We start from the raw sequence: 57,671 nt of genomic DNA, 5'->3' as shown, positions 1-57,671 counted from the left end.
GTGCGTGGTTTGCCTACTCGTTTGTTGAGAATTTTAACAAGATGAACCCGCCCATTGCTTCGGTGCACGGCCACCAAATGGAGCGCATGTTCTGGACGACGATGACCGTAATCGGCATTGCTTTCCTGATAACCCAAACCTTGCTGTTTGTCTACTCTTATAAGTATCAGCACAAGGAAGGCCGCCGGGCATACTTCTTCGCCCACAACAACAAGATTGAAGTAATTTGGACGGTGATTCCGGCCATCGTAATGGCCGCGCTCATCTTTGCCGGCTGGAAAGCTTGGACCCGTATCACCGGCCCCGCTCCCAAAAACTCGGTGGTGGTTGAAGTAATGGGCAAGCAGTTTAACTGGCTGGTGCGTTACCCTGGCCGCGACATGAAGCTGGGCGTGGTAAACTACCGTCTGATTGATGCCGTGAACGAATGGGGTTTCGACCTCAGCGATAAGTCGGCACTCGACGATTTTACCACCAACGAGATTCACGTGCCCAAGGGCGTGCCGGTGCTGATTAAGATTCGTTCGCGCGATGTGCTGCACGCCGTATACATGCCGCACTTCCGGGTGCAGATGTATGCCGTGCCGGGCATGCCGACCCGCTTCTGGTTTACGCCGACGATGTCGACCGACGAGATGCGCGCCAAACTGGGCAACCCCAAGTTCAACTACGAACTGGCTTGCAACCAGGTGTGCGGTGGCAGCCACTTCGCCATGAAAGCTACGCTGATTGTGGACGAGCCGGACGATTACCAGAACTGGTACGCTGCTCAGCAGTCTTTTTCCGAGAAAAACCCGGAAGTAATGGCTGCTTCCAAACAGAAAGCTAAAACGCTGGTTGCTCCTGTAGCTGCCCAGCCCGAAGCTGCCGAAACGGCTCCCGCTCCACTGGCTGCTTCTTACTAATACAATTTAACGGTATCCCGCTATGTCAGACATGACACCTAAGCCTAATCTTTCACCCAGCGTTGAGGCGCAAGGTGGCATTGGTTCCGCTCCGGTTCCTGCTACCGAGCACGACGACCATTTGCTGCACGATGACCATCACCATGAGCATCATGACCAGCATTGGCTGTGGAAGTACGTTTTCAGCCAAGACCACAAGGTAATTGCTAAGCAATTCCTGATTACGGGCATGATTTGGGCCATTTTGGGGGGTACGCTCTCCAGCTTGTTCCGTCTGCAGCTGGGCTGGCCCGAAGGCTCGATGGAGTGGCTTACGCCCTTCCTCGGCAAGTGGATTCAGGCCGGCAAGCTGAACCCGGAGTTCTACCTCGCGCTGGTGACCATGCACGGTACCATCATGGTGTTCTTCGTGCTGACGGCTGGTCTGTCGGGTACGTTCTCAAACTTCCTGATTCCGCTGCAAGTGGGCGCCCGCGACATGGCTTCGGGCTTCATGAATATGCTTTCGTACTGGTTCTTCTTCCTTTCGAGCATCGTAATGTTCTCGTCGCTGTTTATTGAGACGGGCCCGGCTGCTGCTGGTTGGACAATCTACCCGCCGTTGTCGGCGCTGCCACAAGCCATTCCGGGCTCGGGTGCAGGCATGACGATGTGGCTCGTGTCGATGGCGCTGTTCATCGTGTCGCAGCTGCTGGGTGGTGTTAACTACGTGACGACGGTTATCAACCTGCGTACCCGTGGCATGAGCATGAGCAAGCTGCCGCTCACCATTTGGGCTTTCTTCCTGACTGCTATCCTGGGTATCCTGTCGTTCCCGGTTCTTTTCTCAGCCGCGTTGCTGCTGATTTTTGACCGCTCGTTTGGCACTTCTTTCTTCCTGTCGGATATCTACATCGCCGGACAGGCACTGAGCAACCAAGGCGGTTCGCCGGTGTTGTTCCAGCACTTGTTCTGGTTCCTGGGCCACCCCGAAGTATACATCGTTATCATGCCCGCCATGGGCATGGTGTCGGAAGTTCTGGCAACCAACGCTCGCAAGCCCATCTTCGGCTACCGCGCCATGATTGGTTCGCTGATTGGCATCTCGCTGCTGTCGTTCGTCGTGTGGGCTCACCACATGTTTGTGACCGGCATGAACCCCTTCCTCGGTTCGGTGTTCATGTTCCTAACGCTGATTATTGCCGTGCCTTCGGGCGTGAAGGTATTCAACTGGCTGGCCACGCTGTGGCGTGGCAACATCCGCTTCACGGCTGCGATGCTGTTTGCCATCGGCTTCGTGTCGCTGTTCATCTCGGGTGGTCTGACGGGTATCATACTCGGCAACGCCACGCTGGATATTCAGATGCACAACACTTACTTCGTGGTGGCTCACTTCCACTTGGTAATGGGTAGCTCGGCATTCTTCGGCCTGTTCGCCGGGGTGTACCACTGGTTCCCCAAGATGTTCGGCCGCATGATGGACGAGAAGCTGGGCTATATCCACTTCTGGTTGACTTTCGTGGGTGTGTACTTGGTGTTCATGCCGATGCACTACGTTGGTATCGCCGGCTTCCCCCGCCGCTACTACGCCTGGACTGGTTTTGATGCCTTCTCGCAATTCGCTGACCTAAACAAGTTCATCTCGATTGCGGCCATCATCGCCTTCCTGGGTCAGTTCATCTTCATCTTCAACTTCTTTTACAGCATCTTCCGCGGCCGTCGGGCCACCCAGAACCCCTGGAACTCGACCACGCTGGAGTGGACCACGCCCATCGAGCCCGGCCACGGCAACTGGCCCGGCGAAATTCCCGCCGTGTATCGCTGGCCTTACGACTACAGCAAGCCTGGTTCGGAAGTGGATTTCATCCCCCAGAACGTGCCGTACTCGCAAACGCATTCGTCGAACCTGCCCTACGAGCAGGACATGGCCGAGTAGTTTGGTTAAGTTAATAAAGTCCCGAAGCGGGCCGCCTCACCGGCGGCCCGTTTTGTTGTCACCCTTTTTAACGATTCCGTTGTAATGAATAATTGGTCGATAAGCCCAGCCGTGCGTCGCTTTCGGTTCGTTGGGTTGCTGACGGTGGTGGCCGTGTATTTGTTGATATTGGTTGGCGGTGTGGTGCGCAGCACCGGCAGCGGCATGGGCTGCCCGGACTGGCCCAAATGCTTCGGCAGTTGGGTACCACCCACCCAAGCCAGCCAGCTACCGCCCAATTACAAAGAAATCTACACCGCGCAGCGTGTGGCCAAGAACCAGAAGTTGGCCCGTACGCTGCAGCGATTGGGGTTTTCTCAGGTAGCAGGAAGCATTTTTGCACACCCTACTCAGTACATTGAAACTGATTTCAACGCTGTTAAGACTTGGATTGAGTATGTAAACCGGCTGCTCGGTGCGCTGATTGGTGTCTTTGTTTTCCTAACGGTCCTGTTTGCGCTGCCCTATTGGAAGCGCGACCGAACCATTTTCTGGCTGGCGCTGGCTTCATTCCTGCTCACAGGGGTGCAGGGCTACCTCGGGTCGCTGGTGGTATCAACCAATCTGCTTCCGGTAATGGTGACCATTCACATGGCTCTGGCATTGGTGATTGTGGCGCTGCTTCTTTACGCCGTGGACCGCGCCCGCATTGGCCGGGCAGGGGAGGGGGCTAGCTACGAATGGACGCCGGCCGCCACGGCCCCGGGGACTTCAGTCGTGCCGGGCGTGGGGCTGCAGGTATGGCTATGGGCCGCGTTGCTGCTTACTTTCTGGCAAATCATACTGGGCACCCAAGTTCGGGAACAAGTGGATGTGGTATCGGCAGCAGCGGGCTACGCAGGACGCGAGAACTGGATAGCTAAGCTGGGCAGCGTCTTCACGCTACACCGCACGGTATCGGCGGCGGTGCTGCTGCTGAATGTGTACGTGGGATTCGAACTGTGGCAGTTCAGGCAGGTGCGCCTGCGGCGGCTGGTGCTGGCCACGCTGGGCATGATAGGCCTGGAAATAGTGGCGGGCTTCGTGCTGGCGTCGTTTGCGCTGCCGGCGGCGGTGCAGCCGGTGCACCTCACATTGGCGACGGTGCTATTTGGCGTGCAGTTTCTGACGCTGCTGGCGGTGGCCCATGCGCGCAAAGCCCCAGAAACTATTGCGCCATCGGATGCCGCCCGGCCGGTTGTTGCGTAACTTTGCGGCCCGTTTGGCAGGCAGCCGTCGTTGGTATGTCTGCCGAGCGCACTAATTAGAAAAGGTATTGATGCTTAAGGCCCGCGCCTATTTTCAGCTGCTCAAGTTCCGGCTTTCGCTCACGGTGGCGTTTTCCAGTGCGATTGGGTACATGCTGGGCGCGCACGATTTTAACTGGGGCCAGGCCCAGCTGGTGATGCTGGGCGGCCTGCTCGTCACGGGCTCGGCCAATATCATCAACCAGATTCACGAGCGGGAACTCGACAAGCTGATGACCCGCACGGCCAAGCGCCCGCTGCCGCTGGGCATCATCACGCCAGCCGAGGCCTGGGTGTTTTGCGTGCTGCTAGGCGTGGCCGGACTGGGACTGCTGGCGTATTGCTTCAATCCGCTGACAGCTGCGCTGTCGCTGCTGTCGCTCATTCTCTACGGCTTTATCTACACGCCGCTCAAGACGATTTCGCCCATTTGCGTAGCCGTGGGGGCAATTCCGGGTGGGTTGCCGCCGCTTATTGGCTGGGTGGCGGCCACGGGCTACATCGGGGTAGAGGCGTGGGTGTTGTTCGGCATCCAGTTTATGTGGCAGTTTCCGCATTTCTGGGCCATTGCCTGGGTGGCCGATGACGACTACAAACGGGCCGGCTTCAAGATGCTGCCCTCCCCAGGCAACCGCGACCTGCGCACGGCCTTCCAAATCATGACCTACACGCTGCTGCTTATCCCATTGAGCTTGCTGCCGCTGGAATTCAACATTTCGGGGCGCATCTCGGCGCTGGTGGCGGTGGTGTGTGGGGTGCTGTTTTTGCTGCTTACGGTGCAGCTCATGCGCACCCAATCGCGCAAGGCCGCCTTGCGCATCATGTTTGCCTCTTTTTTGTACCTACCCATCGTACAAATTGCCTTGGTGCTGGACAAAATCTAGCGTTTTGCTGTTACTAAGGTAGCACCGAGAGCAAGCAGTTATTGCTTTGGAAAGCTGATAACGAATTAATTACTTATCCCATGAATCCTCAACCGGAACTGTTGTCTGAAAAGGAAGTTGGCCTAGGATGGCACCCCAAGCGTGTGGTGCTCATCTTGCTCATTTTCAGCATTGTGATGATGTTTGCGGCTTTCACCAGCGGTTACATTGTGCGCCGCGACGAAGGCAACTGGCGCGAGTTCGACCTGCCCGTGTCGCTGCTCATCAATTCTGTCCTCATTGCGCTGAGCAGTGCCAGCATGCAGTGGGCCTATGCCTCAGCGCGTAAAGACGAAATCGGGCGCCTCAAAACCGGCCTGGGCATCACCCTGGCGTTGGGCCTGGCGTTCTTGGTGGGCCAGTACATGAGCTTCGGCGACCTGGTGGCCGGGAACACCTATTTCGGCGGCGCCGACGCCAATCCGTCGGGTTCGTTCGTATACGTGCTCATGGGCGTGCACGCTTTTCACCTGATTACGGGGCTTGTTTTTGTGGCCGTCGTGCTTCGCCGAGCCCTTAACTATCAAGTGCATTCGCGCGCCATGCTCTCTATTGGCAACGCTACCTTGTACTGGCACTTCCTGGGCGGACTTTGGCTGTACCTGTATTTGTTCTTACTTTTGAACCACTAAAACGACGTTTACGCTGTCCGCTATGGCCCAATCGACCACTTTGCAGTCGCCCACTGCACCCGCTACCCAAGACGCCCCGCGCACCGGCAACTGGGATGGCGGCAACGAACCCTTCAAGGCGAGCTACGGCAAGCTGATGATGTGGTTCTTCCTGCTTTCTGACGCATTCACCTTTGCCGCTTTCCTCACCACTTATGGCATGATTCGCCATAAGCACGAAGTTTTCACCGGCGAAGCCAAAGAGTTTGTGTTCAGCACGCGGTGGTGGCCGATTCCGGACCATGTGTTCAACGCTTTCCCGGGCTTAGGCCACGCCAACGTGCCGCTGGGCTTCGTGGCGTTGATGACGATGATTCTCATTTTCAGCTCCGTAACCATGGTGCTAGCTGTTGAGGCCGGCCACCGCATGGACAAAGCCGATGTGCAGAAGTGGCTGTTGTGGACCATCCTGTTCGGCAGCACCTTTCTGCTGAGCCAGGCCTGGGAGTGGAGCCACTTCATCCATGGCACGCCCGAAGGCACCATGATGGCCGACGGTACGGTGTTCCACGGCGCCAACCTCGCCATGAACCAATACGGCCCGGTTCTCTTTGCCGACCTGTTCTTCTTCATCACGGGCTTCCACGGCACCCACGTGTTTTCGGGCGTCTGCCTGCTCATTTGGTGTTTCATTGCCACCACCAACGGCACGTTTGAAAAGCGCGGCCACTACGAAATGGTGGAGAAAATCGGCCTCTACTGGCACTTTGTGGACCTTGTGTGGGTGTTTGTGTTCACCTTCTTCTACCTCGTTTAATCTAATTGATAATTAATAATTAAGAATCAATAAATGACAGCCTTAGTGCTGTGCATGCAGAAATTCTTAATTACAAATTCTTAATTATTAATTCCCTAAAAAATGGCTTCCCACGCAACTACTGAGCACACGCTCGCTCCCGGCGAAATCGCCAAACCGAACACCGGCTGGATTTGGAAGACTTTCTTCGTGCTGGTGGGCATCACCGCCATCGAGTTCGTCTTCGTGTTCCTGATGCACCCGAGCACCCTCCGCAACAGCATTTTTATTGTGCTCACCATCATGAAGGCCTTCTTCATCGTGGCCGAGTTCATGCACTTGAAGCACGAAACCAAAGGCCTGATTTGGACGATTCTGATTCCGGTAGCATTGCTGGTGTGGCTGCTGGTGGCTCTGATAACCGAGGGCTCGTTCATCGGCGAAGTGTTGCAAAACATGTTCAAATAGCGGATGCGGCCCCGCCAAACCCTTTTGCTGGGGCTGCTGCTATTAGTGCCGGTACTGGCTTTTCTGTTCCTGTTCAGCTTCGGCACCAACCGTTACGCGCTGCCCACTTACCTGCCCGACCGCGTGGATTCCACGCAGGTTGGCGGGAAGTGGCGGCGCGATACTGTTTTCCACCAGATAGCACCCTTTCAACTTCCCGCGTCAACGGGGCGCGTGGTGAGCAGCCAAGAGCTCAGCCAAGGCATTTACATTGCCCAGTTTTATGACTCCGATGCCGCCAGTGTCCGCGTGGCGCGGCAATTGCTCCGCGTACAGGAGAAGTTCCGGCATGAGCCGCGTGTGCGCTTGGTAACTTTCGTCCTCAGTGCCGAAGCCGGCAAAGCGGCCGCCCTGACGCGGTTGGCCGAACAATATGGCACTATTGCGGGCAAGTGGTTTTTTCTGACCGGCCCGGCTGATACGCTCAACCGCCTGACTTTCCGGGAATATCGGCTGACTTCCGACCCGCACCGCCTGCCCGGCGCGGTGTATACTGCCAACATCCCGGCCGGCCGGCTGTTACTGGTTGACAGTCAGCGGCGCGTGCGCGGTATCTACGATGGTACCGACGGCCGCGAAATTGACCGATTACTCACGGAAATCACCGTGCAGCTTTACGATTATGAACACCCCTACTGAGCAATTGCACCCCCCGGTGCTGGAACCCGGCGACTACACGCGCTACAAAATCATTTTGGGCACATTGGGAGCGGTGGTGCCGCTGCTGGTAGCCATTCTGTATTATTTCCCCGACACGTTCCGCATTCCCGGGGCGCAGGTGAAGTTTCTGCCGGCCCTCAACGCGGTGCTCAACTCGCTCACGGCCGTGTGCCTGCTGGCGGGCTACTACTTCATCCGTCAAAACGATGTGCTGAAGCACCGCGCCATGATGGGCACGGCCTTCGCGCTGGGAGCAGTGTTTCTGCTGTCGTACGTGGCCTACCACTCGCAGGTAGCCAGCACGCACTTTGGCGGCGTGGGCACCATTCGACTGGTATATTTCTTTCTGCTGCTCACCCACATCAGCCTGGCCGTGGTGACAGTGGGACTGGTGCTGTTCACCCTCTACTTTGCCCTCACGGGGCAGTACACCAAGCACAAGCGCATTGCGCGCTGGACGTTTCCGGTGTGGCTGTACGTGTCGGTGACGGGCGTGGTCGTTTACTTCATGATTTCGCCGTATTATACCTAAGCCAAGGGGCTGCGGGAAACTTTGCTCTAGCCCCTGTGTTCATCTGATTATGAAAAAGACTTTCTTCCTCGCCGCTTTTGCCCTGTTGCTGGGTGTGTTGTTGAGCCTGGCGCCGTTGGGCGCACAGGCGCAGTGCGTGATGTGCAAGTCGCAGGTGGCGGCGGCCAAGCAGGAGCGCGACGACTACGACGTGGCCGGCCTCAACAAAGGCATTGTGTACATGATGACCGTGCCTTACATCCTGATGGGCGCCGTGGGCTACTTCTGGTACCGGCGCACGCACCCCAAAACGAAGGCAGCCAAGGCCTGATGCCGCAAGCGCAGCGCGCCATTGCCTCGACGCCGCTGGCGCTGCTGAAGTTGCGGTGCCCGCGCTGCCACACTGGCGACTTGTTTGCCGGCCCGGCCCTTAGCACGCACTTCATGGACATGCCGGAAGCCTGCCCGGTGTGCCGCCAGGCATACGAGCCCGAGCCGGGCTTTTACTACGGCGCGATGTACATCAGCTCGGGCTTTTCGACGGCTATCTTGCTGGCTATTGGGTTTTTGCTGTATTACTTGGCCGACGACCCACCGCTGTGGGTGTACATCACCGCGGTAGGGGCAGTGGTGCTGGCCGTAACGCCGCTGCTGTTTCGCTACTCACGGGCGCTGATGCTATATGCATTCGGCGGGACTGGTTTCGACCCGCGTTTTTTGAGGCGTTGAAGCAACGATAAAAAGTCATTGGTAAAATGCCGCCCTTGGGTGGCATTTTTTTATTAGGCGCAGATTTTGCGGGGTGCCACGGCCAAGGTTACGGCCCGGCGTGCGCTGTGCCCTTTCTTTGCCTGAAAACCTAGCATCGGCTTTCTTAAGCCCATTTTTGTTGCAGACTTCTACCCAAACCGGTCCTTCCGTGGTTGCTGTTCAGGCAAAGCGCCGCTTGCCCTGGTTGCTGCTGCTGGCCGCGGCCTGCTGTTTTGTGGGAGGGTATCTGGCCAGCCGCTACGCGCAAGCGCCCAGCGTGGTGCAGCGCACCGACGTGGCCCGGCTGCAACAGTTGGTGCGCGACGCCGAAACCACCGCGCGCCGCGAGGCCGACAGCGTGGCTGCCCAACTGCCCAGGGGTAGTTATAGCTTCCAGCAATTGCTGGCCCAAACCACGTACCCGACCTGCGTGCTCGAGAACGGGAGCCTGCGCTACTGGTCCGACGCCACCCTGCGGCCCGAGGCCGAAGCCGCTAGCCCCGGCGCTGAGCGGCTGATAGAGTTGCCGGTGGGGAAATTTCTGCTGCTGCGGCGCATGGCGGGGCGGTTCACCATCCTCACGTATGTGCCGCTGGAGCGGAAATACCGCATCACCAACCGCTATTTGCGGGAAGGCGGCGAACAAGCCCTGTTTCGGGGCATGGAACTGAAGGTGGTGGCCGACAGTGTCGGCTCCAGCCGGGCACGCTTCGAAGCCGCCGACGGACACTACTTGTTTTCTATTGAGCGACTGCAGCCCAATCCGCTCACCGGGCAGTACGTGCCCCTGGCATTGCTGGCCGTTGGAAGCCTGCTGTACGCTGGCGGGTGGCTGCTGCTGGCCTTGCGATGGTGGCGGGCGCGTCGGCCAGGGGCGGCCGTGGCGGCGTTGCTGCTGCCGCTGGCGGCGCTGCGGGGCGCGCTGCTGTATCTGGGGCTGCCGTATTCTTTTATAGAATTGCCGCTGTTCGACCCGCGCGTGTACGCGGCGGCGGCATGGGCTCCTTCCCTTGGCGATTTGCTGCTGAATGCGCTGCTGGCTTTGCTGGTAGCCGCTGGGGGAGTGGCGCTGTGGCGCCATTGGAACGTGCTGGACCGGGTGCGTGCGCCGCGCACCCGGCCGGGCCAACTAATGGCAGCGGCGGGCCTGGGATTGGCGTTTTGCGGCTGGTTGGCGTTGTTGTTTGAATACTACACCACGGCCTTTGGCAGCTCGCAGCTAAGCCTAGACGTGTCGCGCCACTTGAAGGTGACGGGCTTTTGGCTGCTGCTGGCGCTGGCCGTGCTGCTGCACACGGCCGCCTGGCTGGTGGGCTTTTTTGGGCTGACGCAGCTCACGGGCGCCTTGCTGCGGCACGTGCCGCGGCGGGCGCTGCTGCTGGGGCCGGCGCTGCTGGCGGTGCCGGTGCTGGGGGTAGGGTTGGCCCTGGGGCAGCCCTGGGTACTATTGGGGGCGGTGCTGCTGCTGTTTGCCTCGCTGGTGCGGGCGGTGGGCATGCAGGCCGCGCCCACCACGGGCAGCTACCAGTCGTCGGTGCTCGTGGTGCTGCTGCTGGCGCTGGCGTCGGCCACGGGGGCGTTGGCGCTGTATGCGCAATTTGAAAAACAGGTGCTGGCGGACAAGCAGCGGCTGGCCGGCAACATGCTCATCGATAACGACCTGCAGGGCGAGTTTTTGCTGGGGGAGCGCATGCGCGAAATCGCGGCCGACCCCTTCGTGCGCCGCTCGTTGTCGGCGGCTTTTGGCCGGCCGGAGGCGGTGCGCCAGCGCGTGGCCCGGCAGTACCTGAATGAGTATTTCGACAAATACGAGAGCAACATCACGCTGTACGACGAGGCCGGCGACCCCTTGGGGGCCGCGCCGGGCACGCCGGGGCTGGTAACGTCGCGCGCGGAGCTGGAACGCAACGCCACGCCCACCGACCAGCGCGGCGTGTACCTGGTGAACTCAACCAACCCGTTCAGCTCGCGGCGCTACGTGGCCTACATCACCGTGCCCGGCACGCGGGTCAACGGCATTGGCCTGCCGCTGGGGGCCGTGCGGGTGGAGCTGACGCTTAAAAAGCTGACCTCTTACAGTGTGCTACCGGAGTTGTTGGTGGACCAGAATTTTTTTCAGCCGGGCTTGGCCACCGAGCTCAGCTACGCCGGCTACAACCAGGGGCGCTTGGTGTACAGCGAGGGCGACTTTGACTACGCCAACCGCCTGCCCACCAGCTTGCTGAAGGAGCCGCGCCTGTACGCGCAGGGCGTGAGCCGGCGCGGCTACCACCACCTGGCCGTGAAGGGCTCGCAGGGCCGCACCGTAGTGGTGACGACGGCCACCTATTCGCTGGCCGACTGGCTGGCCAACTTCTCGTTTCAGTTCCTGCTCTCCTCGTTTTTCTGGCTGCTGGTGGGCGGGGTGGGCGTGCTGCTACGCGGGCGAGCGGCGCCGAGGCTGCGCCTTAATTTCAGCACGCGCATCCAGCTGCTGCTCAACGTGGGCATTGTGGTACCGCTGGTGGTGGTGAGCGTGGCCACGGCCAGCCAGCTTATTGACTCGTACAAGCGCGACCTGTCGCGCACCTACGAGCGGCGCGGGCAGCTGGCGCTGGAGAGCCTACGCCGGCAGCGCCATTTGCTGACGGATAGCACCGCGCGGCCGACCCTCACTGCGTTGGCAAAAAACGTGGCGGCGCTCACCGAAACCGACCTCAACCTGTACGATGCCCACGGCGAGCTGCTGGCCAGCAGCCAGCCCATCATTTTCGATGCCGGCTTGCTCGGCCCCTTGCTCAATCCGCAGGCCGTGGTGGCGCTGCGCGAGCGCAACCGGCCGCGGGCCCTGCTCACCGAGCGCGCGGGCTCCTTGTCATTCAACGCCCTGTACTTGCCGGTGCGGGCCGGGGAGGGAGAAGCGGTAGAAACCGATTTGGCGGGCCATGCGCTGCCGAGCAGTGCCCTCCGGAAGGGCCTCGATGCTTCCGGAAACCCCTTGTACGACGATGATGACGGGTCGTCGGCCGACGAGATGGCCATGCCGACCGGTCCGATTTTGGGCTACGTGGGCATCCCGTTTTTTGACTCGGAGAAGGAGTTGAATACCAAGCTGACGGAGCTGTTCACCACTATTCTGAACATCTTCACCCTCATGTTCCTGCTGTTTTTGGGGCTGGCGTTTGTGGCGGCGCGGCAGCTCACGGCGCCGCTCAAGCTCATCACCGAAAAACTCACCCAAACCACGCTCACCGGCGAAAACGAGCTGCTGGACTACCGTAGCTCCGACGATGAAATCGGCCTGCTGGTGCGCGAATACAACGCCATGCTCACCAAGCTGGAGGCCAGCAAGCGCGAGCTGGCGGCCCAGGAAAAGGAAGCGGCCTGGCGCGAGATGGCCCGGCAGGTGGCGCACGAAATCAAGAACCCGCTCACGCCCATGAAGCTGAGCCTGCAGTTCTTGCAGAAAGCCATTGCCGAGCGCCGGGCCAATGCCGAGGAACTCATTGGTCGTATTGCGCAAACGCTCATCACCCAGATTGACGTGCTGAGCGACATCGCCACCTCCTTCAGCACCTTCACCAACCTGCCCACCATGCGGCCCGAGCGGCTGGACGTGGCCGCCATTCTGCGCCGCTGCGCCGCGCTGCACCAGCCCGATTCCAGCGACGGCGCCCTCGACCTGCACCTGCCGCCCGACGCCGAAACCGGCTGCTACGTGGTGTTTGCCGACGAAAGCCTGCTGGTGCGCACCTTCAACAACCTGCTCATCAATGCCCGCCAGGCCGTGCCCGAAGGCCGCGAGCCCCACATCGACGTGTCGCTGACGCCGGTGAATGGCAGCAAGGTGCGCGTGGCCATCCGCGACAACGGGGCCGGCATTCCAGAAGAAGTGCGCGAAAAGGTGTTTGTGCCCAATTTCACCACCAAGGAAACCGGCTCGGGCATCGGCCTAGCCGTGGCCAAGCGCGGCATCGAGAGCGCCGGCGGCAAAATCTGGTTTGAAACCGAAGTGGGGGAGGGGACGGACTTCTTTATCGAACTGCCGCTGGCGGGGTAGCGCTGTCAGGCCCTGAATGCGCTACGGCCCGGCGAAATGATGAGGGTTTCAGAGGGCCAGAACACCGCTTTGCAACTCTCTTTCGGGCACGAAACGCTTGCCCGCCCGCGTTACCCGCCAAACCCGACCTTTACCGAATGATTCGCCGCTTACGCTTGTGCTTCCCCTTCATGGGCCTGCTCGCTGCGGCGCTATTATTACTGATACAAGTTGCTCAGGGCCAAGAAAGAACGCCGAAGTCCGCCGACGCCCCGCCACCCAGCACCCGCCGCTGCCGCTACGTGCGCCTGGCGTCGGGCCGCGACACCACGTTTTTTGCGCTAACCGATACGCTGACGGTAGTGCCCTCTTCGGTGCGGGCCAACGGGCGCGGGCTGGACTACGACGGCCGTACCGACCGGTTCCGCTGGGTGCGGGCGGCGCCGCGCGACAGCAGCGGCGCGCCCTTGCCCGACTCGCTGGAGGTGTGCTACCGGGTGCTGCCGCTGCGCCTCTCGGCGGCGCGCTACCGGCGGCCCATCGGGCTGATGGACAGCCTGGGCTTCCGCCAGCCGATGCTGGGCATGGAAGACTTCTCGGTGAAGGAGCAGATTCTGAGCACGCCGGGCATCAGCAAAACCGGCAACCTGGCCCGCGGCATCAGCTTCGGCAATACGCAGAACGTGTTCGTGAACTCGGCGCTGAACCTGCAGCTCGAAGGCAAGCTGGCCGAGAACATCAACCTCACGGCGGCCATTTCGGACCAGAACGTGCCCTTCCAGCCCGAGGGCAACACCCAGCAGTTGCAGCAGTTCGACAAAATCTACATCACCCTCACCAACCCCAACTGGAGCCTGACGGCCGGCGACGTGGTGCTGCGCAACAAGCCCGACTACTTCCTGCGCTACTACAAAAACATTCAGGGCGCCGCCGCCGAGGCCAATTTCGGGCCGCCCATTCTGGGCCTGTCCGGCTATGGCGCCTCGCAGGGCGTGTCGAACGCCACGTCTCTGAACGGGCAGCCGGGCCAGCTGGCCAACGGCAGCTTGCCGGCCGGGCTCGGCAACACCACGGCCCCGGCCACCCTCAACCCGCCGGCCATCAGCCAGCCGCAGCTCACCGACCCCAACCGGCAGGCCGGCAATGGCGGCGCGCCGCCGCTGCCCCAGGGCGATGCCGCGCCCGTGGCCGGTGCCACCGTGAGCGCCAGCGGCGTGCGCAAGGGCCTGCCGTGGCGCTCTTCCACCGCCATTGCGGGCGGGGTGGCCAAGGGCAAGTTTGCCAGCATCGACCTGCCGCCCATCGACAACGTGCAGGGGCCGTACCGCCTGAGCGGGCCCAACGGCGAGCCTTACATCATTGTGCTGGCCAATTCGGAGAAGGTGTACCTCGACGGCCGCCTGCAAACCCGGGGTTTCGACGCCGACTACACGATTGACTACAACCTGGCCGAAGTCACGTTTACGCCGCGCCACCTCATCACGCGCAATTCGCGGATTAAGATTGACTTCGAGTATTCGGACCTGAACTACTCCCGCTCGCTCGTCACGGCCAGCCACTACCAGCAGCTGGGCCGCCTGAACGTGCACGGCAACTTCTACCAGGAGGCCGATAATCCCAACAACGCCCTGAACATCAACCTGCAGGACACCACGCTGGTGCGCCGGCTGCAGCAGGCCGGCAACGTGGGCGTGGCCCAGGTGGCCGGCGGCGACTCGGTGGCCTACAACCGCCGCATTGTGCAGTACCACCGTGAGATACGCGTGGTGGGCGGCCGGCGCGTGCCCGTGTTCACCTATGTGGGCGTCGACTCGCCCGTGGACTCCGTGCGGGGTTCCTACAACGTGGCGTTTTCGGACGTGGGGCAGGGCAACGGCGACTACGAGCGCAGCGACGAGCCGCGCTTCCGGAGCGCCAACGGCACCGTGTATACCTACGTGCGCCCCGGCGGCGGCCGCTACCTGCCTGTGCGCCGCGTGGCCACGCCGCTGCGCAAGCAAATGGTGACCGGCGGCGCCAGCTTCCAGCTGGACAGCAGCACGACCGTATTCGTAGACGCGGCGCACTCGCGGCTGGAACGCAACCGTTTTTCATCGGCCAGCGACCAGGATGGCGCCTTTCGCGTGGGCTACGTGATGCAGGACCGCCGCCTGCCCGCCGCGCTGGCCGGGAGCGCGCTGCGCGGCTACCGCCTGCGCTCCACCCTGGACTACGAGTACACGGGCAAGTACTTTGCGCCGATTGACCGCTACCGCGACATTGAGTTTGAGCGCAACTGGAGCAACGGCAGCACCCAGCAGAGCACCGGCGTGACGTCGGTGGCCCGCGAGGACAACATCTTCAACTTCAGCGTGGGCGCGGGGAAGGATTTCAACAACAACGTCAATTACCGCCTTAGCCGGCGCTTTCGGCCGGGCGAGGTGAGCGGCCTGCAGCACTGGCTCGATGCGGCCCAGAAAGTGGGCAACCTGGAAATGCGCGGCTCGCTGTTTTTGCTGAACTCCGACGCCGGGCGCTTCCATTCCGACTGGGCGCGGGGCGAGGCCACGGGCCGTTTCGTGGGCGGCCGGGTGGTGCCGGGCTACGCGTATCGGTTCGATAAAAACCGCGTCAGCTCGGCTACCACCGACACCATTCGCTCGGCCAACTACTTCGACGAGCACAACGTGTTTGTACAAAGCCGCGACTCGGCTCGCACGCAGTTTCGGCTCGACTATAGCTACCGGCGCGACCAAATCCCCAACCGCGAGCAGAACGCCTTGCAGCGCCGCGGCACGGCCCAAACCTGGCAGGGCACCTTGGCCGCGCGCCTGAGCAAAAGCCAGGATGTGCGCCTGCTGGCCACCTACCGCGACCTTGACTCATTGGGCCTGGCGCGCAACCGCACGGTGCTGGGCCAAGTGTTCTACAACGCCAGCCTGCTGCAAAACCAGGTCCGGTCGGAGCTGAACTACAGCGTGGCCACCGGCCGGGAGCTCAAGCGCGACTATTCCTTTCTGGCCGTGCCGGCCGGGCAGGGCACGCACTACTACGCCGGCGACCTCAACGGCAACCTGCGCGAAGACAAGGAGGAATTTTTTGAAGCGCAAACGCCCGATGCGCAGTACCGCACCTACATCAAGGTCTACATCCCCACGGTCGACTACATCACGGCGTTCACCAACCGCCTCAGCTACCGCCTCACCACCTCGGCCCCCCGGGGCTGGCGCGAAGCTGGCGGCTGGAAGGCCGTGGCGTCGCGTTTCGCCACGCTCACCAGCGTCACCGTCGACCGCCGCACCACCGACCCGCGGCTGCTCTCGCGCCTCAGCCCCTTCAGCTACGACAAGGAGGACGACCAGCTGCTGGCCTTCAACCAGCTGTTTCGGAATACGCTGTACTTCAATCGGTCGAGCCCGGTGTTTGGGGCCGAGCTCACCTTTCAGCAAACCCAGCAGAAGACCCTGCTGGCCCAGGGCCGCGACCTGCGCAACCTCAGCACTCAAAGCCTGCTGCTGCGCCGCACGCTAGCTGCCTCGTTCACGGGTCGCCTCATCGGCTCGCGCGACATCCGCGAGGCCAGCAGCAACTACCTGCTCACCCGTAACTACCGCCTGCTGATTTACAGCGTGCAGCCCGAAATCAGCTACCAGCCCTCGCCCAGCCTGCGCTTCACGGGCACCTACCTGCGCACCCACAAGCAAAACACCCTCACCGACGACCTGCCCACGCTGCCCGTGCCCACCCCCGCCGAAACCCACCCCGGCATCTTCGACGAGCTGGGCCTCGAAACCCGCATCAGCCAGGTCAACAAGCGCACCATCACGGCCTCGACGCGTTACACCAGCGTCAGATTTGACGTGCCCCCGGAGCTGCAGAACTCGGTGGTGGCCATCGAAATTCTCAACGCCCTACGCCCCGGCAGCAACTTCACCTGGAGCCTGAACGTGGAGCAGCGCCTCAGCAACGGCCTCAACATCACGCTGGCCTACGACGGCCGCAAAGCCAGCACCCTCAACACCGTGCACACCGGCCGGATGCAAGTGTCCGTGCTGTTTTAGCGGCGCACCAGCGTGAACAGCAACCGCCCTCGAACCAGGGTGGGCACCTCGGCTTCTGCCCAGCGCGCGGCGTACAGCCGCAGGGTGTCGCCGCTGTGGCGGTAGCTCATTTCGCGGCGGTGCTTCGTGTCCGAATCCAGCACAAGGTGGTCGAGGTCAACGCCCATAAAGTCGGTGTTGACGTCGTAGGTTCGGAAGCCTTTTAGCCCCTTCAGGCTCCCATCGGCCCCGAACTCCAGGCGCGCAGAACGGCCCAGGGAATCGGTGCCAACGTAACGGCCCGTGAAGAGCAACTGCCGCACCGCCCGGTTTAGGGCCGCCAAATCCGTCAGGCTGGCGCCGGATACGCGTCGGTAGGTTGTCCGGGCAAGGACCTTGCGGCTCGGTGCGTAAGTAGTCAGCGCCAAGGCGGTGTCAGCGGCCCCTGCCTGGTAGCTCAGCTCCGCAAAACTGCCCGGCACCTCGTAGTCAACGAAGTTGGTTGTCAGGGCCTTGGCGTGCCGGCCGGGCCGGAAATACACCGTCATGTCGCTGCCCTCGTGGTTGCCCAGGCCGAGGCTTGCCACCAGGCTGTCGCCGGTGAGGCGGGCCGGGCTGATGAGAATTTCAGACACGGGCCCCGCCAGGTCGAAGGCTTTCCGCGGCGACTTGGTTTGCTGCACCGCTTGCAAATAATCGGCCTTCACCCACGCCCCGCCAATCAACGGCAGCACCTGCTGGGCCAGACTGGTGGCCGACACCGCTTTTTCGGAGGCGTTGGACGTCGCGTGTTCGTCCGTTTTGGTAGATTGGCAGCCCACCCACCCGGAGGCGGCCACGAGCAGGCTCGTCCCAAAAATAAAACGGCGGGTTCGCATGGGAAAACGGTTAAGCGCTGACACCAATTCGGGCCGTCATCTTCGCCGCCCGCGCCGCCAGCCCGGCCGTGAGCTCGCGCTGCTTGTAGCACAGCGGCAGCGCCACGCCCGACTGAAACGCCCGCACCGTGATTTCGGCGCAGGCCCGCGCGTCGCTCAGCGCGTCGTGGTGGTTGAGCGGGATGCCGAAATGCCCCGCCACGTGGTCGAGCTTGTGGCGCTCCAGAAAGGGCCAGCACACCTTGGCTAGCTTCACCGAGCACAGGCTGTGGAAGGAGGGAATGCCCAGGTCGAAGTCGCGCAGCGTGTACTCCAGCACGCTCACGTCGAAGGCCGAGTTGTGGGCCACCACGGGCTGCTCGTGCAGGTAGGGCAGCAGGTCGGCCCACACATCGGCCATGGTGGGGGCGTCGTGCAGGCGTTCTTCGGCAATGCCGTGCACCTGGTAGTTGCGCCAATCCACGCGCAGCACGCGCGGCCGCAGCAGCGTTTGGTAGGTCTCCGTGATGTGGCCGCCGCGCACCCGCACCACGCCCACGGCGCAGGCGCTGGCCCGGTGCTCGTTGGCGGTTTCGAAGTCGATGGCCGTGAAATCGAGGTTGGCCAGGGCGTGGGTAATGGCAGCTTTCATGCTGAAAGATACTGGGGCGACGAGGAATGAGAAGCCGCCGCTCGGCTAATGCTGGGCCACGATATCTGGCGCCTGCGGGTCGCAGCACACGTTCGGGACGTGGAAGTAGCGCTCCGTCACGTCGTTGATGTTGCCGTCGCAGCCGGGAGTCAGGTCGATGTCAAATTCAAGATTGCGCGGTGGGGTGAACTGCCGCAGCGGCATCAGGAGGCGGGCCGTGGGCAGGCGGAGCGGCGGCAAGGTCACGGTGTGCTGCCCGCGGCCGGCTCCTGCGCGCAGCAAGGCATAACGGGCCCGCATCTGGGCATCGAAAGGCGCGGCGGCGGTGACCAGCTCGCGCCAGGCCACGGGCACGTTGCCCACCACGAACAGCCCTGCCAACGCCACCAGCGCGGGCGCAAAGCGGCGAAAGCGCGGCGCAAGCTGCGCCACGGCCGGGAGCTGCGCGACCAGCCACGCCAGCGCCAGCACCGTCACCAGCATCAGCAGCAGGATTTCGTTGCGCGCGCGGTGCAGCGGCGGCCCCACCAGCACGTACCGAAACAGCAGAAAGCCAACCGTGTGAAGCGCTCCAAAGGCCAGCAGCAGTGCCCACCAGTGGCGTCGGGGCCAGCCGGCCACCAGCCGGGTCGTGGCGCTAGTGGCTGAGCCAAATCCCAGCCACAACCCGGCGGCGGCGGCCGCCACCAGGCTCAGCGCATTGAGCGGCTGAATCAGGAACAATGCCATGGAATAGGCCGTGCGGGGCCCCAGCACCAGCCAGCGGTAGGCGTGCAGCGGGTCGGTGGGCGGGGCGGTGGCGGCCACGCGCAGCCAATTGCCAGGCGCCAGCACGGCGGCGGCGGCCGTGGCGCCGGCCACGGCCAGCCACAGCCACCACTTGGGGCGCGCGGCCCGGGGCAGGGCGTAGCCCAGCAGCGCCAGCACGGGCACCGCCTGCAGCATGGTCAACTCGTTGCCCGCCACGGCCAGCACCAGCGGTGCACAGGCCCAGCCGGCGCATCGCCACTGCGAAGCCGCCGGCCCCCAGCCCGCCCGCAAGGCCAGCGCCGCAAAGGTGAGCAAGCTCAGCAGCGTGAGTTGATACACGACCACCCCGCAAAACCAGTACAGAAACGAAAACGGCGCAGCCGTCGCGTTGCAAAACAACGCCAGCAGCAAAGCCGTGGCCCAATGCGCCGTGCTCCAGGCAAAATCCGCCCGCAACACGGTCTGGAAAATCGTTCGCAGCAGAAACGCAATGCTGGCCCACTGCAGCCCAAACACAAGGAACACCGCCGGCCGCACGCCTTCCAGCCACCCGTAGGTGACGGGGTTGAGCACGGTCATGAAAAACGTGGACGTGAACCGGCCCGACCACGTCAGGTAAAACCATTGCTGCATGCCCCACAGGCCGTGCTCGTGCGTCCAGTAAGCCGTGCGGTAATCATCGAAAAAAGGATGATTGAAGGCCATAAGCGCCACGAACGGTGCCAGCGCCAGCACCAGGCCCAGTCGCAGCAGGAGGCGTGAAATGGGGGAAGAGGGATTCAAAACAGTGAATGCGGTGCGGCTGAGGGCAGAAGTAAGCCGGGCTAAAAAAAGAATAGAATAGCAGTAGGAGGTAGAGACGCAATATGTTGTGTCTCTACAGCCCGGCCAGCTTGCGGGCGGCGCGCACGATGGCCAGCTCGGCCTGGCCGGCGGGCGCCTGGGCCACGTCGAGCACCTTTTTGGCCGAAGCCTGCCACGCAGCCGAAGCCGCCTGCCCGGTTTGCAGCTGCGTGAGGCGCTCCAGCAGCAGCTTGGCCACGGCGGCCAAGTTGGTGGAAAGCGGGGCGTACTCGCGCAGCGTGGGGTTGAGCAGTAATTGTGGCTGTAGCAGCACGTCGTTGGCCTGCCAGCGGAGGAGCTGCGTGCGCAGAGTGGCCACTTGCCGCGCCGTGGCCGATGAGCGGCCCGCGGCCGAGCCGGTGGCGGCCACCACGCTGTCGACCAATACGCCGAAGCGCCGGGCCGTTTCCGACTCGGCCGGGGCGGCATCCACCAGCCGGTTGAGCAACGTGGCGGTGGTGTAGGTGTAGCCCTGGAAATGGCGCTTGTATTCTTTCACGGGCTCCAGCACTTCGGCCAGCGTGCGCAGCGGGGCCACGTTGGCGCTGCCGGCCAGCTGCTTCAGCAGCCGGTCGGGCACGATGCGGTGGCGCAGGCCCAGCGTTTCCAGCTCGGCCGATACGGCGGGCAGGCGGCGGTACATCTCGGCCACGCCTTGGGTAGCGGCCTGCGGCGACCACAGCCGCTCAGCCACCGCCGCGGCCCGCGGCCAGATGCGCGAGTCCAGCACCGTGGAATCGGCAAACTCGGCCCACATGGCGGCCTCGCCGCCCAGCACCAGCTTCTGCTCGGCGGGCGTGAGGGGCGTGTCGGGCGGCAAAGGGTCAGTGGTGTAGGAGCTGGCGGCGCTAAGATTCAAGTCCAGATAATAACCGCTGGAGAGTAGCACGGGGTGGCCCAGCTTGGCCGCGTCGTTTAGCCCTTTTTTGCCGCGCCAGCTTTGAATGACGGTTTCCTTGGGCAGGTCCGGCCCCAGAATCTCGTCCCAGCCTATCATCGTTTTGCCGCGCTTTTGCAGCAGGGCCAGCACCCGGCGGTTGAAATAGGTTTGGAGCTGGTGCTTGTCCACGGTTTTGCCGTCGGCTTTCACCATGTTATTGGCCTGCATGTAGGCCACAATGCGGGGCGTGCGGCGCCAGTTGCGCCCGTCGTTCTCGTCGCCGCCGGCGTGAAAATACGGGTCCGGAAACAGCGCCGTCATCTCCGTAAACAGCGAGTCCAGGAACGTGTAGGTGCTTTCGCGCGTGGGGTCGATGGCCACGTTGGTGGTGCGCCACGAGGTGTAGGGTGCGTAGGTCGAGTCGTTGGATTTCAGGCGTGGGTAGGCCACAATCCAGCTGGTGGTGTGGCTGGGCATGTCGAACTCCGGCACCACCCGAATGCCGCGCGCCGCCGCATAGGCCAGCACTTCCTGCACCTCGGCTTGGGTGTAGTAGAGGCCGTCGGTGCTGCCCACCGTGTGCAGGCGCGGAAATACTTTGCTCTCGATGCGAAAGCCCTGGTCGTCGGTCAGGTGCCAGTGCAGCACGTTCAGCTTCACGGCCGCCATGCCGTCGAGGTTGCGCTTGATGACGGCCACGGGCATGAAGTGCCGGGCCGCGTCAATCAGCAGCCCGCGCCAGGCAAAGCGCGGCTGGTCCTGAATGTCGACTTCGGGCAGGTAGCGCTGCTTTTTCTCCAGCACGGGCAGCTGCTCCAGCGTGGCCAGCGCCCGCAGCACGCCCAGGCTGGTAGGGGCGTCGATGCTCACGCCCATGGGCGTCACGCGCAGGCTGTAGCGTTCCTCGTCGAACTTCTCGGGCTGGCCCACACGGCCGTAGCGGATTTGCAGCACCGGGCCCGTGGCGGGCTCGGCCGGCCCCTGCAGGCGGGTGAGCAAGCGGCGCACGGCCGGTCGCACGGCCGGGTCGGGCGAGGCGTCCAGCTGCAGCTTCAGCGGCTTGCTGAGGCTGAGGCGGCCTTTGCCCCAGTGCACGTCGGCAGGCAGGGGCATCAGCGCCGCCGGAGCTTGCGCCATTCCCAACTGCGCCGCCAGCATAAACGCCGCCAGCAGCCAAGCTCCCTTTTTTGTCAATATATCGGCCTTCCGCATCATGTTTCGTTAGCAAGTGTCTTCGGCGCAGCCTACAAATACGCGTCCACAACTGAAGGACCGCGAAGCCAAACCCGCTTTAACTTGAGCCAACCCAGGGGCTATATCAGTCCCCTGGCCTTGAACTCCAGGTACTTGTTGATGGTGTTTACCGTCAAATCCTTCGGCGCGGTCAGCAAGGAATAAATGCCGTAGCGCTGCAATTCGAGCACAATTTGCCGCTTTTCCTGGGCAAATTTCTCGGCGATGGTTTGGTTGTAGACGTCCTCCGTCGTCGTGGCCGGCGCGTCGAGGTAGGCGCGCAGCTCCGTGTTCTCGAAGAACACCACCAGCAGCAGGTGGTCTTTCGAGAGGCGCCGCAGGTAGGGCAGCTGGCGCTGCATGCCGTGCAGCGTTTCGAAGTTGGTGAACAGAATGAGCAGGCTGCGCTGCTTCACGTGGGCGCGCACCGTGGCGTAGAGCAACTCGAAATCGGTTTCCAGGTACTTGGTTTTCTGGCGGTACAGAATTTCGAGCAGCTTCAGCAGGTGGCCGGGGCGGCGGTCGGCCGCCAGCGTGGCGCCGGGCCGGTTCGAGAACGTGACGAGGCCGGCTTTGTCGTGCTTGAGCAGGGCAATGTTGCTCACCACCAGCGTGGCGTTGATGGCGTAGTCGAGCAGGCTCAGGCCGTCAAACGGCATGCGCATCACGCGGCCTTTGTCGATGAGGCAATACACCTGCTGGGCGCGTTCGTCCTGGAAGTGGTTCACCACCAGCGCGTCGTCGGCGCCGGTGCCGGCGCGGCGGGCCGTGGCCTGCCAGTTGATGCTGCGCGGGTCGTCGCCGGGCACGTAGGGCCGGATTTGCTCAAACTCCATGCTGTGGCCCACCCGCCGCACGCGCTTCACGCCCACTTCGGTGAGGCGGTTGTGGATGGCCAGCAGCTCGTACTGCCGCATCTGCAGAAACGACGGATACACCGGCACCGTGCGGCCCTGCTCGTAGCGGAAGCGCCGCCGCACCAGCCCCAGCGGCGAGGCCGCGTAAATGTTCAGCGCCCCGAACCCGTACTCGCCGCGCTTCACGGGCCGCAGCTGGTAGTTGATAATTTGGGTTTCGCCCGGCTGCACCGCCACCCGAAACAGCACGTCGCGCCGCTGAAACTGGTGCGGAATCTCGTCAATCGTTTCGGTCTGAATGGGGAAGCGGTAGCGGTTTTCGAGGTAAATCTGCACGTCGTTTTCCGAGCCGTTGGCCAGCTTGTCGCCCATCACGCGCCGCCCAAACACGGGCACGACTTTGTTCTTCGCCGGCGCAAACAGCAGCAGCGCATCGAGCAGCACCAGCACCCCGAACACGCCCAGCGCAATCTGCATCGGCCCCAGCAGCCAGGGCAGGAAAAAGGCCACCACAAAGCCCACCGCCAGCGCGGCGACTACCAGAAAAAAGCGCGGCGTCAAAAAGATGTTCATGGTTTTCGCAGTTCGTCCCGGACGTCCATCAAGGCAAATCCCAGTAGGTTGGGGCCCTGCCAGCGGGCGGGGTCTTCGGCATCCGGCGCATCGGCCGCCAGGCCAATGCCCCAAATGGTGTCAACCGGGCTGGCTTCTACCAGAATCCGGTCGTTGGTGGCAAGCAGGAATTGCTTCAAATCGGGGTGCTGACTGAATTTGTGGAGGTTGCCGGTTTTGACGATTTCGACCTTATGCGCCTCCCAGGCAGCCGGCTCGAAATGGCGAATTTCCCGCCCCAACTTCTTGGCCTCGGCCGGGCTGGGGGCCGCCAGAATGCGCGCCAGTGCTTCTTCATCAGCAAATAGGCGGGCTTTCTCGGCCATCATCCAGTGTTCGGTGGAGCGGTAGGTGATGCCGGCCACCACAAAATCGACCAGCCACCACTGGCTGAAGCACGACTTGGTGATGCTGCCGTCGCGGCTGGGCTGGTTGCCCCAGAAAAACAGGTACTTCACGCGGCGTCCCTGCGCAAGCTGGTCGAGCAGCCAAAGGGTGGAGTAGGGCATGAATGGAGGGCTGTAGAGACGCATAATTGCGTCTCGGCGTCGTTAATGCTGGGCAGTTTCGGTCGTTCAATGCAGAGACGCAATTATGCGTCTCTACCGCGGCACTTCAATCTGCTGCATAATCTGCTTCACCACGTCATCCGGCGTGCCGCCTTCCATCTCGCGCTCGGGCGTGAGCATGATGCGGTGGCGCAGCACGCTGGGCGCCAGAAACTGCACGTCTTCGGGCGTCACGAAGTCGCGGCCGCGCAGGGCGGCCAGGGCTTTGGCGCCGTTCAGCAGGGCCAGCGAGGCCCGGGGCGAAGCACCCAGGTAGAGGGATTTGTGGGCCCGCGTCTGGCCCACCAGCTTGGCGATGTACTCGAGAATGTTGGCTTCTACGCGCTGCTGGCTCACTTGCTGGCGCAGAGCGGCCAGGTCCGTGGCGCTGAGGATGGGCCGCACGGCTTCCAGGTTGGTGCTGCCCAGGCCGGCATGGTGGCCCGTGAGAATCTGCACTTCCTCGGCCAGGGTGGGGTAGCCCACGTGCAGCTTGAAGAGGAAACGGTCGAGCTGGGCTTCGGGCAGGCGGTAGGTGCCTTCCTGCTCGATGGGGTTTTGGGTGGCCAGCACCAGGAAGGGCTCGGTCATGGGGTAGGTGGTGCCGTCCTGGGTCACGGTGCGCTCCTCCATCACCTCAAACAACGCCGACTGGGTCTTGGCCGGCGCGCGGTTGATTTCGTCAATCAAGACCACGCTGGCGAAAATGGGGCCGCGCCGAAACTCAAAATCAGCCTTGTTCTGCCGGAAAACCGACGTGCCCAGCACGTCCGACGGCATCAAATCGGGCGTGAACTGAATGCGGCTGAACGGCACTTCCAAGGTGCGAGCCAGTAGCTTGGCCATGAGGGTTTTGGCTACGCCGGGCACGCCTTCCAGCAGCACGTGCCCATCGGCCAGGATGGCGGTGAGCAGCAGCTCCAGCAGCTCCGCCTGCCCCACAATGATTTTGCCGATTTCCGTCCGGATGGCGTCGGTTTGGGCCGCGAGGCGGGCAAAGTCGGTGCGCGGGGCAAAAGCGGCTTCGGCAGCCACCGGCGCTTCCACCGGCGCTTCAGCCTCCACCAGCGCTGCTACCGCACCGTCGGGGCTGCCGGTTGGAGGGGCGCTTGGTGTGGCATCGGTAGCGGGCACGTGCGCCGCGAAGTCGGGGCCGGTGGTGGCAGGGGAGACGTCAGGGTTTTCGTTTTCGATATCCATATATTGGGGCCCGGTTCAGGGTGCGGTCGGGTAAGCGAGAGTGAGAATTGGCGGCTTACAGCGGGTAAATGGTTGGCTTAAAGCTGATTCGGGAGCAGGGGTTGGGATAGTGCAATTTCATCAAAATGCCCTTTCCCGGCACAGCGCAAAAACGTGTTTTATCGGCCCGCTTCTCGTCGGAAGTCACCAAGCGCCTTGCTTAGCTGCAGCAGTTGTTGGTCGGTCATTTGGGGGGCGGTACGGGCAAAGTTCACGAGGCGCAGCAGTTCATCGACGCGGCTTTGGCTCAGGCCTGACTTCTGGCTGAGGCGTTGGCGGAATTCGGCATCGGCGAAGTCCGGCGCGTTTTCCTGGAAGTGGGTGCGCAGGTAGTCCAGGAACAGCGCCACCTTTTTCTCCGCAATCAGGGCGTGGTTGCTGCCCTGGCGGTAGAGGCTGGCCACCGTGCGCGTGAAGAGCAACGTGGTGTTGGGCAAGGGCTTGAGGGTGGGAATGATGCGCTGCCGGCGCCGGGCGGCCACCAGCACAAACAGCAGCCCGCCAAACAGGCAGAGGTAGTAGGCCCACTGCAGCGCCGCGTGCGCAAACACCACGCGCAGCAGCGACTGCTCGCCCTCGGGGCCCTGCTTCTGGTACTCGTCCCACCAGGTGCGGCGGGCGGGCAGGTAGGCCAGCGCCGCCGCGGCAAACGCGGCAGTGCGGGGCCGCAGCACGTAGTAGTTGGCAAAAGCCGCGGGCGCCGTGCACAGGTACACGTGGCCCCGGCCGTAGTCGAGCCGGATGAACACGGCCCGGCCTTTGGCGTCGGTGGCCAGGGTGCGCCCCGCGCGGCCCGAGTCTACTGCAAAATGCTGTTCCACGCTGGTGCCCGGCAACCGGATGCCGGCCCGGGCCAACGCCGGATTGGTGAAGCGCAGGTCGGCCGAATCGATGGAGAAAATGCCTTTGTAGTCCTTGCTCGACGTGAGGGCCAGCTCCCGGGTGCGAAAGCCCAGGCTGTCGCGCAACACGCCGCGCCCGCTGCCGAAGTCTTTGGCCGCGATGAAAACGTCGTTGCCGCGCGCCACAAACTGCAGCAGGGCCCGGGCATCGAGCCGGCTCAGGTCAAATTCCTGGTTGACGAAAAGGTAGTTGGCCTGCCCCGCTTTGAGCGGAATGGGCTCATTTGCCTCCTCTTCTTCGTCATCCTCCGCGTATTCTGCCTCGTCATCCTCGTCATCCTCGTCGGAGCTGGCCGTAGAGTCGGCCTCGGCTGTAGCCGTCGTATCGGTTTCGGCGGCGGCCGTGGCGGTGCTGTCGGGGGCATCGGTGGCAGCTGTCGAGTCGGCGGCCTGGGCTTCTGCTGCGGTGCTATCTGTTTCGACGACAGTCTCTTCTACTAACTGGCGCGCGCCGTATTGAGGGGCCGTATCGTCGAGCTTGATGCCGGTGAGCTGGCTGTACACCGGCAGGCGTACGGTTTCGACGGAATCGGTGCCCAGCAGGCGCGGCAGCTGGTCGAACAGCACGTAAGTGCCGAAGGGAATTTTATCCTTATTGGCGTAGGTGGGGCGCCAGTCCAGTGGCTTGGGGCGGTTGTATTCCAGCGTTACGTAGCCCGCGAACAGCAGCGCCACCCCCAGCAAATACAAGCGAAACGTAGTGAGCTGCGGCATTAGTCGGCGAAGGCATTAGGGGCGGGCACGGCGGCGCGGGAATTGCCCGCCAGCCGGGTACTCACGGCGCGCTGGGTGGCCCGGGCCTGCTGGTAGAGGGCCGCGTTGAGGGGCAGGTCGCCGTACCACACGTACTCGAACTCGCGGGTGGCGGCCCGGAAAGCGTCGCGCAGCGGCCCGGCGGGCAGCTCCAGCAGGTAGGCGTGGTTGGTTTTGTCGGGCTGCCACTGAATGAGGCCGCCATCCGTCAGGTGCTTCAGCACCTCGAGGTAGCCCAGGCGAATGGCCAGGCGGAAGTTGCCGGCCGCCTCGGCCTCGGCAATGCGGGTGCGGAAATCGACTTCGTGAATGTTCTCGGCGCCGGTGTCGTAGGCCAGCTGCCCGCGCCGGCCCGAGCGCCCGAAGGCGGCCGTCACGTCCACTTCCAGCAGCTTGAGCACGGCATACACCAGCGCCACCAGAATGGCCGCATACACGCCGTACTTCCACGTGACGCGGCCGGTGGGGGTGCGCAGCATACTGCCCAGCCACCGCCAGATGCGGGCCCAGAAGGCGTCCCAGACGCTGGTGCTTTGGTCGGGCTCCACGTAGCGGAAGTCGCGCTGGCTGGCCAGCTCGCGCAGGCGGGCTGCGTCGTAGCGGCGCGCAGGCAGGCGGGTGGTGCGGTCGGCGGGCAGGGGATTTGCCGCGGGTTTCGGCCGCTCGCCAGCGGGCTTTTCGGCCGCCGGGGCGGGTTTGGCCCAGCCCGGACTGGCCGCGCCGCCGGCCAGGCACAGGGCCAGCAGCGTGCGCCGGCTCCAGCGGCCGCCGCGGTGGAGCCGAAGTTTACCCAAGTATCTGAGCACGCGCAAAGTCAACAACCAGTCTGATTTATTCTTGAGATTTCCACCAAAGCTACACCGCGGCCCGAAGCCGGCGGGTGGGCTAGTATTCGCCTTCCTCGTCGGGGCGGTAAGCGGCGTTGCTCACGCGCGGCGCCGAGGCCTGGCCCAGCGTATTCAGCAGTTGGCGCAGGCCCACGCCTTCGCGGCGCTCCACCAGGTTGAAGTACTGAAACAGCATGGCCACCAGCGGCAGCACCGCCGTAAAAATCCAGCCCAGGGCGTAAATCGCCATCGCGGCAATGCTCAGCACGTTGGAGTCGTCGACCTTCCAGTGCAGGAGGACCTTGGCCGCCATCAGCGCGTAGAAAGGAATGATAAACAAGTAGTTCATGACGCCCGTGATGAACGTGATTATCAGGTACAGGCCCAGCGTCGACCACCATTTGCCCTGAATGAGGTAGAACGAGCGGCGAAACGCGGCCACCACGCCGCCGTCTTCCATCCACAGCGCCGGGAAATACAGCGACAGGCACACCATCACCCACAGCAGCGCCGGAAACACCAGCACCACAAAGCCGGGCCCCGCCAGCGCCAGCGCCCCACTCAAAATGCCGAACCCCAGGCCCAGTATGATGAAGAGCAACAGCCAGGCCCCCACCACGCTGCCCAGGCGGCCCCGCACAAAGCGCCACACCGCACGAGGCGCCACCGGCTCGTCGGGCGGCGTGTTCATGCGCACGCGCACAAAGCCGTACACCGTGCTCGACAGCAGCAGGAACGCCGCCAGAAAGCCGGCCGCCGCCAGGCAGCCGCCAAGAATGGAGGAGCTGGTTAGGAAGGCGTTGGCCGTGCCGAAGCTTTCGGTCACGCGGCTCGTGCGGCCGCTCGGAAAGCGCCCGCCCACGCCGGGCACCATGCTCAGGAAATTGCCCATCAGCAGGCCCATGCCGATGCCGCCGAGCAGGGCCGCCGGCAGCACGAAGTAAGCCAGGCACTTGAGCAAGGGCCGAAACTGCGACGTCACGAACTCGAAGGTGGCGCCGACTTTGGCCCCAAAATCCCGCTCCCGCCGGTAGTCGGCTTCGCGGGTAAAACGTTGTGCAACTGGCATGGTGGCAGGGGAGGGCTAGGCCGGATTCGGAGGAAGGAAAGTCGAAAGATGAGAAATAAAACGAGCTATCGGGCCTCTGCTGCGGCGGCTTCGAGCCGGCGGCGCAGCTGGCGCGGGTACCACACGAAGTACCACGCAATGAAGGCCGCCGAGCTGCCAATGATGGCGAGGCTGGCCGCCACCGGCATCTCGGTGTGGCGGGTCACGAAGCCTTCCAGAAAACCGGCCACCACGAAGATGGGCACCAGCCCGATGGCCATCTTAAGGCCGTCGCGCGCGGCCAGCCGGAAGGCCTCGCTGCGGCTGAACGTGCCCGGAAACAATAGGCCCCGCGCCATCACGAAGCCGGCGGCCCCGGCCACCACCACCGCCGAAATCTCCAGAGTGCCGTGTATCCAGATGGTGAGCACCGACGCCTTGAGCACGTGGTAGTGGTAGAAGAAGTATTGGAACGAGCCCAGCATGATGCCCGTGCGAAACATCTGCACCAGCGTGCCGATGCCCAGCGTGGCGCCCAGCACGTAAATGCTCAGGGCCACGTACACGTTGTTGGCGGTGATGCCGAGGAACATCAGCGTTTCGCCTTCCTGCTTGTACACGGCCATGGGGTCGCCCCGGCGGATGTACTCAATGGTCTGGTTCACGTAGGCGTCGCCCATCACCACGCGCACAAACGAGTCGTCGTGGGCCGCCGAGAGGGCGCCCAGCGCCGTGAACACCACGAACAGGAGCGCCGTGAAAGCCAGCGTGCGGTGGTGCCGCGCCACCACCAGGGGCAGCTCCACGGCCCAGAACTGGGCGAAGCGGCCGCTGCTCTGGCGCTTGTTGGCATACAGGCGCTGGTGCAGCTTGCCGGCCAGGCCGTTGAGGTAGGCCGTGGTGGGCGAGGCGGGGTAGAAGGTCTGGGCGTAGGCCAAGTCGTCGGTGAGGGCCACGAAGCGGGCGGCCAACTCGTCGGGGCCGGCGGGCGGCTGCTTTTCGTACTGCTGCCAGCGCTCCTGGTTCTGGCGCAAAAAAACGGCTTCTCGCATGGCTCGGAATTGAAGGGCTTAAAGATAGGAAGCCAGGGGCAGCCAACCGCGCCCTTGCGGCGGCCCGCGGCTAGGTTTTGCCCGGCGCGGGTTTTGCCGTTTCTTCGTCGCAAATAACCCTTTCCGCCATGGCCAGCATCCGCGTACAAACCGCCCAAAACGTTTCGCTCGAATACGAAGTCGCCAGCCTCGGCGACCGCATCGTGGCCGCCATTCTCGACAACCTCATCCTCGGCGCCTGGGTGGCGGCGCTGGCGGTTTTGTTTGCAATGGGCAAGCTCAATTCCACGGCCTCCATGGTGACGCTGGGCGTGCTGGCCGGCGTGCCTTACGTGTTTTACCACCTGGCCTGCGAGGTGTTTTTCAATGGCCAAAGCATTGGCAAGAAAGCCCGCGACATTCGCGTGATGCGCCTCGACGGCACGGCGCCCAGCCTCGGCGACTACCTGCTGCGCTGGCTGCTGCGCATCGTCGATACCGGCTTAATGGGCGGGCTGGTGGCCATCATCACCATCGCGGCCAACGGGCGCGGGCAGCGCCTCGGCGACCTGGCCGCCGGCACCACCGTGGTGAAGGTGCGCCCGCAGGCCAGCTCTGCGCTGGCCCCCACCCTGAGCAGCGTGGCTGGCTACCAGCCGGTGTTTCCGCAGGCCGCCCTGCTCGCCGACCACGACGTGGCCCTGATTCGGCAGCTGGCCAACCAAGCCAGCGCCCGCAACAACTACGAGCTGCTGAATGAGCTGGCCAACAAGGTGAAGGAGATTACCGGCATCCAAACCGATTTGCAGGACGTTCCCTTTCTGCAAACCGTGCTGCGCGACCACGCCCACCTGGCCCATCAGTAGCCGCCGTCGGAATATTAGGCTCTAGCCTTCAACGCAAAAGCGGCTGGCCCCGAGTGGGACCAGCCGCTTTTTTGTCGACTGCAAAGCGCCGAATGAGGGCTTAGTTGCGGGTCATGAGCTTGTTGGTGGCCAGCTCCGAGGCGGGGATGGGCCACACGTAGAGCACGTCGGAGGGATTGACGGCCGACACCGAACCCTTGCCCGGGATGGGGGCGTTGAGGCGCATGATGTCGATGTTGCGCAGGCCCTCGCCCAGGAACTCGATGCGGCGCTCCAGCAGCAGGGCGTCGAGCATGTCGGCGGCCGTGGCAAAGGAGGCATACGCCCCGGTGGGGTTCGAGCGGGTGCGCACCGCGTTCAGCAACTGTAGCGCCTGCGCGTCGACAGCGTTGGCGGCGCGCACTTTGGCTTCGGCTAGGTTCAGCATCACCTCGGCGTAACGAATGACGGGGGCCTTGTCGATGTAAGGCGTGCTGGTGTTGGTGCCGGTGGGGTACTTTTTCAGGAACGACTCCGAGCCCACAATCTGCACGAAATTGGTGCGGCGGGCATCGGTGGCGGCAAACGCCGGGCTGGCCAGAATGCTGCCCGCGGCGGTATTAAGGCCGTACTCGCCGTTGCCGCCGTTGGCGGCGCCGGGGGGCAGGAAATAGTAGGCCAGCTGGTTTTGGGTGCCCGGTCCGTCGGCCACGGTGAAAGGGAAAGACAAAATGCTTTCCGTAGTTTCCTGGGTGCCGGTAAACACGGCGGCCACCGAGGCGTTGAGGGCGTTGGGCACGCCGGAGGGCGCCGCATAGGGCGCGGCGGCGGGCACCAGCTTGTTGGCTTCCCGAATCACGTCGGCGTAGCGGCCCATGCTCAGGTACACCCGCGTTTTGAGGGCGATGGCCGTGTTGCGGTGAGCCCGCGTCACGTTCAGGGTAGTGGCCGAGGTGCCGTAGGTCAGCGGCAGGCTGGTTTCGGCAAAGTCCAGGTCGGCCAGAATCTGCGTGTACACGTCGGCCACCGAGCTGCGCGCCAGGTCGTTGCCGGTGTCGTCGATTTCGGCGCGCAGGCGCAGGGGCAGGCCCGGCTTGCTGCCGTTGCCGTCGGCGTAGGGCCGGGCATACAGCTGCAGCAGCGAGTAGTAGCACAAGGCGCGCAGCAGGCGGGCTTCGCCGCGGTAGTTGTTGGCCTTGGTGACGTAGTCGGCCGGGAAAATGGGAGCGATGAATTTCGACGCATTCGCGTCGAGGCCAGCCAGAAACACGTTGATTTGGTTGATGGCGGCATAGCCCACGCCCCAGGTGTTGATGACGTCGTTCTGCGAGGTTTCGGTGAGCGTGTGGTTCCACACGGCCGTGCCGGTCACCAGGTTCGACGCGCGGTTGAGGAAGTCATTGGCCCGGATGTCGCCAAAAATCTGGTAGCGTCCGCCCAGAAAACGGCCGTCTTTCACGAAGCTGTACAAGCCGTTGGCCTGCAACTCGACGCGGGCAGGGGTATCAAATACCACTTTATCCGAGAACAAAGTAACGGGAACGGGGCTAAGCTTATCGGTTTGGCAGGACGAGAAGGCGCCCGCCGAGAGCAGGGCCGCGCACAGGGCCGCGGCCGCTTTGGTGTTGAGAAATTTCTTCATCGGAATAAAAGCGAATTAGAAGCCAATGTTGAAGCCCACGGTGTAGGTGCGGGCCTGGCCCACGGAGTTGCGGTCGACGCCCGCGCCGGTGTTGGCGCCGGCGGCCACCGTGCTGGTGCCGTTGCTCGAAATCTCGGGGTCGATGCCCGAGTACTTGGTGAACAGCAGCGCGTTCTGCACCTGCACGTAGAGGCGGGCGTTGGCCACGCCCAGGCGGGTCAGCAGCCCTTGGTCGAAGGAATAGCCCAGCGACACTTGGCGCAGGCGGGCAAAATCGCCTTTCTCCACGTTCGACGACATCACCAGGGCCGAGCCGTTCGACACGTTGTCGCCGTACACCACCCGGGGCCACTTGGCGTCGCGGTTGCTTTCGGTCCAGTGGTCGAGGATGTCGACTTCATTGTTCCAGAAGCGCTGGTCGTGCAGGCCCGACTTCGTGCCGTTGTAGATATAGTTGCCGCCCGAGAACTGCACAAACAGGCCCAGGTCGATGCCCTTGTAGCGGAACGTGTTGTCGAAGCCGCCGTACCAGGTAGGCAGCACCGGACCGAAGTATTCGCCGTCCTGCAACTGGGTGGGGGCAGAGGTGTTGGTGTTGGTGCCCTTGATGGTCCAGCCGGTCGAGCCCGCGCCGGTAGTGCCCTGGTGGTTGTATTCTACCACGGTGCCGTCGGCTTTCCGAATCATGCGGCGGCCGTTGTCGGGGTTCACGCCCAGCGAGCGCACGGCCAGGATTTCGCCCACCGAGTGGCCCACCTGCGTGTAATTGGAGGTTTCGAGGCCGCCCGTGGAGGTGCCAATGCGCTGGCCTTCGGTGGCCAGCGAGAGCACGCGGTTTTTGAGCGTGGTCACGTTGCCGCTCACCGTCCAGCTGAAGGCTTTGCCCTGCAGCACGTTGTAGCTCAAGTCTACTTCAATGCCCGTGTTGCGCATCGAGCCCACGTTGGCCTGAATGGAGTTGTTGGGAATGCCCTTGGACGGCGACTGCGGCACGTCCAGAATCAGGCCGTCCACCAGGTTTTCGTAGTAGGCGGCGTTGCCCCGCAGGCGGTCCTGGAAAAAGCCGAACGACACGCCGATGTCGGTTTTCTTGCTGGTTTCCCAGGTCAGGTTCTGGTTGCCGGCGTTGCCATAGTACAGCGTGGGGTTGGCGGCGTACAGGCCCGAAGTGTAGGTGGACAGGGCCACAAAGTCGCTGATGCCTTGGTTGTTGCCCACCATGCCGTAGCTGCCGGTCAGTTTCAGGGTGGAGAAGACGTTGGAGAACGAAGCGTTTTTCCAGAAGGCCTCCTCCGACACCACGTAGCCCAGCGAGGCGCCGTAGAAGTTGCCGTATTTCTTGGCAAACGCCGAGTAGCCGTCACGGCGCACGCTCGCGCTGGCCAGGTACTTGTGGTCGTAGTTGTAGTTCACGCGCCCGAAAAACGACACCAGGTAGTTGGTGCCCTGAAACTGGCCCGACGACGCGATGTTGGTGTAGTTGCCCTGGAAGGTGGTGAAAAAGTCGTCGGCCACGCCGGTGCGAGAGGCGCCCCAGCGCTGCACGTCGGTGTTCTGCTGCTCGTTGCCCACCAGCACCGAGAAGTTGTGCTTCTCGGCAAACGAGTGGTCGTACTGCAGCGTGTTCTGCCAGTTCCAGCGCTTGTTGGTGCGGAAGTAGTTGTCGGCTTGGCCGGTGGGCGTGAGCGAGCCCGGCAGCGAGGTGTAGAAGGCTTTGTCCTCGAAGCTCAAGTTGTTGAGGCCGTAGCTGGTGCGCAGGTTCAGGCCGCTGATGATTTCCCAGTCAGCATATACGCTGCCCTCAATCTGGCTGCCTTCGGAAGTAAAGTAGTTGTTTTTAATATCGACCACCGGGTTGATGAAGCCAATCACGAAGGGGGCGCCGTTGGTGGGGTTCAGGTTGGGGCCGGGCCCGATGCTGGTGCCGCTCACGTTGGGGCTGCCGTCGGGGTTGTAGGCGGCCAGGTTGGGCGGCAGCAGGATGGGCACGCGGCCCAGGCCTGCCGAGCCAAAGGCGTTGTCGCCCACCGAACCCGTGTTCGGCGAAGCGTTTTGCGTATTGGAATAGGCCACGCGCATGCCCACCGTAAAGTTTTTGTACAGCTTGTGGTCCACGTTCAGGCGGGCCGACAACCGCTTGAAGTCATTGTTCACAATCATGCCCTTCTGGTTGGTGTAGCCCACCGACGAGAAGAAGCTCGTCTTGTCGGTGCCGCCCGAGAAGTTGAGGTTGTGCGACTGCGAAAAGCCCGTGCGGTAGATGTAGTCGTACCAGCGCGTGTCGGCCGCGTTGCCGTTGGCATCGGCCAGCTTGAAGCCTTCCACGTTAGTGGCGGCCGCGCCAATGGCCCGCCGGTTGGCGTTGAGGTTGCGCACGGCTTCGTTTTTCACGTCCACGTACTGCTGGGCATTCAGCACGTCGTAGAGCCGCACCGGCTTCGACCAGCCGGCCCAGGTGTCGTACGACAAGTGGCTCTGGCCTTTGCGGCCTTTTTTGGTGGTGACGAGGATAACCCCACCGGCCGCCCGCGAGCCGTAGATGGCCGTGGCCGAGGCGTCCTTCAGCACTTCCATGCTCTCGATGTCGGCCGGGTTCAGGTTGCTCAGCGGGTTGTTGGGCACGCTGCCCAGGGCCGAGTTGTTGCCCGTGAAGGCCGGAACGCCGTCAATCACAATCAGCGGCGACGAGCTCAGGTTGATGGAGTTGACGCCGCGAATGCGAATAACGGGTGGGTTGTTCAGCACGCCGTTGGGTGTGGTGATGTTCACCCCCGGGGCCCGGCCCTGCAAGGCCTGGTCGAAGCTTTGGACCGGCGCAGTGGCAATCTCTTTGCCCGTGATGGTGGCCACGCTGCCCGTCAGGTCGCGGCGCGACTGCGTGCCGTAGCCCACCACTACCACCTCGCTCAGGTCTTTGGTGTCGGTGGCTAGGCGGATGTTGAACGACGACTGGCCGCCGATGGCTACTTCCTGCGTGGCGTAGCCCACGTAGGAAAACACCAGCGTGCTGGCCGAAGCCGGCGCCGCCACCGCGAACTTACCGTCGGCGTCGGTGGAAGTGCCCAGCTTGGTGCCCTTCACGAGCACGGTCACGCCCGGGATGGAGGCGCCGTCCGAGCCCACTACAGTGCCCGTCAAATTTCGGTCCTGAGCCCGCAGGTCGTGGCCCAGCAAGGCCAGGACAAACGCTAGAAAAAAAAGTAAAGGTTTTCTCATGAGTTTAGGAATGAAATGAAAAAATGGTGAGTTACTTAATGGGCGAATATAGAGATGAAGGCTTGTCAGTAGACAAGTCTGTTTGCAATTAAATTTTCAATCAGAAATCAAGCAAGCCAAGTTAATCCCACTAATATCGCAAATAAGGCCGAGATTTTGTAAAAGCAGGACAGTAAACCCGAAGTTGCTGAAATGTCACAATGAACCCATAAGTAGCGGCATCAGCCACCGCCGAACCATGCCAAATGCCGGCGCCGTGGACACAGCAAAAAGGGCGGCTTCCGTACGGAAGCCGCCCTTTTTGTGGGTGCGGTGCGTTGGTCCAGGTGCTTACCAGGGCACGGGCTGGCCCTGCCAGGTCACGAAGCTGCCGTTTTCTTCGGCGTGCAGCTGCTCGGCCAGGCGGATGATGCCGCGGGCCGAGTCGGCCGGCTCCTGGGTGGCGTGGTCGCCGCCCATTTCGGTGCGCATCCAGCCCGGGTCCACCAGCACCGAAATCAGGCCCAGGTGGCCGATTTCGGCGGCCAGGCTGCGCATGTACATGTTCAGGGCGGCCTTGCTGGCGCTGTAATGGTAGGGGTCGCCGGTGGCTTTCCACGTCAGGGAGCCCTGGCCCGAGGAGATGCTCAGGATGCGGCCCCGCTGGCCGGCGCGCAGCAGCGGCAGCAGCGCCTGCGCCACCAGCAGCGGCCCAATGGCGTTCACCTGCATGGTCTCGATGGCGTCGTCGTGGGTGAGTTGGCCCAGGCGCTGGTGGGCGTCGCCCGAGCCCGCGTGCGGGTACACGCCGGCGTTATTGATGAGCACGTCGAGGCCGCTGGTGCTGGCTTGCAGGGTTTGCACGGCCGCGGCAATGGAGTGGGCACTGGCCACGTCGAGGGGCAGCAGCACGAGGCGGTCGGCGTATTGCTGCTGCAGCTGCTTGAGCTCGGCGGCCTGGTCGGGGCGGCGGCTGGCGGCAAACACCTGGTCGCCGCGCTCCAAGTACTGGCGGGTAAGTTCGAGGCCCAGGCCCCGGTTGGCTCCGGTGATGAAAACGCGCATGATGAGGGGGGAGGTAAGGAAAAGCGGATGACGTTGGGGCTGCAGTTTACGCACAAAAGCCCGCACCCGGCACAGGGCCAGGCGCGGGCTTTGCGCAGATAGCGGCCCATATTTTACCGCGGAATCTGCACCACGCGGGTTTTCGAGAAGGTGTCGTGCCAGCCGGCGTTGCCCGACAGGAAGGAAAACGCGTCGAACGGAATCATGCGGCAGAGCGAGCGCAGAAAAATGGCCTTGGTGGTCAGTTCCGAGCCGTCTTCCATCACCACGCGGGTGCGGGTGAGGAGCTTGCCGATGGTGCGCCCGGTCGATACTTCCAACACGAAGTAGTACACAAACATCAGCCCAATGCCGACGAAGCTGCTAACCGGCCCCTTGATGTTGTCGAGCCATTCGACGTGCCCCGTGAGGCCCAGCACCACGCCCAGCGCCACGCCCAGCAGCAGGCAGCCGAAGTAAAAAGTGGCTACGTCAATCAGGTAGTTGCCGAAGCGCTGGCCGGTGCTGGCTTCCACCAGTGCCACGGGCTCGGCAGTGAATTCGGAAAAGGAGTAGTCTTGTTGCATGCAGGGATAAATGGAAAAGGTTAGGCTCGCAATATGGTAAAAAGTTTCTGTTTAGCAGTACGTTGAAGCGGCATCATAGCGGTTTCAACTGAGGCTTTTCGCCCGTGGTAAATGTTCCTGTTATATGCACAGCAGCACGTGCACTTTCCATTAAAAGAAAAGAGGCACCTGCTTAGCAGGTGCCTCTTTTTTGGATGCCAGGTTTTACGGATTACCCCGCCGCCACGGCCTTGCGGCGGCTGGCGCGCTGCAGGCGCTCGGTGCCCTGCTCCAGCAGCTCGTCGTCGCGCTCGGTCTTTTTCACGCTCCAGCTCAGCGAGTATAGGTCCTTGCGGCGGTCGCGCAGGTTGCGCACGGCGCCGCTGGTGTTCAGGTCCTTGAGCAAGTCGAGGTCGAGGTCGGCGATGAGCGTCATCTCCGTGTTCGGCGTGGCCTCGGCCACGATGGCGTCGTGCGGGAAGGCAAAGTCGGAGGGGCTGAACACAGCGCTCTGCGAATACTGAATGTCCATGTTCTCGACGCGCGGCAGGTTGCCCACCGAGCCGGTGATGGCCACGTAGCACTCGTTTTCGATGGCCCGGGCCTGGGCGCAGATGCGCACGCGCTGGTAGGCGTTCTTGGTGTCGGTCCAGAAGGGCACGAACAGGATTTTCACGCCCTCGTCGCTCAGCATGCGGGCCAGCTCCGGGAATTCCACGTCGTAGCACACCAGAATGCCGATTTTGCCAAAGTCCGTGTCGAAGCATTTGAGCTTGTCGCCGCCGCGCATGCCCCAGTAGCTGGCCTCGTCGGGCGTCACGTGCAGCTTGTATTGCTCGTCCACGGTGCCGTCGCGGCGGCAGAGATAGGCCACGTTGTGCAGCTTGCCGTCTTCGTACACCGGCATCGAACCGGCCACGATGTTGATGTTATAGCTCACGGCCAGCTCCATCATTTTCAGTTTGATGGGCTCGGTGAAGGCCGCCATGGCCCGGATGGCCACCGAGGGCGAGTCCTCGTTGGTGAGGGCCATGAGCGGGGCGTTGAAAAACTCCGGAAACATCACGCAGTCCGACTTATAGCCCGACACCGTGTCCACGAAGAACTCCATCTGCTGCAGCAGGTCTTCCAGGCTGCGGGTGGCGCGCATCTGCCACTGCACAATGCCGATGCGCACGTTGCTCTTGGTATTGCCGATGAGCTTTTCCTTCTCTTCATAATACACGTTAATCCACTCCAATAGCGTGGCAAACGCCTTGCTTTCAGAGTCGTATGGCAGGTAGCCGCGAATGATTTTGCGGACGTAAAACTCGTTGGAGAGCTGGAAGGTGAGGATGGGGTCGACCAACTCCTTGTTGCGCACCATCTCCACGTACTTGGCCGGGGTCATCTCGTTGGCGTAGGCGGCGTAGCCGGGAATGCGGCCGCCGGCCACCATGGCGCGCAGGTTCAGGTTTTCGCACAGCTCTTTGCGGGCGTCGTAGAGGCGGCGGCCCAGGCGCAGCGAGCGGTACTCGGGGTCCACAAACACGTCGACGCCGTAGAGGGTGTCGCCGTCGTCGTCGTGGGTGTCGAACTTGCCGTTGCCCGTTATTTTGGCATACGTGTGCTTGTCGCCGAACTTGCTGTAGTCCACGATGATGGCCAAGGCCGCCGCCACCAGGCGCCCGTTGTCCTCGATGCCAATCTGGCCTTCGGGAAACTTCCGGATGAGGGCCGCAAACTCGTCGGCGGCCCAGGCGCCCTCCATGTTGGAGTACACCTTGTCCATGATTTCCTTGATGGCCTTGAAATCGGAGCGGCGCAGGGTGCGCAACACCAGCTTGTGGGCCGGCACCGCGGTGGGCGTGAGGCGCTCGGCCACCGTGGCGGCGCTGGGAGTAGCTATTTTTTTGGCGTGGGCACCGCCAGGGACGGTTTTGCCGTTGGCGACGGGGGCCGAAGCGACCGATTTGCCATTAGAAGAAGTAGCCATAATTAGGTGAAGTCGAAAATGCGGGAAAAGCGGCCAGCGGGTGGCCCATCGGCCGAAAGCCAGCCGGCCGGTCCGGTAAAATTACCCCAGAAAAAACCCGTTGGCGGGGCAGCCAACGGGTAAGCAAACGAAAAAGCCAGCAAAACGGTGCGCCAGGCGCCAAACTTACTCCCGCACCACCCGCCGGGTGGCCGTGCCGCGGGCCGTGGTCACGGTGAGCAGGGCCACGCCGCGGAAGCTGCCAAACGCATCGGGCCCCAGCGTGAGCACCTCGCCGGGAGCCGCAACGTGGCGCCGGAACAGTTGCCGCCCCACCAAATCGGTGGCCGACACGGTGAGCGGCCCGCTGCCGGCCGGCAACGTGAGCGTGAGCGGCGTGCCGGCAGCCGAAGGGTTGGGGTAGGCGCTTAGCGCCGCGTCGGTGGCCGCGTCGCGGGTGGCCAGGCGAATGATGCGGCGGTAAATGTCGCGGTATTCCACGCCCGTGATGGTTTCCTGGCCGGCCAGCACGCGCGTGGTGATGGTGAGCAGCGGCACGTGCTGCGTCTTGGCCAGCCACTTGTACTCGCGGGTCACGGGCACGTCGAAGCCCTGGCTCACGCCGCCCACCGACACGCTGTCGTGGTCTTCGAGGCGCGTCACCACCCGCACCGTCTGGAAGGTGCCGAAGGGCGTGGTGAGCGTGCCCCAGGCATCGGGCTTGTTCACGCGCTTGCGCTTCTGGCTGAGGTAGCCCACCGTGGCCGTGGCCGCCGGCGTGGTGAAGTAGGAATTGCTGGAATCGGCCGGGCTGGCGAAGCTCAGCGGAAAGCGGTAAATAACGTCCTGCTGCGCCTGGCTGACGTAGGTGACGGGCACCGCCGTGCCGGCCAGCGACGCGCCGAAGCCCACCGAACGAAAGTCCTGCTGCACCACCGCGGCCGCCGTCAGGTTGTAAAACTGGTACGTATCGGTGATGGGCAGCAGGCCGCCGGCCGCCAGCGGCAGCTCCTGCGGCGAGGCCACCGTGGCCCGGTTCACGCCCCCAAACAGCGCCCCAAACGTGAGCTGGTAAAACGCCGAAGTGGCCGTGACCGTGCTGGCCGGCAGAAACGTCTCGACGCGCTGCGAGGTGGGCGTCAGAGCGGCGTAGTTCCAGGTTTGGTTGGCGCCGCGGCGCGAAAGGGGCGGCGCCGTCGCCGGTAGCACCGGGCTGGCCACGCTCAGCCGTAGCGAATCGACGCCGGTGGTGAGCGAGGGCATGTCGGTGCGGTCGATAATGGGCGACGTCTGGGCCAGGGCCGGGCCGGCCAGCAGCAGCAAAAAGGGTAGGAGTCGGCGCATAGAGTCGGGTAAATGGGTGGCTACGAAGATACATCCTCCACACCCGCAAACCGCTATGTTTCGCCCCGGTATTTACACGCCCTGCATTTCGGGCACGTCGCCTTCGGGCACCACCAGCTTGCCGGCCGTGGCGGCTTGTATCTGCTCCACGCTCACGCCGCGGGCGCGCTCGCGCAGCACAAAGCCGTCGGGCGTCACGTCGAGCACGGCCAGCTCGGTCACGATTTTCTTCACGCAGCGCAGGCCCGTGATGGGCAGCGTGCAGTCGGTCAGGAGCTTGCTGCTGCCGTCCTTGGCCACGTGCTGCATGGCCACGATGATGTTTTTGGCCGAAGCCACCAGGTCCATGGCGCCGCCCATGCCTTTCACCATCTTGCCCGGAATCTTCCAGTTGGCGATGTCGCCGCGCTCCGAAACTTCCATGGCCCCGAGAATGGTCAGGTCCACGTGCTCGCCGCGAATCATGCCGAACGAATCGGCCGAGGAGAAAATGCTGGAGCCGGGCAGCGTGGTCACCGTCTGCTTGCCGGCGTTGATGAGGTCGGGGTCGACCTGGTCTTCCGTCGGGAAGGGGCCCATGCCGAGCAGGCCGTTTTCCGACTGCAGCTCCACGTTGATGCCGGCCGGTATGTAGTTGGCCACCAGCGTGGGAATGCCGATGCCGAGGTTAACGTACGAACCGTCTTTTACTTCCTGGGCGATGCGCCGGGCGATGCCGTGTTTGTCGAGCATGATGGGGATGAATGGGGTGGGAATGAGCTGAAAAAGGCCGTTGTGTAGCGCGCCGCGCAGCACGACGGTGCGTTATTTAGAGCCGGCAACAAATGACTGATAAACCGCCGTCTTGAACTTGCCGGCCAAGTCGCGAGCCGTGCCGCTGGGGTATTTCTGGGTGTAGATGAGGGCCACCAGTTTGGCTTTGGGGTCGACCCAATACGTGGTGCCGAAAATGCCGCCCCATTCATACGAGCCCTCCGACAGCCCGACCGGCTGCTTGGCGGCGCTCTCGGCCGTGACGATGCTAAAGCCCAAGCCGAACTTGTTGCCGCCCTGGCTCACGTCGCCCATCTGGTTCTGCGTTATCAGGGCCACGGTGGCGGGCTTCAGCAGCTGCCGGCCGTTGTAGCGGCCGTTGTCCAGCAGCATTTGCAGGAAGTGGGCGTAATCGTCGATGGTCGACGACAAACCCGCGCCGCCCGAGAAGTAGGTGCCGGCCGCCTTGGGGTAGTCCGGAATCATGCCGTCGCGCGGGCCCATGTACGCGGTTTGCTGGTTGGCATCCTCGGTGTAGAGCCGGGCCAGCCGGGCCGGCCGGTCGGCGGGCAGGTAAAACCAGGTGTCCTTCATGCCCAGCGGCTCAAAGAGGCGGGCGCGCAGGTACCGGTCCAGCGGCTGGCCCGAAAGCACCTCAACCAGCCGGCCCAGCACGTCCACGCTCAGCCCGTAGGTGAACCGCTCGCCCGGCTGGTGCATGAGCGGCAAGGCCCCCAGCGCGTCCATCGACTTGGCCAAAGACCCCGCCGGCGTGCCAATGCCGCTCGGAATGTGCGCTTTGGCGTAAATGCCCCGCGCCTCCTTGCTTCCAATAATGGGGTAGCCGATGCCCGAAGTGTGCGTGAACAGCTGCCGGATGGTGATTTCGCTCTTGGCCGGCACGGTGGTGTAGGTGCTGTCTTTTTCGTTGAAAGACGCCAGCACCTTCGGGTTTTTGAACGCCGGCAGGTACTTCGAGATGGGGTCGTCGAGTTGGAACTTGCCTTCGTCGTAGAGCAGCATCAGCCCAATGCTGGTGATGGCCTTGGTTTGGGAAGCAATGCGCACAATGGCGTCGGTGCGCAGCGGGGTTTGGGCCGCCACGTCATCGAGGCCCACGGCCTTGCGGTACAGCACCTTGCCGTCGCGCATCACCAGGGCAATGGCGCCGGGCACGCGGTTGGCGGCTGTGTATTCCTGCAGCAGCTGGTCGATGAGCTGGGCCTCGGCGGGGTCGACGGTGGCCGGGGCCGCGGCGGGCAGGGCCGTGGCGGCTGCGGCCTTGTGGGCCAGGGCTTTCCGGGCGGGCGCCGCCACCTGGGCCACGGCGCCGTAGCCGCTCAGCAGCAGAAGCAGCGCGAGGGAATGTTTGCGGAAGGTCATAAAGAGGAAGAAGCCAGCGAGTGGTTTAAGGCGTAGAAAAGGAGCGGGGGTCCCGGCGGGCGGCCAGGCGCCGCAATTGAAACCACTGGGCAATGCGCACCCCCAGCAGCAAGGTGAGCAAGCCCGGAATCAGCAGCAATAGTACCCACGTATTGGTTTCGTTGTAGGACGTATGGGTGCGGTTGGCCAGGTTCACCATGAAATCGGTGCAGTACCAAAACGCAACGTGCACGCAGCGGGCACCCCAGGTCAGCAGCTTATCCACGGCGCAGGGTTTTGAGTTGCCGAATCAGCACCGCGTTGCGCAGGGCCCCGTAGGTGAGGCCCACCAGCAACAGCGGCACCAACACCAGGTAAAAACCAATATTAGCCGCCGCGTACCACGCCCGGCCGCCGCTCATCAGCCCCCGAATGGTGGCCGCAAACAGCGGCCGCAGCCGGAAATAGGCCGGGCTGTTGGCCGGCGTGGCGTGCGGGCAGCCGTGCGTTTCGCAGTAGCGCGAGCAGCGGTTGGCCAGCCGGGCAGTGGTGGGCGGCGGGCTGGTTTCGTTCACGTACACTCCCAGCGCCACCGGCACCAGCGTCAGCAACGACACCAGCAGCATCAGAAGCAAACGGGTGCGCAGCGCAACGTGCATACAATCAGCCAGAAGGGTTTGCCTTACACCGCGGCCCGCACCGTGCGCTGCTCAATGCGCTTCTCGTACCGCTCGCCCTGGTAGATGCGCTGCACGAAGATGCCCGGCGTGTGAATCTGGTTGGGGTCGAGCTCGCCGGCGGGCACCAGCTCCTCCACTTCGGCCACCGTGATTTTGCCGGCCGTGGCCATCATGGGGTTGAAGTTGCGGGCCGTGCCTTTGTAGACGAGGTTGCCGGCCGTGTCGCCCTTCCAGGCTTTCACGAAGGCAAAGTCGGCGTGCAGCGCGGTTTCGAGCAGGTACATCTTGCCGTTGAACTCGCGGCTTTCTTTGCCTTCGCCCACCTCCGTGCCGTAGCCGGCCGGCGTGTAGAAGGCCGGAATGCCCGCGCCGCCGGCCCGGCAGCGCTCGGCCAGCGTGCCTTGCGGAATCAGCTCCACTTCCAGCTCGCCGCTCAGCAGCTGGCGCTCAAACTCGGCGTTCTCGCCCACATAGCTCGAAATCATCTTGCGTACCTGCTTGGTTTGCAGCAGCAGGCCGATGCCAAAATCGTCGACGCCGGCGTTGTTCGAGATGCAGGTCAGGTTTGTCACGCCGAGGCGCAGAATTTCCTGAATCGAGTTTTCGGGTATGCCGCAGAGGCCGAAGCCGCCAAGCATCAGCGTCATGCCATCGGCCAGGCCCTGGAGGGCTTCCCGGGCGTTCGGAACGGTTTTGTTTATCATCGGGTGGGTGAGGAAGGCGAGGCCGCCGGAGCCGGCGGCAGGTAATTGACGGGTAAAAATTCACCCATTTTTTCGAACCCCCAGTATTCGTCGGTGAATACGGCCAGCGGGTTCGTCAATTGGCCGTTGGGCTGAATCTCGATTTCGGGCACCATCAGCACCAGCTGCGATACCTGCCGGTCGCTCGGCGGCAAGGGCGCGTTGGTGGGCAGGGTGGTCCTGATTTGGTAGAGTGGGTCGGGCCCTTCGCGCAGGTAGCTCACCTGCAGGTTGTCAACAAACCGCAGGGAAACCCGCTGTCCATCAGCCGAAACCCGGCGCAGGCTGTCAATTGGCCGGGGCTTGGTGTAGAGCATCGAAAACGCCGGCGGCACCTTGGCCCAGCGCGCCAGCGAATCTTGCTCGGCCCGCGAAAAGGCCGAGTTCATGTGCTCGCGCAGCAGCTGGCGGCGCAGGCTGTCGGCCCGCGGAAAGCGCTTGTTTGGAATGATGCGCAGCCGCTGCGCCACGAAGCCGGCGCTGCTGATGTCGCCGTCGTGCACGCTTTTCAGAAAGTGCGTGACGGAACCGTAGTAGGCCTTGGCGCGGTTGGCAGCCCAGCGGCGCTGCTGGCGGGCGCTGCCCGTCATTTCCTCAAACACCGGCTGGCCATAGAAGCTGACGACGTGCTGGTTGAAATTGGTGCTGAACTGCAGCCCGTAGTATTTAATGCGGTAGCCCAGCGCCTGGTTGTCCACCTGCACGTACTTGTAGGAAGAAGCCGTCAGCTCGTTTTTCTCCGCATCGAAATCGACCAGCACGTCGTCGGGGTTGCGGATGCGGCACTGCGCCGAAAACGAAGTGCGCCCCAAAAACAGCTCCGCAAACTTGCGGTAGTCGTCGGCGCGGTGCGGGTTGGGGCGCACCACCACTTCGCCCAATCGGTTGGCCATTGGCCCAAGGCGCAGCACCAAGCGTTGGGGCACCGTGCCCACGGCGATGCTTTGCTTGGCCAGGCGGTAGCCCACGTAGGAGCCCACTACGTCGTAGGTGCCGGCCGGCACTTTGGGGAACACAAAGGTGCCCTGCTCCGTGGTGGTCACGCCCAGCGTGGTATTGGCCAGAAACACGCTCGCGAACGCCAGCGGCGCGTGCGTCACCGAGTCTTCTACCACGCCGGTCAGGCTGCTTTGGGCCCACACTGCCCCCGGCCATGCCAGCATTCCCACCAATAGCAGCAGGCCCCACCGCATTATTGACGGACTGCAGAAACGGGCGGCGGCAGGCTGCCGGGCACGTAATCAACCGGCAAAAACTCCCCGATTTTCTCAAACCCCCAGTACTCGCCGTTGAACACGTCCAAGGGGTTCAGCAGCGTGCCGTTGGCCTGAAACTGGGCCTCGCGGCCCTGCAGCTTGAGGCGCGATACCTGGCGCGGGCCGCTGGGGAAGGCCGGTTTCGGGTAGCCCAGCGGCGACATGGGCCGCTTGTAGAGCGGGTCGGGCGTCTCGCCAAAATAAGCCACCTGCAACTCGCCATTAAAGCGCAGAAAGGTGCGCTTGCCGCCCGGCGACACCCGCCGGATGCTGTCGATGGGCAGTGGCTGTTGGTTGAGGGTGGCCAGCACCGGCGCCAGGGTGTCCCACTGGTCCAGCGAGTCCTGCTCGGCGGCGGTGTAGGGGCCGTTGGGCTTGGCAGCCATCAAGGCGGTGCGCTGCTCTTCGGCCCGCACATAACGAGGGTTGTCGAACACCCGGATTTGCTGGGTGTAAAAGCCTTCGGCCTTCAGCCGGTCGTTGTACACGCTGCGCAGAAAGTGCATGAATGAGCCCTTGTAGGCCGTCAGGCGGTTGGCGGCCCAGAGCTTGCGCTGGCGCTCGTCTTTGGGCTTCAATTCCTCAAACACGGGCTGGCCGTAGTAAAACACCGACCGGTCGTCGTCGTTGGAAGAAAACTGCAGGCCGTAGTATTTCAGGCGGTAGCCCAGGGCCTCGTTGTCAATCTGCACGAATTCTTTGGCGTGGGCCGTCAGCTCCTTGGTCGAGTCGTCGTAGAGCACCAGCACGTCGTCGGGGTTGCTGATGCGGCACTGGGCCGAAAACGTGCTGCCGCCCAAAAACAGCTTTGAGAATTTTGCATATTCCTCGGGCTTGTTGGCGGCCGGCTTCACCACTACCTCGCCCAGCTGGTTGCCGGTGGCACCCAGCTTCAGGGTCACTTCCTGCGGCTCGCGGCCAATGGTAACGCTTTGCTTGGCTAGGCGGTAGCCCACGTAGGAGCCCACCACGTCGTAGGTGCCGGCCGGCACTTTGGGGAACACAAAGGTGCCCTGCTCCGTGGTGGTCACGCCCAGCGTCGTATTGGCCAGAAACACGCTCGCAAACGACAGGGGCTCGTTGGTGGCCGAGTCGCGCACCACGCCGGTGAGCTTGCCCTGGGCCTGGGCGGCGAAAGAAGTAAGCAGGGAAAAGCAGCCTATTGCAAATAAGCGGAAGTATTTCATAAAGAATACGGTGGAATATAATAAGCAGAAAGCTATGCCAGCGCCGCGCGCGTGGCTTGCGCATCCAACGCCAATTGCGCCGTTAGCGCGTCCAGGCCGTCGTATTTTTCTTCGCCGCGCAGCCAGGCCACAAACTCCAGCGTCAGCAGCTGGTCGTACAAGTCGCCGCTGAAGTCGAGCAGGTTTACCTCAATAGTCTGTTCCAAATCCTTGCCAATTGTGGGCCGCACCCCGATGGCCAGCATGGCCGGGTGCTGCGTGCCCGCCGCCGTGAGGGCCCATACCGCGTAAATGCCGCGGGCCGGTACCAGTTTCAGCGGCTCTGTAATGGCCAGATTAGCAGTGGGGTATCCTATCGTGCGGCCCAATTTCTGCCCGTGCACCACCAAGCCGGTGATGGGGTAGTGGTAGCCGAGGTAGCGGTTGGCGGTGGCCACATCGCCCTGCCGCAGCGCCTGCCTGATGCGGGTGCTGCTCACGCCCACGGCGTCCACGTCTTCGCGCGGAATCTCTTCCACGGTCAGGCCGTAGCGGTCGGCGTTTTGGCTGAGGTAGTCGAAGCCGCCTTCCCGGTTTTTGCCGAAGCGGTGGTCGTAGCCGATGACCAATTGCTTGGTGCCCACGGTTTTTAGCAGCAGGTTCTGGATGTACTCTTCCGAAGTCCACTGCGCAAATTCCCGGGTGAAGGGCACGATGAGGAGGTAGTCGACGCCGAATTCGGCCAGTTTGGCAATGCGTTCTTCCAGGGTATTGAGCAGCTGCAATTCCAGCAGCTCGGGGTGGGAGGGCGGCGGGCCCAGCACCAGCCGCGGGTGCGGCCAGTAGGTAATCACCACCGACGGTCCGCCGCTGGCCTGCGCCACCTCGCGCAGCCGCCCCAAAATGCGCTGGTGCCCCACATGCACACCATCGAAAGTGCCGCTGGTGACGACGGCATTGCCAAGAAACGGAAACTGGGCCGGGTCGCGGATGACGTGCATTGAGGGCGCCGGAGTTGCGAATGAGTGAAGGGAAACAGTGCCACGAAGGTAACGGCCGCGGCATTGAACTGCCCGCTTCGGCGTATTGGCTGGCCGCCAGAATGCTGTAGAGACGCGTATTCGCACCTCGTGGCTACCCAACGTCGCCCCGCGCGGACGGCGAGACGCGAATACGCGTCTCTACTCCGTTGGCTCGTCGGGTGCTGCTGCGGCAGCCGTGGGTTGGTGCTCCTTGGCCGCCAGCGCATCGGCTTGCAGGGCGGCAAAATACTGCAGGCCAGCGCGATTGGGCGCGGTGCCGGGGCGCTCGGGGCGGCGGGCGCGTCCTTCCTCTTCGGGCCGGGGCGGGCGCAGGGCCTGAATGGCCTCCAGCGTAAAGGCGTCCTCTACCCGATACTCGCCGATGCGGGTGCGCACCAGGCGCGTGAGGTGGGCGCCGCAGCCCAGCGCCAGGCCAAAGTCGCGCGCCAGGCTGCGCACGTAGGTGCCCTTGGAGCACACAATGCGGAAATCAACCTCGGGCAAGGCAATGCGCGTCAGTTCGAAGGCTTTGATTTCGACAGTTTTCGACTTGATTTCGGCTTCCAGACCCTGGCGGGCAATTTCGTAGGCGCGCTTGCCATCGATTTTCACGGCCGAAAACAGCGGCGGCGTTTGCTGAATAAGGCCGAGAAAAGGCAGCACCGCGGCCCGAATCTGCTCCTCGGTGAGGTGGGCGTAGGGACGGGCCATGTCCACGGCCGTTTCTAGGTCGAAGCTGGGCGTGGTTTCGCCCAGGCGAAAGGTGCCGGTGTATTCCTTCTCCTGCGCCTGAATGAGGTCGATTTCTTTGGTTTTCTTGCCCGTGCAGAGAATGAGCAGGCCGGTGGCCAGGGGGTCGAGGGTGCCGGCGTGGCCAATTTTCTTAATGCGCAGGGCATTTTTCACCTTGCGCACCACGTCGAATGAGGTCCACGTCAGGGGCTTGTCCAGTAGCAGGACTTCGCCCGTTTCAAAATCAAAATCGGCCAGGGTTTTGGTACTCATAGCACGTTCAGGGGAAGGTTCAGGGCCAGCATAATCAACAAGATACCGCCCGCAATGATGCGGTAGATGCCAAAGGCCCGGAAGCCATAGCGCGCCACAAAGCCCACAAACAGCCGGATGGCCAGCAGCGCCACCACAAAGGCCACCACGTTGCCCAGCGCCAGCATTTTCAGCTCCGTGCCCGAAAACAGGTGCGCCACGTCGATGCCCTGCGCCTTGGCTTCCTTATAGTAGTCGTACACGTCCTTCACCGCCGCGGCGGCCATGGTGGGCATGGCCAGGAAAAACGCAAACTCGGCGGCTGCCCGCCGCGTGAGCTTCTGGGTGAGGCCGCCGATGATGGTGGCCGCCGAGCGGCTGGTGCCCGGCACCACGGCCAGACATTGGAACAAGCCAATCATCAGCGCTTCCTTGAAGCTGGGGTTTGTGACCGGGTGGCCGCCCTGGTTGGGGTCTTCCTGCGGAAACCAGCGGTCGATGAACAGCAGCACCACGCCGCCAACAACGAGCATCACGGCCACCGTCGTTACCGATTCGAGCAGCGCGTCGATGTGTTTTTTGAACAGCAGGCCCACCAGCACAATGGGCAGAAATGCCACCAACAGCTTCAGATAGAAATCGATGCTTTGGAAAAAGCGTTTCCAATACACCACAAACACCGACAGAATAGCCCCCAGCTGAATGACCACCAGATACAGCTTGAAAAACGGCGTGGCCGGAATGCCGAGCAGCGCCGAAGCAATAATCATGTGCCCGGTGCTGGAAACGGGCAAAAACTCAGTCAGGCCCTCCACAATGGCGAGGAGCAGCGCGTGCCAATAGGTCATCTTTTAGTGCTTAGCGGTTAATGATTAGTGGTTAATGGCCGGACAGTCAATCACTAACCACTGAACACGAATCACTAGATTACAGGCGCTTGTAAGCCGGCGCGGCCGGCGCAGCGGGAGCAGTGCCAATTTCCTGGGTGAGACCGGGCACTGAGGTAGGAGCGGGCGGAGCGGGAGCCACCACCAGTGTTTTGTCGCGCACCAGAATGGCGGCGAACTCGATGCCGAAGCCGGCCACGAGCAGCAACGGCCCCAGCGTGATGCCTACAAAGTCTTCGCCGTAATTATCCTTGTCGCCAAACATCATGGTGATGAAACCGGCGGCCAGCACGGCCAGGCCAATCCACATCAGGCGGAAGTTGCGGGGCCCGAAGGCGAAGTGCGGAGCGGGTTTGGTGGGTTGCATAAGTTAGGTATTAGTTGTTGGTTGTCAGTTGTTAGGTTTTCAGGTTTCGCGTCTTTTTTTGGACTTACAACTAACTGACAACCAGCAACGGACAACTAAAAATTAGTACAGGTCGTCGAGCGACATGCTGAGGTATTTGTGCACGGCGCGAGCCGAGCTGAAAAAGCCGATGACCACGCCCAGCACGATGACGCCCAGCAGCAGCAGGCCGAGGTTCACATCGTCGCGCAGCAAGCGCAGCTCAGTCACCGATAGGTAGGCGTATTGCAGCAGCGCAATGAGAATAAGCGCCGCCAGCACGCCGCTGGCCAGGCCTTGCCAGGTAGCGCGCCGCAAAAACGGCTGCTGGATAAAGAGGCGCGTGGCGCCCACCAGTTGCATGGACCGGATGAGAAACCGCTGCGAAAACAGCGCCAGCTTGATGGTGTTGTTAATCAGAATGACCACCACCAGCACCAGCACCGCCGCAAAGCCCAATAGCACCAGGCTGATGCGGGTCAGGTTGTTGTTGATGCTGGCAAACAGGTCCTGCGGGTACTGCACCTCAAACACGCCACGCTGGGTGGCCACGCTGCGCTCCAGCTGGCGCAGGTGCATGGTGTCGGTGTATTCGGGCTTGATTTTGAGGGCGTAAGCGTCGCGCAGCGGGTTGTCGCCGAGGAATTGGCGGAAGTCTTCGCCCGTGCTTTGCAGCAGCTGGCGGGCGCCTTCTTCCTTGCTCACGAAGCGGATTTGGGGCTTGCCGTCGCGCTCGGCCACGAAGGGCAGCTGGCCCAGGTCCTGCTGCAGGCGCAGCAGCTCGGTTTCGGGCAGGTCACGGTCGAGGTACACCTGCACTTCCAGGTTTTCGCGCACCACTTCCGAGAGCTTGTGCGCGTGCACCAGCAGCAGGCCAAACAAGCCAATGACGACCAGCGCCAGCGTGATGCTGAACACCACGAGCAGGGTGGGGTAGGAGCCTAATTTTTTCTTGTGAACTTGAGGCATGGAAAAACAAAGGTAGAAAGCTGCCGGCCGCCATACGCACGCAGTGCCGGCGATGACGAAGAAAATTGCCGCTTTGCTGGCGTCGGCTACAGGTTGGTGCGCGGGTCTTCGTCCACGTTCAGCACTTCCCGGCCTTCGCGGGCTTTCTGGGTCTGACGCTCCTTTTTCCTGGGGTTTTTCCGCGTAAACAGCTCGCTGAACGTGTTGAACTGCTCGGTGTGCAGCAGCGACAGGCCCGCCCGCGGCTGGTTGATGGTTTCCAAGTCGCGCGGGGTGGTTTCGTAGCGCAGCTTGGTGCGGAACTTGCCGTCGGGCCGCAGGTAGTACTCCAGGCTCAGGTCGCCGAGCAGCGAGGCTTGGCCGGCGGTGTTGCTGCCGGTATTGGGCAGGCCCACAATGTTGGCGTTGCTGGTGAAACCGCCTTCGCGGGTCACGCGCAGGCGGCCGTTGAGGAAGGAATAGCTCAGGCGTACCTGCAGCGCCTGCAGCTGCTCGGCCGTGATGCCGTTGATGTTGAAGTCGATTTCGAGGTTCTGGTCAATCTGCGAAGTGAGCAGGCCCAGCTGCGTGCTCAGCACCTGGCCCAAGCTGTTGAACACGGTATTATCCTGCCCGCGAAACGAGATGGTGCTGCCCAGCGACGACCCCAGCGGCGACAGCTGCTTGAACACCAGCAAGCTGAATACCTGGCGGTTGAGCTCCTGCTCGTCGTTGCGCAGCAGGGTCACAAAATTGGTAAGCAGGGCCTGCAGCGCGCCCGGCGCGTCGTTGAACTCCATGTTGAGCTTAATGGCCGGCAGCAGCAGCGGGCCGTTCAAGTTCATCACGGCCGTCACCGGCACCACGGCCGAGCCGCCTTGCTGGGCGTTGCCAATCACGGGGGCCAGCGAGGTGCGCTGCGTGTAGGTGGCCGTGATGTTCATCTCGCCGGCCAGCGGGTCGCCGTTCCAGGAAATGATGCCACCGGGACGCACCACAAACTCCTTGTTTACAAGGCCCTGCAGCGTGAAATTGTAGGCTCCGCGCACGATTTCAACCTGCCCGAACATGTTGAACTCGCCGCGCGTGTCGATGGCCATGCGCAGCTGCCCCGCCGCCGAACCCCGAATGACGTCGCCGGTGCTTTCGTCGAGCAGGATTTCGAGGTAGGCGTCGGGCGTCACGGTCAGGTTCATGTTCAGCGTGATGCCCGACAGGTCGACTTTGGCCTGCTGGGCCGCCACTAGGTTGGCCTTGCGCAGCAACACGGTGTCGCCGGCGGGGTTGTTGTTCACAAACTTGATGTAGCTGGCCTTCTCCGCGCTGGCGGCCTTGTCGAAGGGCAGCGAGAGGCGGGTGCCGGCCTCGCTGGTGGCGCGCACCACCACGTTCAGGTCGTTGGTTGGCCCCGTCACGCGGGCCGTGCCGGTGGCGTAGGCCGTGCCGAAGTACAGGTCGTTGTCTTTACGCGTGGTGTTGAGCACCTGCATCTTGCGGAAGCTGGCCGCAATGTCGAGGCTCATGTCCTTGAAGCCGTGGTGGCTCACAATGCCGTCCACGGTGCCGGTGTTGCCCAGGGCGTCGCGCAGCTTGATGTTGCGGAAGCTGATGCTGGTGGTGGTGAAGGAAATGCGGTCGGCAAAGGTGTAGGTGGTGCCCAGGTAGCCGAACGTGAAGCGGCCGTTGCTCACGTCCACCGCGCCCAGCAGGTTGGGCGAGCCAAACAGGCCGGTGAGGCGCAGCTCGCCGCGGCCCGTGCCGCCCAGGTTTTTCATGATGGAGCCCAGAAAGGGTTGGGCCAGCACAATGGGCGCGTCGTTGAGGGTGCCGGTGAGGTTGAACTGGTTCTTGTCGTCGCGCGGGGCGATGTCGCCCAGCACCGTGAGCACCGACTGGCCGGCGCGGGCCACGTCGAGGTTCACGCGCAGCTTGCTGGCCGTGTTGTCCCAGTCGCTGCGGCCGGCTACTTGCCCAATGAGCGTGCCGTCGTAGGTCAGCGAGTCCACGCCCAGCGTGCTGCTGATGGTGAGCGGGCCGTACACGCCGCTCACGGTGCCCTGCGCGTTCACGCGGCCGCCCAGCCGCTGGCCGGTGAGGGTGTTCAGCGTGGCCAGCTCAAAGTCCTTCACCTGCAGTTGCAGGGGCGGCTTGTCGGCTTGGGGCGAAATAAAGCCCTGCGCGCCCACAAACTGCTCGCCGTTGCTGAAGGTCAGGTTCTTCACGTCGTATTCGCGGCCGTAGTCTGAGATGGTCACTGAGTTATCGGCCGCAATGGTCCAGTCCTTGTCGAGCAGGTGAATGGCCGACTGCCGGAAAATCACCTCCACCGCCCGCGGCAGGAAACCCATCGAGCCGTTGATGGTGGCCTTGTTGGTGGTGCCCGTCTGGGCCAGCGAGGTCGAAAAGTTAATGCGCTGCTGGTCCCACACGCCTTCCACGATGAACTTCTCGGTCTTGCCCAGGCCCGGCAGCACCTGCCGGTCGCTGGTCACGCTGGCCTGGGCCAGAATGTCGGCCTTGTACGGCAGCTTGGAGGTGAGAAAGTCGAAGTCGTTGTTCACCGTCTGCACCGGCCCGTAGCTCAGGCTGTCCAGGTGGCCGCCCAGCTGGAAAATCGACGTTTCGCCGTTGCGGAACGAGCCGTCAATGCGGCTGCCGTTGGCTACCCGCAGCTCGGGCACAAACAGCGCCAGCACCGGGTTGGGCTTCTTCAGGTTCAGGCGCAGGTCAATTTTGTACACCGGCAATTCGCGCTGGCGCTTGCGGCGGTAGTAGTCGGCCGTGGCCGCGGCGTTGCTCTCAAAGTTGAGGCGGTACTCGGTGAGCAGCGTTTGCACGTCGCGCACCACGTCGGAGGTGTTGAAGGCGCCGGCCACGCTGGCGTCAATGGCTTCGGAGCGCAGCGTCACGCGGCGCTGGTTCAGGCGGTTGCGGGTGCTCACCACGTCGAGGGTGTCGAGGCTCAGGCGCTGTTTGCCCAGCGAGAAGCGCGACTTGCGCAGGTAGGCGTGCCCAATCAGCGAATCGAGCTGCACGCCTCGGAATTTCACGTCGGCCGTCGTGGAGATGACCAGCGGCTGGCTCATCAGCCCCAGCGCCCGCAGGTCGGCCCGCTCGATTTTGGCCTTGATGTCCACGTCCTGGTGCTCGCGGTCGAGGTCGATGTGGCCGTCGCCCACCAGCTTCACGTTGGGGTCGTTGGCCGTGATGTGGCCGCTGAAGGACTGCTGGTGGAAGTCGCCGTTGAGCGACAGGTTGCGGTAGCGGTAGCCGTTCAGCCAGATGGCCGGGATGGACAGCGAGGCCTGCCCCCGCGCAAACGGCGGCACGAAGCCCACGCCGGCCACGCGCCCGTTCAGCGTCACGTCCCGAATGACCGACTCGTCGCCCAAAAACTTGCCCAGTTGGAAGGCATTGCTGCGCACCGTGCCGGAATACGCCGCGTGCGTGAGGTCGGTTTTGGTTTTCAGGTTGACGTCGGTGGCCACAAAGCCCAGCGCCGTGTCGAAGGAGGCATTGGCCACGAAGTCGTTGTAGAACCCCAGCACCTGGCCTTGCAGCTTCACCCGGCCCAGGGGCTGCACAAACTTGTTGGCCGCGGCGGGCAGCCAGTGCTTCAGGTCGCTGGCCAGCACCACCGAGGGCAGCAGGCGCAGGTCGACGAAGCTTTCCTTGTAATTGGGCAGGCCGTCGGCGTGGGCGCGCTTGGCCACAATGTGCGTGCCCTGGCCGTAGCGCACGTCGAGGTTGTTCACCTTGAAATCGCGCACGTAGCCCGAGGCATCGCCTGACAGCGCCACCGACTCGTGTAGCTCCGAAAGCTGCGGGGCAAACTTGGCGATGTCGTCCGAGTACACCACCGAATTGCGCAGGCGCGCAATGGTCTTCATCGAGTCGTTGTAGTCGGTGAAGTTGGTGAACACCCGGAACTCAAACCGCACGTAATCTTTAATCTGGCTGCGGCCCACGCGCAAACTCAGGTTCTTGAACTCCCAGAAGTGCGGCCCATACGTCATGTCGGCCGTAATTTCGCGCAGCTGCGACTGCGAGGGCGTTTCCACCGCGTGCAGGTGGCTGATGCGCAGGCCCAGCGTGTCGCCCAGCCGGATGTTGGACACGTCGGCGTAGATGCTGTCGACCAGCAGGTGGTCGTAGTCGATGCTCTGGCCGTAGGTCTTGGCCCGCGGCACGTCGCCTTTCTCAATGGCAAAGTGCCCGTTGCGCAGCGCCACGCTGCCCACTTGAAAATCGAACGGCTTCGATTTTGTGGTGTCCGTGGAGGGGCCAATCAAGCGCTTCACCGACGTGATGAATTGGTCCAGGGTCGTCGAATCGGGCTGGCCGGGCAGGTTGCGCAGCACGAAGCGCGGCTCGTTTAGCGTGAGGGTAGCAATGTGCAGGTGCCGCGGGTCGAACACCGAAAACAGGGAAATATCGGCGTCGGCCCGCCCGATGCCGAACAGTTCGCCGCCGCGCCGGTCTTGCACGCGCACGCCGTCGAGCAGCACGCGCGAGAACGGCCGCACGTCCACCTTGCCAATGGTCACGGTTTGGCCCAGCTTCTGGGTGAGCACCTCGGCGGCCTCGTGGGCCAGCCGGGTTTGCACGCTGGGCATCCGCAGCGCCAGCAGCACTCCCACCACGGCCAACACCACCAACAGCCCCAGGCCCAGCAGTATTTTCAGCAGAAAGGTGAAGAAACGACGCACCGGAGCAGAACAGTTGAACGCGAAAAACGCGGGTGAATCCGCAAAGTTGCGGTTTTTTGGCCGGTTGCGCCAACCGGCAAGGCACTCAGCCAATTATCAGGCCAATGGAACGACCCCGGCCGAGCCGCGGTTCGCCGCTTTCGGGCCAATTCCAGTCCGTAACGCGAACTTTGCCTTTTCAATCCCGCCGCCCGGACGTACGCCGCCCAAAAATCGACCTGCGCGGCAAATCCATCGACGGCGGCTGCCTGTTGTGATAACCGCGGGCGCTGCCTCGCAGCTTGCCCCCAATGCCTCGGCCTTTGCCCGCCGGAACCATTCATTACCAAACATTCATCGCCTTGCCTGAGCATCCCATCATCCTCGCCATTGAGTCTTCCTGCGACGACACCGGCGCGGCCGTTTTGGCCGGCGGCCAGCTGCTGAGCAACGTCGTGGCCACCCAGAAAGTCCACGAGCAATACGGCGGCGTGGTGCCCGAGCTGGCCTCGCGCGCCCACCAGCAGCACATGCTGCCCGTCGTCACGGCGGCCCTCAAGCAGGCCGGCCTCACCAAAGCCGACCTCGACGCCGTGGCCGTCACGCAGGGGCCCGGCCTGCTCGGCTCCCTGTTGGTAGGGGGGATGTTTGCCAAAACCCTGGCGCTGGCGCTCGATAAGCCGCTGCTGGCCGTGAACCACATGCGGGCCCACATTCTGGCCCACTTCATCCGCGACCCCAAGCCCGCGTTTCCCTTCCTCTGCCTCACCGTGAGCGGCGGCCACACGCAGCTGGTGGTGGTAAAATCGGCGATGGAGATGGACGTCATCGGCCAAACCATCGACGACGCCGCCGGCGAAGCCTTCGACAAAACCGCCAAGTTGCTCGGCCTGCCCTATCCCGGCGGCCCGCACCTCGACAAGCTGGCCCGCCAGGGCAACCCCGAGCGGTTTACGTTTCCGGTGGGCGCCATGCCGGGCTACGATTTTTCCTTCAGCGGCCTGAAAACGGCGGTGCTGTATTTCCTGAAAAAAGAAACCGCCGCCAACCCCGACTTCGTGCCGGAAAACCTGGCCGACCTCTGCGCCAGCATTCAGCACACCATTGTGGCCACGCTGCTGCGCCAGCTCCGCCGCGCCGCCGCCGATACGGGCCTCACGCAAGTGGCCCTGGCCGGCGGCGTGGCCGCCAACTCCGGCCTGCGCACCGCCCTGGAAGCCGAAGCCGCCGCCCAAGGCTGGCAGGTGTTCATCCCGGAGTTTCAGTTTTGCACCGACAACGCCGCCATGGTGGCCATGACGGCGCATTTCCAGTACGAGGCCGGCGACTTTGCCACCCAGCTCACCAGCCCCGACCCGCGCCTGAAACTGAAATAGCGCCCCCGCCATGCACAATCCTTTTGGCCCGGGCGCTGTGAAAACCCACCGCTACACCGTGCGGCCCCAAGACTTTGCCGATTTTGGCGAGGCCACGGGCGGCCTGGTGCATGCGGTGCTCGGCACGTTTGCGCTGAGCCGCGAGATGGAATGGGCCGCCCGTTTGTTTGTGTTGGAAATGAAGGACGCCGACGAAGAAGGCATTGGCACGGCCCTCGCCATTCGGCACCACGCCCCGGCCTTCGCCGGCGAAACCCTCGTCCTGACGGCTACCTTTGACGCCCTCGACGGCGCAACTTTGCGCTGTGCCGTAGAAGCCCGGGTGGGGGCCCGCCTCGTGGCCACCGGCCACACCGAGCAGCGCATTGTGGCGCGCGCCCGGCTCGCGGCTCGTTTTGCTTCCTTGCAAGCCGATGCGGCCGCCACCGCCCAATCAGAACCGAACCTGTAACATGGCCAAAGACGACAAACCAGTCATTATCAATATCAAAAACCGCCGCGCCAGCCACGAATACACCTTTCTGGCCAAGTACGACGCGGGCGTGATGCTGCAAGGCACCGAGATAAAAAGCATTCGCGAAGGCAACGTGAACCTGACCGATGGCTACTGCACCTTCGACCACAAAGGCGACCTCTGGATTCATTCCATCCGCATTGCACCCTATTCTTTGGGCACCTACAACAACCACGACGCCATGCGCGCCCGCAAGCTCCTGCTCAACAAGCGCGAGCTGAAGCAGCTGGCCGGCAAAAGCGTGGACCAGGGCCTGACCATCATCCCCCTGCGCCTGTTCGTGACGGACCGCGGCTTTGCCAAAATCGAAATCGCCCTGGCCCAGGGCAAAAAGCTCTTCGACAAGCGCAACGACCTCAAGGAGAAAGCCCAAAAGCGCGACATGGAGCGCCTGTAATCAATGGA

47 protein-coding genes (1 of these 47 cut by a window edge) are annotated in these 57,671 nt (G+C 63.0%); 17 read left to right on the top strand and 30 right to left on the bottom strand.

The window, feature by feature from the left end:
* From IC234_RS18410 to IC234_RS18350, 13 genes are all read left to right on the top strand, one after another.
* Positions 1 to 905, top strand: partial view of a cytochrome c oxidase subunit II gene (locus tag IC234_RS18410; RefSeq protein WP_190927516.1) — the 3' portion only. It extends 169 nt beyond the left edge of the window; only the last 905 of its 1,074 coding nucleotides appear in the window; its start codon lies beyond the left edge, outside the window; it ends in the stop codon at positions 903 to 905.
* Positions 906 to 936: 31 nt separating this feature from the next.
* Positions 937 to 2,820, top strand: a complete 1,884-nt coding sequence (locus IC234_RS18405) for a cytochrome c oxidase subunit I (protein WP_190927514.1) — start codon at positions 937 to 939, stop codon at positions 2,818 to 2,820.
* A gap of 144 nt (positions 2,821 to 2,964) precedes the next feature.
* Complete coding sequence (locus IC234_RS18400; protein WP_317173415.1) at positions 2,965 to 4,047, top strand: COX15/CtaA family protein; 1,083 nt, start codon at positions 2,965 to 2,967, stop codon at positions 4,045 to 4,047.
* Between the two features lie 70 nt (positions 4,048 to 4,117).
* Complete coding sequence (cyoE, locus tag IC234_RS18395) at positions 4,118 to 4,969, top strand: heme o synthase (protein ID WP_190927509.1); 852 nt, start codon at positions 4,118 to 4,120, stop codon at positions 4,967 to 4,969.
* A gap of 80 nt (positions 4,970 to 5,049) precedes the next feature.
* Complete coding sequence (locus tag IC234_RS18390; protein ID WP_190927507.1) at positions 5,050 to 5,640, top strand: cytochrome c oxidase subunit 3; 591 nt, start codon at positions 5,050 to 5,052, stop codon at positions 5,638 to 5,640.
* A 22-nt stretch (positions 5,641 to 5,662) separates the two neighbouring features.
* The gene (locus tag IC234_RS18385) at positions 5,663 to 6,436 is read left to right on the top strand and encodes a cytochrome c oxidase subunit 3 (protein ID WP_190927505.1); all 774 of its coding nucleotides are present in this window, start codon (positions 5,663 to 5,665) and stop codon (positions 6,434 to 6,436) included.
* A 102-nt stretch (positions 6,437 to 6,538) separates the two neighbouring features.
* Positions 6,539 to 6,883, top strand: coding sequence for a cytochrome C oxidase subunit IV family protein (locus IC234_RS18380; RefSeq protein ID WP_190927503.1), 345 nt, complete (start codon positions 6,539 to 6,541; stop codon positions 6,881 to 6,883).
* Positions 6,884 to 6,886: 3 nt separating this feature from the next.
* A complete protein-coding gene (locus IC234_RS18375) occupies positions 6,887 to 7,561 on the top strand; it encodes a thioredoxin domain-containing protein (protein ID WP_190927501.1) in 675 nt (224 codons plus the stop codon).
* Entirely contained in the window at positions 7,545 to 8,114 is a 570-nt protein-coding gene (locus IC234_RS18370; RefSeq protein ID WP_190927499.1) for a DUF420 domain-containing protein, read from the top strand. Before IC234_RS18375 ends, IC234_RS18370 begins: the two co-directional genes overlap by 17 nt.
* 49 nt (positions 8,115 to 8,163) lie before the next feature.
* Complete coding sequence (locus IC234_RS18365; protein WP_190927497.1) at positions 8,164 to 8,424, top strand: hypothetical protein; 261 nt, start codon at positions 8,164 to 8,166, stop codon at positions 8,422 to 8,424.
* Positions 8,424 to 8,822 carry a DUF983 domain-containing protein gene (locus IC234_RS18360; RefSeq protein WP_223827772.1) on the top strand — a complete coding sequence of 133 codons (399 nt, stop codon included), beginning with the start codon at positions 8,424 to 8,426 and terminating at the stop codon, positions 8,820 to 8,822. The genes IC234_RS18365 and IC234_RS18360 overlap by 1 nt, the downstream gene beginning before the upstream one ends.
* Positions 8,823 to 9,012: 190 nt before the next feature.
* The gene (locus IC234_RS21925; protein WP_317173410.1) at positions 9,013 to 12,882 is read left to right on the top strand and encodes a sensor histidine kinase; all 3,870 of its coding nucleotides are present in this window, start codon (positions 9,013 to 9,015) and stop codon (positions 12,880 to 12,882) included.
* A gap of 137 nt (positions 12,883 to 13,019) precedes the next feature.
* Positions 13,020 to 16,901, top strand: coding sequence for a hypothetical protein (locus tag IC234_RS18350; RefSeq protein ID WP_190927495.1), 3,882 nt, complete (start codon positions 13,020 to 13,022; stop codon positions 16,899 to 16,901).
* On the opposite strand, the gene IC234_RS18345 is transcribed toward IC234_RS18350, so the two are convergent.
* From IC234_RS18345 to IC234_RS18295, 11 genes are all read right to left on the bottom strand, one after another.
* Positions 16,898 to 17,758: a hypothetical protein gene (locus tag IC234_RS18345; RefSeq protein WP_190927493.1), complete on the bottom strand. Its 861-nt coding sequence runs from the start codon at positions 17,756 to 17,758 to the stop codon at positions 16,898 to 16,900. The genes IC234_RS18350 and IC234_RS18345 overlap by 4 nt on opposite strands.
* A 10-nt stretch (positions 17,759 to 17,768) precedes the next feature.
* Positions 17,769 to 18,389, bottom strand: coding sequence for a 3'-5' exonuclease (locus tag IC234_RS18340; RefSeq protein ID WP_190927491.1), 621 nt, complete (start codon positions 18,387 to 18,389; stop codon positions 17,769 to 17,771).
* 45 nt (positions 18,390 to 18,434) lie between these two features.
* The gene (locus IC234_RS18335) at positions 18,435 to 19,922 is read right to left on the bottom strand and encodes a hypothetical protein (RefSeq protein WP_190927489.1); all 1,488 of its coding nucleotides are present in this window, start codon (positions 19,920 to 19,922) and stop codon (positions 18,435 to 18,437) included.
* A 94-nt stretch (positions 19,923 to 20,016) separates the two neighbouring features.
* Complete coding sequence (locus tag IC234_RS18330) at positions 20,017 to 21,999, bottom strand: beta-N-acetylhexosaminidase (RefSeq protein WP_190927487.1); 1,983 nt, start codon at positions 21,997 to 21,999, stop codon at positions 20,017 to 20,019.
* 176 nt (positions 22,000 to 22,175) lie between these two features.
* Positions 22,176 to 23,525, bottom strand: a complete 1,350-nt coding sequence (locus IC234_RS18325; protein WP_190927485.1) for a DUF58 domain-containing protein — start codon at positions 23,523 to 23,525, stop codon at positions 22,176 to 22,178.
* Positions 23,522 to 24,073, bottom strand: a complete 552-nt coding sequence (locus tag IC234_RS18320; protein WP_190927482.1) for an NADAR family protein — start codon at positions 24,071 to 24,073, stop codon at positions 23,522 to 23,524. Before IC234_RS18320 ends, IC234_RS18325 begins: the two co-directional genes overlap by 4 nt.
* Positions 24,074 to 24,166: 93 nt before the next feature.
* Entirely contained in the window at positions 24,167 to 25,312 is a 1,146-nt protein-coding gene (locus tag IC234_RS18315; protein WP_223827771.1) for an AAA family ATPase, read from the bottom strand.
* A 158-nt stretch (positions 25,313 to 25,470) separates the two neighbouring features.
* Positions 25,471 to 26,967 carry a DUF4350 domain-containing protein gene (locus tag IC234_RS18310; protein ID WP_190927479.1) on the bottom strand — a complete coding sequence of 499 codons (1,497 nt, stop codon included), beginning with the start codon at positions 26,965 to 26,967 and terminating at the stop codon, positions 25,471 to 25,473.
* Complete coding sequence (locus IC234_RS18305) at positions 26,967 to 27,800, bottom strand: DUF4129 domain-containing protein (RefSeq protein ID WP_223827770.1); 834 nt, start codon at positions 27,798 to 27,800, stop codon at positions 26,967 to 26,969. Before IC234_RS18305 ends, IC234_RS18310 begins: the two co-directional genes overlap by 1 nt.
* Before the next feature lie 91 nt (positions 27,801 to 27,891).
* Positions 27,892 to 28,902, bottom strand: a complete 1,011-nt coding sequence (locus IC234_RS18300; RefSeq protein WP_190927474.1) for a hypothetical protein — start codon at positions 28,900 to 28,902, stop codon at positions 27,892 to 27,894.
* A 65-nt stretch (positions 28,903 to 28,967) separates the two neighbouring features.
* Positions 28,968 to 29,933 carry a stage II sporulation protein M gene (locus IC234_RS18295; protein WP_190927472.1) on the bottom strand — a complete coding sequence of 322 codons (966 nt, stop codon included), beginning with the start codon at positions 29,931 to 29,933 and terminating at the stop codon, positions 28,968 to 28,970.
* A gap of 128 nt (positions 29,934 to 30,061) precedes the next feature.
* On the opposite strand from IC234_RS18295, the gene IC234_RS18290 reads away from it, so the two are divergent.
* Positions 30,062 to 30,778, top strand: a complete 717-nt coding sequence (locus IC234_RS18290) for an RDD family protein (RefSeq protein WP_190927449.1) — start codon at positions 30,062 to 30,064, stop codon at positions 30,776 to 30,778.
* A gap of 100 nt (positions 30,779 to 30,878) precedes the next feature.
* Here IC234_RS18290 and IC234_RS18285 read toward each other — a convergent pair whose 3' ends face one another.
* From IC234_RS18285 to IC234_RS22220, 19 genes are all read right to left on the bottom strand, one after another.
* Positions 30,879 to 32,399 (bottom strand): RagB/SusD family nutrient uptake outer membrane protein, encoded by a 1,521-nt coding sequence (locus tag IC234_RS18285; RefSeq protein ID WP_190927447.1) that lies wholly within the window; start codon positions 32,397 to 32,399, stop codon positions 30,879 to 30,881.
* A 15-nt stretch (positions 32,400 to 32,414) separates the two neighbouring features.
* A complete protein-coding gene (locus IC234_RS18280; protein WP_190927445.1) occupies positions 32,415 to 35,615 on the bottom strand; it encodes a SusC/RagA family TonB-linked outer membrane protein in 3,201 nt (1,066 codons plus the stop codon).
* A 330-nt stretch (positions 35,616 to 35,945) separates the two neighbouring features.
* Complete coding sequence (locus tag IC234_RS18275; RefSeq protein WP_190927443.1) at positions 35,946 to 36,659, bottom strand: SDR family oxidoreductase; 714 nt, start codon at positions 36,657 to 36,659, stop codon at positions 35,946 to 35,948.
* A gap of 113 nt (positions 36,660 to 36,772) precedes the next feature.
* Entirely contained in the window at positions 36,773 to 37,225 is a 453-nt protein-coding gene (locus IC234_RS18270; RefSeq protein ID WP_190927441.1) for an RDD family protein, read from the bottom strand.
* Positions 37,226 to 37,436: 211 nt separating this feature from the next.
* Positions 37,437 to 38,975: a carbon-nitrogen hydrolase family protein gene (locus tag IC234_RS18265; protein WP_223827796.1), complete on the bottom strand. Its 1,539-nt coding sequence runs from the start codon at positions 38,973 to 38,975 to the stop codon at positions 37,437 to 37,439.
* Between the two features lie 369 nt (positions 38,976 to 39,344).
* Entirely contained in the window at positions 39,345 to 40,502 is a 1,158-nt protein-coding gene (locus tag IC234_RS18260) for a hypothetical protein (protein ID WP_190927437.1), read from the bottom strand.
* A 72-nt stretch (positions 40,503 to 40,574) separates the two neighbouring features.
* Positions 40,575 to 41,234: a CoA transferase subunit B gene (locus tag IC234_RS18255; protein ID WP_190927435.1), complete on the bottom strand. Its 660-nt coding sequence runs from the start codon at positions 41,232 to 41,234 to the stop codon at positions 40,575 to 40,577.
* 72 nt (positions 41,235 to 41,306) lie between these two features.
* Complete coding sequence (locus IC234_RS18250; protein WP_190927433.1) at positions 41,307 to 42,638, bottom strand: serine hydrolase domain-containing protein; 1,332 nt, start codon at positions 42,636 to 42,638, stop codon at positions 41,307 to 41,309.
* A gap of 25 nt (positions 42,639 to 42,663) precedes the next feature.
* A complete protein-coding gene (locus tag IC234_RS18245) occupies positions 42,664 to 42,903 on the bottom strand; it encodes a hypothetical protein (RefSeq protein ID WP_190927431.1) in 240 nt (79 codons plus the stop codon).
* The gene (locus IC234_RS18240; RefSeq protein ID WP_190927429.1) at positions 42,896 to 43,276 is read right to left on the bottom strand and encodes a hypothetical protein; all 381 of its coding nucleotides are present in this window, start codon (positions 43,274 to 43,276) and stop codon (positions 42,896 to 42,898) included. The genes IC234_RS18245 and IC234_RS18240 overlap by 8 nt, the downstream gene beginning before the upstream one ends.
* Before the next feature lie 23 nt (positions 43,277 to 43,299).
* On the bottom strand, positions 43,300 to 44,001 hold the full coding sequence (locus IC234_RS18235) for a CoA transferase subunit A (protein WP_190927427.1): 702 nt from the start codon (positions 43,999 to 44,001) through the stop codon (positions 43,300 to 43,302).
* Entirely contained in the window at positions 43,998 to 45,203 is a 1,206-nt protein-coding gene (locus IC234_RS18230; RefSeq protein WP_190927425.1) for a carboxypeptidase-like regulatory domain-containing protein, read from the bottom strand. Before IC234_RS18230 ends, IC234_RS18235 begins: the two co-directional genes overlap by 4 nt.
* A gap of 29 nt (positions 45,204 to 45,232) precedes the next feature.
* Entirely contained in the window at positions 45,233 to 46,483 is a 1,251-nt protein-coding gene (locus IC234_RS18225) for a carboxypeptidase-like regulatory domain-containing protein (protein ID WP_190927423.1), read from the bottom strand.
* Positions 46,484 to 46,515: 32 nt separating this feature from the next.
* Entirely contained in the window at positions 46,516 to 47,463 is a 948-nt protein-coding gene (locus IC234_RS18220; protein ID WP_190927421.1) for a bifunctional riboflavin kinase/FAD synthetase, read from the bottom strand.
* 180 nt (positions 47,464 to 47,643) lie between these two features.
* Complete coding sequence (gene truB, locus IC234_RS18215; protein WP_190927419.1) at positions 47,644 to 48,489, bottom strand: tRNA pseudouridine(55) synthase TruB; 846 nt, start codon at positions 48,487 to 48,489, stop codon at positions 47,644 to 47,646.
* A complete protein-coding gene (locus tag IC234_RS18210; protein WP_190927417.1) occupies positions 48,486 to 49,316 on the bottom strand; it encodes an undecaprenyl-diphosphate phosphatase in 831 nt (276 codons plus the stop codon). The genes truB and IC234_RS18210 overlap by 4 nt, the downstream gene beginning before the upstream one ends.
* A gap of 79 nt (positions 49,317 to 49,395) precedes the next feature.
* Positions 49,396 to 49,722, bottom strand: a complete 327-nt coding sequence (locus IC234_RS18205; RefSeq protein ID WP_190927415.1) for a DUF3098 domain-containing protein — start codon at positions 49,720 to 49,722, stop codon at positions 49,396 to 49,398.
* Positions 49,723 to 49,824: 102 nt separating this feature from the next.
* Positions 49,825 to 50,709, bottom strand: coding sequence for a cell division protein FtsX (locus IC234_RS18200; RefSeq protein WP_190927413.1), 885 nt, complete (start codon positions 50,707 to 50,709; stop codon positions 49,825 to 49,827).
* A gap of 86 nt (positions 50,710 to 50,795) precedes the next feature.
* Positions 50,796 to 55,397: a translocation/assembly module TamB domain-containing protein gene (locus tag IC234_RS22220; RefSeq protein WP_190927411.1), complete on the bottom strand. Its 4,602-nt coding sequence runs from the start codon at positions 55,395 to 55,397 to the stop codon at positions 50,796 to 50,798.
* A gap of 341 nt (positions 55,398 to 55,738) precedes the next feature.
* Here IC234_RS22220 and tsaD point away from each other — a divergent pair, with 341 nt between their 5' ends.
* Genes tsaD through smpB form a run of 3 tightly spaced genes read left to right on the top strand, consistent with a single transcriptional unit; the run spans position 55,739 to position 57,663 of the window.
* Complete coding sequence (gene tsaD / locus IC234_RS18190; RefSeq protein ID WP_223827769.1) at positions 55,739 to 56,752, top strand: tRNA (adenosine(37)-N6)-threonylcarbamoyltransferase complex transferase subunit TsaD; 1,014 nt, start codon at positions 55,739 to 55,741, stop codon at positions 56,750 to 56,752.
* A gap of 10 nt (positions 56,753 to 56,762) precedes the next feature.
* Positions 56,763 to 57,203, top strand: coding sequence for a thioesterase family protein (locus tag IC234_RS18185; RefSeq protein ID WP_190927407.1), 441 nt, complete (start codon positions 56,763 to 56,765; stop codon positions 57,201 to 57,203).
* Position 57,204: 1 nt separating this feature from the next.
* Positions 57,205 to 57,663, top strand: coding sequence for an SsrA-binding protein SmpB (smpB, locus tag IC234_RS18180; RefSeq protein WP_190927405.1), 459 nt, complete (start codon positions 57,205 to 57,207; stop codon positions 57,661 to 57,663).
* Positions 57,664 to 57,671 lie beyond the last annotated feature (8 nt).

Source organism: Hymenobacter armeniacus, from assembly GCF_014699055.1.
Lineage (GTDB): Bacteria > Bacteroidota > Bacteroidia > Cytophagales > Hymenobacteraceae > Hymenobacter > Hymenobacter armeniacus.
This window is presented reverse-complemented; position numbering and strand designations above follow the sequence as displayed.

What these genes read in the sequence shown, in the direction of transcription:
- IC234_RS18405 (WP_190927514.1), top strand. Translation starts at nt 937, where the DNA reads ATGACACCTAAGCCTAATCTTTCACCCAGCGTTGAGGCGCAAGGTGGC.
- cyoE (WP_190927509.1), top strand. Translation starts at nt 4,118, where the DNA reads ATGCTTAAGGCCCGCGCCTATTTTCAGCTGCTCAAGTTCCGGCTTTCG.
- IC234_RS18390 (WP_190927507.1), top strand. Translation starts at nt 5,050, where the DNA reads ATGAATCCTCAACCGGAACTGTTGTCTGAAAAGGAAGTTGGCCTAGGA.
- IC234_RS18385 (WP_190927505.1), top strand. Translation starts at nt 5,663, where the DNA reads ATGGCCCAATCGACCACTTTGCAGTCGCCCACTGCACCCGCTACCCAA.
- IC234_RS18380 (WP_190927503.1), top strand. Translation starts at nt 6,539, where the DNA reads ATGGCTTCCCACGCAACTACTGAGCACACGCTCGCTCCCGGCGAAATC.
- IC234_RS18375 (WP_190927501.1), top strand. Translation starts at nt 6,887, where the DNA reads ATGCGGCCCCGCCAAACCCTTTTGCTGGGGCTGCTGCTATTAGTGCCG.
- IC234_RS18370 (WP_190927499.1), top strand. Translation starts at nt 7,545, where the DNA reads ATGAACACCCCTACTGAGCAATTGCACCCCCCGGTGCTGGAACCCGGC.
- IC234_RS18365 (WP_190927497.1), top strand. Translation starts at nt 8,164, where the DNA reads ATGAAAAAGACTTTCTTCCTCGCCGCTTTTGCCCTGTTGCTGGGTGTG.
- IC234_RS18360 (WP_223827772.1), top strand. Translation starts at nt 8,424, where the DNA reads ATGCCGCAAGCGCAGCGCGCCATTGCCTCGACGCCGCTGGCGCTGCTG.
- IC234_RS18350 (WP_190927495.1), top strand. Translation starts at nt 13,020, where the DNA reads ATGATTCGCCGCTTACGCTTGTGCTTCCCCTTCATGGGCCTGCTCGCT.
- IC234_RS18345 (WP_190927493.1), bottom strand. Translation starts at nt 17,758, where the DNA reads ATGCGAACCCGCCGTTTTATTTTTGGGACGAGCCTGCTCGTGGCCGCC.
- IC234_RS18340 (WP_190927491.1), bottom strand. Translation starts at nt 18,389, where the DNA reads ATGAAAGCTGCCATTACCCACGCCCTGGCCAACCTCGATTTCACGGCC.
- IC234_RS18330 (WP_190927487.1), bottom strand. Translation starts at nt 21,999, where the DNA reads ATGGCGCAAGCTCCGGCGGCGCTGATGCCCCTGCCTGCCGACGTGCAC.
- IC234_RS18325 (WP_190927485.1), bottom strand. Translation starts at nt 23,525, where the DNA reads ATGAACATCTTTTTGACGCCGCGCTTTTTTCTGGTAGTCGCCGCGCTG.
- IC234_RS18320 (WP_190927482.1), bottom strand. Translation starts at nt 24,073, where the DNA reads ATGCCCTACTCCACCCTTTGGCTGCTCGACCAGCTTGCGCAGGGACGC.
- IC234_RS18315 (WP_223827771.1), bottom strand. Translation starts at nt 25,312, where the DNA reads ATGGATATCGAAAACGAAAACCCTGACGTCTCCCCTGCCACCACCGGC.
- IC234_RS18310 (WP_190927479.1), bottom strand. Translation starts at nt 26,967, where the DNA reads ATGCCGCAGCTCACTACGTTTCGCTTGTATTTGCTGGGGGTGGCGCTG.
- IC234_RS18300 (WP_190927474.1), bottom strand. Translation starts at nt 28,902, where the DNA reads ATGCCAGTTGCACAACGTTTTACCCGCGAAGCCGACTACCGGCGGGAG.
- IC234_RS18295 (WP_190927472.1), bottom strand. Translation starts at nt 29,933, where the DNA reads ATGCGAGAAGCCGTTTTTTTGCGCCAGAACCAGGAGCGCTGGCAGCAG.
- IC234_RS18290 (WP_190927449.1), top strand. Translation starts at nt 30,062, where the DNA reads ATGGCCAGCATCCGCGTACAAACCGCCCAAAACGTTTCGCTCGAATAC.
- IC234_RS18285 (WP_190927447.1), bottom strand. Translation starts at nt 32,399, where the DNA reads ATGAAGAAATTTCTCAACACCAAAGCGGCCGCGGCCCTGTGCGCGGCC.
- IC234_RS18280 (WP_190927445.1), bottom strand. Translation starts at nt 35,615, where the DNA reads ATGAGAAAACCTTTACTTTTTTTTCTAGCGTTTGTCCTGGCCTTGCTG.
- IC234_RS18275 (WP_190927443.1), bottom strand. Translation starts at nt 36,659, where the DNA reads ATGCGCGTTTTCATCACCGGAGCCAACCGGGGCCTGGGCCTCGAACTT.
- IC234_RS18270 (WP_190927441.1), bottom strand. Translation starts at nt 37,225, where the DNA reads ATGCAACAAGACTACTCCTTTTCCGAATTCACTGCCGAGCCCGTGGCA.
- IC234_RS18265 (WP_223827796.1), bottom strand. Translation starts at nt 38,975, where the DNA reads ATGGACAAGGTGTACTCCAACATGGAGGGCGCCTGGGCCGCCGACGAG.
- IC234_RS18260 (WP_190927437.1), bottom strand. Translation starts at nt 40,502, where the DNA reads ATGCGCCGACTCCTACCCTTTTTGCTGCTGCTGGCCGGCCCGGCCCTG.
- IC234_RS18255 (WP_190927435.1), bottom strand. Translation starts at nt 41,234, where the DNA reads ATGCTCGACAAACACGGCATCGCCCGGCGCATCGCCCAGGAAGTAAAA.
- IC234_RS18250 (WP_190927433.1), bottom strand. Translation starts at nt 42,638, where the DNA reads ATGACCTTCCGCAAACATTCCCTCGCGCTGCTTCTGCTGCTGAGCGGC.
- IC234_RS18240 (WP_190927429.1), bottom strand. Translation starts at nt 43,276, where the DNA reads ATGCACGTTGCGCTGCGCACCCGTTTGCTTCTGATGCTGCTGGTGTCG.
- IC234_RS18235 (WP_190927427.1), bottom strand. Translation starts at nt 44,001, where the DNA reads ATGATAAACAAAACCGTTCCGAACGCCCGGGAAGCCCTCCAGGGCCTG.
- IC234_RS18230 (WP_190927425.1), bottom strand. Translation starts at nt 45,203, where the DNA reads ATGCTGGCATGGCCGGGGGCAGTGTGGGCCCAAAGCAGCCTGACCGGC.
- IC234_RS18225 (WP_190927423.1), bottom strand. Translation starts at nt 46,483, where the DNA reads ATGAAATACTTCCGCTTATTTGCAATAGGCTGCTTTTCCCTGCTTACT.
- IC234_RS18220 (WP_190927421.1), bottom strand. Translation starts at nt 47,463, where the DNA reads ATGCACGTCATCCGCGACCCGGCCCAGTTTCCGTTTCTTGGCAATGCC.
- truB (WP_190927419.1), bottom strand. Translation starts at nt 48,489, where the DNA reads ATGAGTACCAAAACCCTGGCCGATTTTGATTTTGAAACGGGCGAAGTC.
- IC234_RS18210 (WP_190927417.1), bottom strand. Translation starts at nt 49,316, where the DNA reads ATGACCTATTGGCACGCGCTGCTCCTCGCCATTGTGGAGGGCCTGACT.
- IC234_RS18205 (WP_190927415.1), bottom strand. Translation starts at nt 49,722, where the DNA reads ATGCAACCCACCAAACCCGCTCCGCACTTCGCCTTCGGGCCCCGCAAC.
- IC234_RS18200 (WP_190927413.1), bottom strand. Translation starts at nt 50,709, where the DNA reads ATGCCTCAAGTTCACAAGAAAAAATTAGGCTCCTACCCCACCCTGCTC.
- IC234_RS18185 (WP_190927407.1), top strand. Translation starts at nt 56,763, where the DNA reads ATGCACAATCCTTTTGGCCCGGGCGCTGTGAAAACCCACCGCTACACC.
- smpB (WP_190927405.1), top strand. Translation starts at nt 57,205, where the DNA reads ATGGCCAAAGACGACAAACCAGTCATTATCAATATCAAAAACCGCCGC.